This is a genomic window from Rhodococcus tibetensis (genome assembly GCF_024438035.1).
Classification (GTDB): domain Bacteria; phylum Actinomycetota; class Actinomycetes; order Mycobacteriales; family Mycobacteriaceae; genus Rhodococcus_F; species Rhodococcus_F tibetensis.
The window spans coordinates 57,672-112,704 of the sequence record NZ_JANFQF010000010.1; the positions used below are offsets into that span (position 1 = coordinate 57,672).

The 55,033-nt window shown below is 65.1% G+C and carries 65 protein-coding genes (2 of these 65 only partly in view); 54 read left to right on the forward strand and 11 right to left on the reverse strand.

Annotated elements, in window-relative coordinates:
• The 4 genes in view from NOF53_RS13510 to NOF53_RS13525 are tightly spaced (each overlapping or abutting the next) and all read left to right on the forward strand, a layout consistent with a single transcriptional unit that may run on beyond the window.
• A protein-coding gene (locus tag NOF53_RS13510) for an MCE family protein (protein WP_255969466.1) crosses the window boundary here: on the forward strand, positions 1-732 show its 3' portion. It extends 300 nt beyond the left edge of the window; 732 of the gene's 1,032 nt are visible here — the last part of the coding sequence; its start codon lies beyond the left edge, outside the window; the stop codon is at positions 730-732.
• Entirely contained in the window at positions 723-1,817 is a 1,095-nt protein-coding gene (locus tag NOF53_RS13515) for an MCE family protein (protein ID WP_255969056.1), read from the forward strand. Before NOF53_RS13510 ends, NOF53_RS13515 begins: the two co-directional genes overlap by 10 nt.
• Positions 1,814-2,857 carry an MCE family protein gene (locus NOF53_RS13520; protein WP_255969058.1) on the forward strand — a complete coding sequence of 348 codons (1,044 nt, stop codon included), beginning with the start codon at positions 1,814-1,816 and terminating at the stop codon, positions 2,855-2,857. The genes NOF53_RS13515 and NOF53_RS13520 overlap by 4 nt, the downstream gene beginning before the upstream one ends.
• Entirely contained in the window at positions 2,857-4,041 is a 1,185-nt protein-coding gene (locus tag NOF53_RS13525; protein ID WP_255969059.1) for an MlaD family protein, read from the forward strand. The genes NOF53_RS13520 and NOF53_RS13525 overlap by 1 nt, the downstream gene beginning before the upstream one ends.
• 38 nt (positions 4,042-4,079) lie before the next feature.
• On the opposite strand, the gene NOF53_RS13530 is transcribed toward NOF53_RS13525, so the two are convergent.
• The 4 genes from NOF53_RS13530 to NOF53_RS13545 all read right to left on the reverse strand — a co-directional run bounded on the left by NOF53_RS13530 (position 4,080) and on the right by NOF53_RS13545 (position 7,524).
• Positions 4,080-4,928 (reverse strand): ABC transporter permease, encoded by an 849-nt coding sequence (locus tag NOF53_RS13530; protein WP_255969061.1) that lies wholly within the window; start codon positions 4,926-4,928, stop codon positions 4,080-4,082.
• Positions 4,925-5,740, reverse strand: a complete 816-nt coding sequence (locus NOF53_RS13535; protein WP_255969063.1) for an ABC transporter permease — start codon at positions 5,738-5,740, stop codon at positions 4,925-4,927. Before NOF53_RS13535 ends, NOF53_RS13530 begins: the two co-directional genes overlap by 4 nt.
• On the reverse strand, positions 5,737-6,705 hold the full coding sequence (locus NOF53_RS13540; protein ID WP_255969065.1) for an ATP-binding cassette domain-containing protein: 969 nt from the start codon (positions 6,703-6,705) through the stop codon (positions 5,737-5,739). Before NOF53_RS13540 ends, NOF53_RS13535 begins: the two co-directional genes overlap by 4 nt.
• A 303-nt stretch (positions 6,706-7,008) precedes the next feature.
• Positions 7,009-7,524, reverse strand: coding sequence for a hotdog fold domain-containing protein (locus tag NOF53_RS13545; protein WP_255969067.1), 516 nt, complete (start codon positions 7,522-7,524; stop codon positions 7,009-7,011).
• A gap of 465 nt (positions 7,525-7,989) precedes the next feature.
• Here NOF53_RS13545 and rpsJ point away from each other — a divergent pair, with 465 nt between their 5' ends.
• From rpsJ to map, 24 genes are all read left to right on the forward strand, one after another.
• On the forward strand, positions 7,990-8,295 hold the full coding sequence (gene rpsJ / locus NOF53_RS13550; RefSeq protein ID WP_003938093.1) for a 30S ribosomal protein S10: 306 nt from the start codon (positions 7,990-7,992) through the stop codon (positions 8,293-8,295).
• A 20-nt stretch (positions 8,296-8,315) separates the two neighbouring features.
• Positions 8,316-8,972: a 50S ribosomal protein L3 gene (gene rplC / locus NOF53_RS13555; RefSeq protein ID WP_009479366.1), complete on the forward strand. Its 657-nt coding sequence runs from the start codon at positions 8,316-8,318 to the stop codon at positions 8,970-8,972.
• Positions 8,969-9,658 (forward strand): 50S ribosomal protein L4, encoded by a 690-nt coding sequence (gene rplD / locus NOF53_RS13560; RefSeq protein ID WP_213577164.1) that lies wholly within the window; start codon positions 8,969-8,971, stop codon positions 9,656-9,658. The genes rplC and rplD overlap by 4 nt, the downstream gene beginning before the upstream one ends.
• A complete protein-coding gene (gene rplW, locus NOF53_RS13565) occupies positions 9,655-9,960 on the forward strand; it encodes a 50S ribosomal protein L23 (protein WP_109331599.1) in 306 nt (101 codons plus the stop codon). Before rplD ends, rplW begins: the two co-directional genes overlap by 4 nt.
• A gap of 39 nt (positions 9,961-9,999) precedes the next feature.
• On the forward strand, positions 10,000-10,836 hold the full coding sequence (gene rplB / locus NOF53_RS13570; protein WP_005239633.1) for a 50S ribosomal protein L2: 837 nt from the start codon (positions 10,000-10,002) through the stop codon (positions 10,834-10,836).
• A 13-nt stretch (positions 10,837-10,849) separates the two neighbouring features.
• Positions 10,850-11,131, forward strand: a complete 282-nt coding sequence (rpsS, locus tag NOF53_RS13575) for a 30S ribosomal protein S19 (protein ID WP_003940820.1) — start codon at positions 10,850-10,852, stop codon at positions 11,129-11,131.
• Complete coding sequence (gene rplV, locus NOF53_RS13580) at positions 11,128-11,532, forward strand: 50S ribosomal protein L22 (protein WP_213577165.1); 405 nt, start codon at positions 11,128-11,130, stop codon at positions 11,530-11,532. The genes rpsS and rplV overlap by 4 nt, the downstream gene beginning before the upstream one ends.
• Positions 11,532-12,338: a 30S ribosomal protein S3 gene (gene rpsC, locus NOF53_RS13585; RefSeq protein ID WP_255969079.1), complete on the forward strand. Its 807-nt coding sequence runs from the start codon at positions 11,532-11,534 to the stop codon at positions 12,336-12,338. Before rplV ends, rpsC begins: the two co-directional genes overlap by 1 nt.
• Positions 12,339-12,341: 3 nt before the next feature.
• The gene (gene rplP / locus NOF53_RS13590) at positions 12,342-12,758 is read left to right on the forward strand and encodes a 50S ribosomal protein L16 (protein ID WP_005239636.1); all 417 of its coding nucleotides are present in this window, start codon (positions 12,342-12,344) and stop codon (positions 12,756-12,758) included.
• Positions 12,758-12,994, forward strand: coding sequence for a 50S ribosomal protein L29 (gene rpmC, locus NOF53_RS13595; protein ID WP_109331597.1), 237 nt, complete (start codon positions 12,758-12,760; stop codon positions 12,992-12,994). Before rplP ends, rpmC begins: the two co-directional genes overlap by 1 nt.
• Positions 12,991-13,272, forward strand: a complete 282-nt coding sequence (rpsQ, locus tag NOF53_RS13600; protein ID WP_109331594.1) for a 30S ribosomal protein S17 — start codon at positions 12,991-12,993, stop codon at positions 13,270-13,272. The genes rpmC and rpsQ overlap by 4 nt, the downstream gene beginning before the upstream one ends.
• A 202-nt stretch (positions 13,273-13,474) precedes the next feature.
• Complete coding sequence (rplN, locus tag NOF53_RS13605; protein ID WP_005239639.1) at positions 13,475-13,843, forward strand: 50S ribosomal protein L14; 369 nt, start codon at positions 13,475-13,477, stop codon at positions 13,841-13,843.
• Positions 13,843-14,160, forward strand: coding sequence for a 50S ribosomal protein L24 (gene rplX / locus NOF53_RS13610; protein ID WP_109331588.1), 318 nt, complete (start codon positions 13,843-13,845; stop codon positions 14,158-14,160). The genes rplN and rplX overlap by 1 nt, the downstream gene beginning before the upstream one ends.
• Position 14,161: 1 nt before the next feature.
• Positions 14,162-14,728, forward strand: coding sequence for a 50S ribosomal protein L5 (rplE, locus tag NOF53_RS13615; protein ID WP_109331587.1), 567 nt, complete (start codon positions 14,162-14,164; stop codon positions 14,726-14,728).
• Positions 14,729-14,732: 4 nt separating this feature from the next.
• Positions 14,733-14,918, forward strand: coding sequence for a type Z 30S ribosomal protein S14 (locus NOF53_RS13620; protein ID WP_005239644.1), 186 nt, complete (start codon positions 14,733-14,735; stop codon positions 14,916-14,918).
• Positions 14,919-15,071: 153 nt separating this feature from the next.
• Positions 15,072-15,470, forward strand: coding sequence for a 30S ribosomal protein S8 (gene rpsH / locus NOF53_RS13625; protein WP_005239657.1), 399 nt, complete (start codon positions 15,072-15,074; stop codon positions 15,468-15,470).
• A 14-nt stretch (positions 15,471-15,484) separates the two neighbouring features.
• Entirely contained in the window at positions 15,485-16,024 is a 540-nt protein-coding gene (gene rplF / locus NOF53_RS13630) for a 50S ribosomal protein L6 (protein WP_255969086.1), read from the forward strand.
• A 1-nt stretch (position 16,025) separates the two neighbouring features.
• Positions 16,026-16,433 carry a 50S ribosomal protein L18 gene (gene rplR, locus NOF53_RS13635; RefSeq protein WP_255969088.1) on the forward strand — a complete coding sequence of 136 codons (408 nt, stop codon included), beginning with the start codon at positions 16,026-16,028 and terminating at the stop codon, positions 16,431-16,433.
• A 31-nt stretch (positions 16,434-16,464) separates the two neighbouring features.
• A complete protein-coding gene (rpsE, locus tag NOF53_RS13640; protein WP_213577167.1) occupies positions 16,465-17,121 on the forward strand; it encodes a 30S ribosomal protein S5 in 657 nt (218 codons plus the stop codon).
• Entirely contained in the window at positions 17,121-17,300 is a 180-nt protein-coding gene (gene rpmD, locus NOF53_RS13645) for a 50S ribosomal protein L30 (protein WP_005253859.1), read from the forward strand. Before rpsE ends, rpmD begins: the two co-directional genes overlap by 1 nt.
• 2 nt (positions 17,301-17,302) lie before the next feature.
• Complete coding sequence (gene rplO / locus NOF53_RS13650) at positions 17,303-17,746, forward strand: 50S ribosomal protein L15 (RefSeq protein WP_109331575.1); 444 nt, start codon at positions 17,303-17,305, stop codon at positions 17,744-17,746.
• Between the two features lie 188 nt (positions 17,747-17,934).
• Entirely contained in the window at positions 17,935-19,248 is a 1,314-nt protein-coding gene (gene secY / locus NOF53_RS13655; RefSeq protein ID WP_255969092.1) for a preprotein translocase subunit SecY, read from the forward strand.
• Complete coding sequence (locus NOF53_RS13660; RefSeq protein WP_255969094.1) at positions 19,245-19,790, forward strand: adenylate kinase; 546 nt, start codon at positions 19,245-19,247, stop codon at positions 19,788-19,790. Before secY ends, NOF53_RS13660 begins: the two co-directional genes overlap by 4 nt.
• A complete protein-coding gene (gene map / locus NOF53_RS13665) occupies positions 19,791-20,588 on the forward strand; it encodes a type I methionyl aminopeptidase (RefSeq protein ID WP_255969096.1) in 798 nt (265 codons plus the stop codon).
• Between the two features lie 8 nt (positions 20,589-20,596).
• Here map and dtd read toward each other — a convergent pair whose 3' ends face one another.
• Positions 20,597-21,034, reverse strand: coding sequence for a D-aminoacyl-tRNA deacylase (gene dtd / locus NOF53_RS13670; protein ID WP_255969469.1), 438 nt, complete (start codon positions 21,032-21,034; stop codon positions 20,597-20,599).
• A 218-nt stretch (positions 21,035-21,252) separates the two neighbouring features.
• Here dtd and infA point away from each other — a divergent pair, with 218 nt between their 5' ends.
• The 11 genes from infA to NOF53_RS13725 all read left to right on the forward strand — a co-directional run bounded on the left by infA (position 21,253) and on the right by NOF53_RS13725 (position 28,839).
• The gene (gene infA / locus NOF53_RS13675) at positions 21,253-21,474 is read left to right on the forward strand and encodes a translation initiation factor IF-1 (RefSeq protein WP_003418601.1); all 222 of its coding nucleotides are present in this window, start codon (positions 21,253-21,255) and stop codon (positions 21,472-21,474) included.
• 89 nt (positions 21,475-21,563) lie between these two features.
• A complete protein-coding gene (rpmJ, locus tag NOF53_RS13680) occupies positions 21,564-21,677 on the forward strand; it encodes a 50S ribosomal protein L36 (protein WP_003938068.1) in 114 nt (37 codons plus the stop codon).
• Between the two features lie 234 nt (positions 21,678-21,911).
• A complete protein-coding gene (gene rpsM / locus NOF53_RS13685; RefSeq protein WP_109331568.1) occupies positions 21,912-22,286 on the forward strand; it encodes a 30S ribosomal protein S13 in 375 nt (124 codons plus the stop codon).
• Positions 22,286-22,699: a 30S ribosomal protein S11 gene (gene rpsK / locus NOF53_RS13690; protein ID WP_213577171.1), complete on the forward strand. Its 414-nt coding sequence runs from the start codon at positions 22,286-22,288 to the stop codon at positions 22,697-22,699. The genes rpsM and rpsK overlap by 1 nt, the downstream gene beginning before the upstream one ends.
• A 22-nt stretch (positions 22,700-22,721) precedes the next feature.
• On the forward strand, positions 22,722-23,327 hold the full coding sequence (rpsD, locus tag NOF53_RS13695; RefSeq protein WP_005253863.1) for a 30S ribosomal protein S4: 606 nt from the start codon (positions 22,722-22,724) through the stop codon (positions 23,325-23,327).
• Positions 23,328-23,443: 116 nt separating this feature from the next.
• Positions 23,444-24,505, forward strand: coding sequence for a DNA-directed RNA polymerase subunit alpha (locus tag NOF53_RS13700; protein ID WP_109331566.1), 1,062 nt, complete (start codon positions 23,444-23,446; stop codon positions 24,503-24,505).
• A gap of 30 nt (positions 24,506-24,535) precedes the next feature.
• Positions 24,536-25,108, forward strand: coding sequence for a 50S ribosomal protein L17 (rplQ, locus tag NOF53_RS13705; protein ID WP_255969103.1), 573 nt, complete (start codon positions 24,536-24,538; stop codon positions 25,106-25,108).
• Positions 25,109-25,179: 71 nt separating this feature from the next.
• Entirely contained in the window at positions 25,180-25,992 is an 813-nt protein-coding gene (truA, locus tag NOF53_RS13710) for a tRNA pseudouridine(38-40) synthase TruA (RefSeq protein WP_255969472.1), read from the forward strand.
• 145 nt (positions 25,993-26,137) lie between these two features.
• A complete protein-coding gene (locus NOF53_RS13715; RefSeq protein WP_255969106.1) occupies positions 26,138-27,169 on the forward strand; it encodes an adenine nucleotide alpha hydrolase family protein in 1,032 nt (343 codons plus the stop codon).
• Positions 27,170-27,272: 103 nt separating this feature from the next.
• A complete protein-coding gene (locus NOF53_RS13720; protein ID WP_255969109.1) occupies positions 27,273-28,271 on the forward strand; it encodes a polysaccharide pyruvyl transferase family protein in 999 nt (332 codons plus the stop codon).
• 1 nt (position 28,272) lies between these two features.
• Positions 28,273-28,839 (forward strand): NADPH-dependent FMN reductase, encoded by a 567-nt coding sequence (locus NOF53_RS13725; RefSeq protein ID WP_255969111.1) that lies wholly within the window; start codon positions 28,273-28,275, stop codon positions 28,837-28,839.
• Here the strand turns inward: NOF53_RS13725 and eccE are convergent.
• On the reverse strand, positions 28,836-30,485 hold the full coding sequence (eccE, locus tag NOF53_RS13730) for a type VII secretion protein EccE (protein WP_255969113.1): 1,650 nt from the start codon (positions 30,483-30,485) through the stop codon (positions 28,836-28,838). The genes NOF53_RS13725 and eccE overlap by 4 nt on opposite strands.
• Before the next feature lie 112 nt (positions 30,486-30,597).
• Between eccE and eccB the strand changes: the two genes are divergently transcribed.
• Positions 30,598-32,076 carry a type VII secretion protein EccB gene (gene eccB, locus NOF53_RS13735; protein ID WP_255969115.1) on the forward strand — a complete coding sequence of 493 codons (1,479 nt, stop codon included), beginning with the start codon at positions 30,598-30,600 and terminating at the stop codon, positions 32,074-32,076.
• 67 nt (positions 32,077-32,143) lie between these two features.
• On the opposite strand, the gene mycP is transcribed toward eccB, so the two are convergent.
• Together mycP and eccD are read right to left on the reverse strand one after the other, a co-directional pair.
• Positions 32,144-33,541 carry a type VII secretion-associated serine protease mycosin gene (gene mycP / locus NOF53_RS13740; protein WP_255969118.1) on the reverse strand — a complete coding sequence of 466 codons (1,398 nt, stop codon included), beginning with the start codon at positions 33,539-33,541 and terminating at the stop codon, positions 32,144-32,146.
• Positions 33,538-35,010, reverse strand: coding sequence for a type VII secretion integral membrane protein EccD (eccD, locus tag NOF53_RS13745; protein WP_255969121.1), 1,473 nt, complete (start codon positions 35,008-35,010; stop codon positions 33,538-33,540). The genes mycP and eccD overlap by 4 nt, the downstream gene beginning before the upstream one ends.
• Before the next feature lie 279 nt (positions 35,011-35,289).
• Here eccD and eccCa point away from each other — a divergent pair, with 279 nt between their 5' ends.
• From eccCa to NOF53_RS13765, 4 genes are all read left to right on the forward strand, one after another.
• Positions 35,290-39,291 (forward strand): type VII secretion protein EccCa, encoded by a 4,002-nt coding sequence (gene eccCa / locus NOF53_RS13750; protein WP_255969124.1) that lies wholly within the window; start codon positions 35,290-35,292, stop codon positions 39,289-39,291.
• Positions 39,292-39,395: 104 nt separating this feature from the next.
• The gene (locus NOF53_RS13755; RefSeq protein ID WP_255969127.1) at positions 39,396-40,805 is read left to right on the forward strand and encodes a type VII secretion-associated protein; all 1,410 of its coding nucleotides are present in this window, start codon (positions 39,396-39,398) and stop codon (positions 40,803-40,805) included.
• A 133-nt stretch (positions 40,806-40,938) separates the two neighbouring features.
• Entirely contained in the window at positions 40,939-41,256 is a 318-nt protein-coding gene (locus NOF53_RS13760) for a WXG100 family type VII secretion target (protein ID WP_255969129.1), read from the forward strand.
• A 47-nt stretch (positions 41,257-41,303) separates the two neighbouring features.
• Positions 41,304-41,588, forward strand: coding sequence for a WXG100 family type VII secretion target (locus tag NOF53_RS13765; RefSeq protein WP_255969131.1), 285 nt, complete (start codon positions 41,304-41,306; stop codon positions 41,586-41,588).
• An 87-nt stretch (positions 41,589-41,675) separates the two neighbouring features.
• On the opposite strand, the gene NOF53_RS13770 is transcribed toward NOF53_RS13765, so the two are convergent.
• Complete coding sequence (locus tag NOF53_RS13770; RefSeq protein WP_255969133.1) at positions 41,676-42,128, reverse strand: Lrp/AsnC family transcriptional regulator; 453 nt, start codon at positions 42,126-42,128, stop codon at positions 41,676-41,678.
• A 90-nt stretch (positions 42,129-42,218) separates the two neighbouring features.
• Between NOF53_RS13770 and ddaH the strand changes: the two genes are divergently transcribed.
• From ddaH to NOF53_RS13805, 7 genes are all read left to right on the forward strand, one after another.
• Positions 42,219-43,112: a dimethylargininase gene (gene ddaH, locus NOF53_RS13775; RefSeq protein WP_374212611.1), complete on the forward strand. Its 894-nt coding sequence runs from the start codon at positions 42,219-42,221 to the stop codon at positions 43,110-43,112.
• Positions 43,113-43,124: 12 nt separating this feature from the next.
• A complete protein-coding gene (rocD, locus tag NOF53_RS13780) occupies positions 43,125-44,357 on the forward strand; it encodes an ornithine--oxo-acid transaminase (RefSeq protein WP_255969135.1) in 1,233 nt (410 codons plus the stop codon).
• Between the two features lie 161 nt (positions 44,358-44,518).
• Positions 44,519-44,962, forward strand: coding sequence for a 50S ribosomal protein L13 (gene rplM / locus NOF53_RS13785; RefSeq protein WP_109331545.1), 444 nt, complete (start codon positions 44,519-44,521; stop codon positions 44,960-44,962).
• Positions 44,959-45,495 (forward strand): 30S ribosomal protein S9, encoded by a 537-nt coding sequence (gene rpsI, locus NOF53_RS13790; protein ID WP_109331534.1) that lies wholly within the window; start codon positions 44,959-44,961, stop codon positions 45,493-45,495. Before rplM ends, rpsI begins: the two co-directional genes overlap by 4 nt.
• A 136-nt stretch (positions 45,496-45,631) precedes the next feature.
• Positions 45,632-46,966, forward strand: a complete 1,335-nt coding sequence (glmM, locus tag NOF53_RS13795) for a phosphoglucosamine mutase (RefSeq protein ID WP_255969138.1) — start codon at positions 45,632-45,634, stop codon at positions 46,964-46,966.
• 85 nt (positions 46,967-47,051) lie between these two features.
• Complete coding sequence (locus NOF53_RS13800) at positions 47,052-47,360, forward strand: type VII secretion target (protein ID WP_255969140.1); 309 nt, start codon at positions 47,052-47,054, stop codon at positions 47,358-47,360.
• Positions 47,357-49,408, forward strand: coding sequence for a hypothetical protein (locus tag NOF53_RS13805; RefSeq protein ID WP_255969142.1), 2,052 nt, complete (start codon positions 47,357-47,359; stop codon positions 49,406-49,408). Before NOF53_RS13800 ends, NOF53_RS13805 begins: the two co-directional genes overlap by 4 nt.
• A gap of 282 nt (positions 49,409-49,690) precedes the next feature.
• On the opposite strand, the gene NOF53_RS13810 is transcribed toward NOF53_RS13805, so the two are convergent.
• Positions 49,691-50,527 carry a poly(ethylene terephthalate) hydrolase family protein gene (locus NOF53_RS13810; RefSeq protein ID WP_255969144.1) on the reverse strand — a complete coding sequence of 279 codons (837 nt, stop codon included), beginning with the start codon at positions 50,525-50,527 and terminating at the stop codon, positions 49,691-49,693.
• A gap of 107 nt (positions 50,528-50,634) precedes the next feature.
• Here NOF53_RS13810 and glmS point away from each other — a divergent pair, with 107 nt between their 5' ends.
• Positions 50,635-52,497: a glutamine--fructose-6-phosphate transaminase (isomerizing) gene (gene glmS / locus NOF53_RS13815; RefSeq protein ID WP_255969147.1), complete on the forward strand. Its 1,863-nt coding sequence runs from the start codon at positions 50,635-50,637 to the stop codon at positions 52,495-52,497.
• Positions 52,498-52,529: 32 nt separating this feature from the next.
• On the opposite strand, the gene NOF53_RS13820 is transcribed toward glmS, so the two are convergent.
• Entirely contained in the window at positions 52,530-52,901 is a 372-nt protein-coding gene (locus NOF53_RS13820) for a cupredoxin domain-containing protein (RefSeq protein WP_255969150.1), read from the reverse strand.
• Positions 52,902-52,954: 53 nt separating this feature from the next.
• Here NOF53_RS13820 and NOF53_RS13825 point away from each other — a divergent pair, with 53 nt between their 5' ends.
• Positions 52,955-54,436, forward strand: a complete 1,482-nt coding sequence (locus tag NOF53_RS13825) for an NAD(P)H-hydrate dehydratase (protein ID WP_255969153.1) — start codon at positions 52,955-52,957, stop codon at positions 54,434-54,436.
• A 17-nt stretch (positions 54,437-54,453) separates the two neighbouring features.
• A protein-coding gene (gene alr, locus NOF53_RS13830; protein WP_255969156.1) for an alanine racemase crosses the window boundary here: on the forward strand, positions 54,454-55,033 show its 5' end (the start). 620 nt of this gene lie beyond the right edge of the window; 580 of the gene's 1,200 nt are visible here — the first part of the coding sequence; the start codon lies at positions 54,454-54,456; its stop codon lies beyond the right edge, outside the window.

Here is a 55,033-nt window from a genome sequence, read left to right on the forward strand (position 1 = left end):
CGACACCTCGGTTCCACGACCTCCGCGGGGGTAAAACTGTCCACGGTCCTCGGTAGGAGGTATCTCGACGTCGCGCCTTCCGGCCCTGGTGAGTTGGCGTCGGACGGAGTGATCCCGCTGAGCCGCACCAGCGTTCCCTATTCCCTCGACGACATCGGGTCGGGCGCAATCGAAACAGCGAGCGAACTCGATGTCGAAGGACTGCAGAAAATGGTCGCGACGGTCACGGACACCATGCCCACCGATGCCACCCTCAACCGCGACGCACTGGCGGGAGTCAGCGCAGCCTCTGCGATCCTGGCGAAGAATGCCGACCAGATCACGCAGTTGCTCGCCAGCTCGCGGACCCTCACCGACGTGCTGGTAGCACAACAGGACCAGTTGTCGACATTGCTGGGGAACGCCGAGGTTGTCATGAGGACGCTCTCGACACGACGGGAAGCGATACGCCAGATGATCGACGATCTCGAATCTCTGGTGGCTCAGGCCTCGCAGTTCCTCGGCGAGAACACGCACGATCTCGACCTTCTGCTCGCGAACGCACGGCTGGTGACGGACCGCCTCCACGCGAACCTGGGCAACATCGACGCCCTCCTCACACAGGGTGCGCCGGCCGCACGCGCACTGGTGAACTCGACGGGAACGGGTGATTGGGCCGACGTCTCCGCTCCTTCTGCCTTCATCGCGGACAACCTCCTCTGCGTCGTCGGACTGCTCACGGGGTGCTCGTGAAGTCCGCGGCGCGCAGGCGTGTCGGAATCGCCCTCGTAGTCGGACTCGCCGCGGCGATCGCAGTGGCCGGATGGGTCGTGATCGTCCGTTCGTCCTCGACCACAGTGCATTCGGAATTCGCCTACGTGAACGGCGTCTTTCCCGGGACCGAGGTCACCGTGCTGGGTGTCCCGGTAGGGACCGTCGAGGCGGTGGAACCGAGGGGTTCGACCGTCATGGTGACGATGTCGGTTGCCGCCGACGTCAGCCTGTCCGCGGAGGTGAATTCCTACGTGCTGGTCTCGTCCGCGATCGGTGAACGCTTCGTCGAGCTCGGCCCGGCCTATACCGGGGGACCAATGCTGGCCGATGGAGACACCATCCCACCCGAGCGCAGTCACTCGCCGATCACCTGGGACCGATTGATGGACAGTGTCGACACGGTGGTCGAGGCGCTCGGTCCGGAAGGCGGCAACGTGGGCGCCGCTCTCTCGGCCACCGCGGCCTCCACCCAAGGTATGGGCCAGGCGATGAACGATGCCATTCGCAACTTGTCCCAGGCGAGTTCGGTCGTCGCCGGCAACAGCGAGGATATCGGCGCCCTCATCGACAATCTGGAGGTTCTCGTGGCGACGATCTCGGCGCGGCAGGCGCAGGTCGACTCGCTGGCACAGTCGCTGACCGCGGTCGGCGACGAGTTCGCCGGACAGAAGTTCGAGATCGGCTCCACGATCGGGCAGCTCACCACTCTGCTGAATCAGATCGATCAACTGGTTGCCGCTCGCGGTGGCGACCTCGGCGCCAGTATCGACAACCTCGCAGGGATGAGCGGAGTTCTTCGCGAACACGACACCGACCTCGCCGAGATCATGGACCTGCTGCCCTTGCTCATCGACAACATCCAGCGCGCGGTCACTCCCGATCAACGTGCGCGTATCCGGTTGAATATCTCGACGAATCTCGCGCAGGCCGAGCCGACGTCGCCTCTCTGCTCGGTGGTCGACCCGATCCTGTGCCGTGGACCGGGAGTCACCAACCCGATCCAGTTCCCTCCCAGCATGTCCGATCCGTTCGGGCTCGCTGAACTCATGGTCGGAGGACGATGACGATCCGGAACAGAACATTCGCCCTGGTGACTGCGGTGTCTGCCGCCGCGATCACGTCCGGATGCTCGCTCAGTCTGCAAGGTCTGTCGGTCGGTCACACACCCGAGGGGCCGTCGTACCGCATCACCGCAGAGTTCGACGGTGCCGACCGCGTAGTCCCCGGTGCCGAGGTCCGCGCCGGACAGGATGTGGTCGGTCGCGTTTCGGAGGTGTCCACCCGAGACTTCACCGCCAGGCTCGAGTTGCGGATCCGGAACGACGTCCCTGTGCCGCAGGACGTCACGGCGCGTATCGAATTGCCCACTGCCCTGGGTAATCCGTTCGTCCGGTTGAACATCGAGGACGGAAGTGGAGTGCCGATGGACGATGGCGACGTGATCCCACTGGCCCAGACCTCGCGTGGCCCGGACATCGAGAGTGGCCTGGCAGCGCTCGCCACCGTGCTGAACGGCAGCGGGATCGATCAGATGAGCACCATTATGGGCGAGTTGAGCGCAGCCTTCGCCGGCCGCTCGGACAAGGTCCGAGACCTCGTGGACATGTTGAACAACACGCTGGGCGTCGTCGACGACCATCGCGACGAACTGAACCGGGCAATAGTGGCTTCCCACGCATTCTCCGCCGAACTGGCGGCGGGGCAACCGGTACTGGACCGAGCGCTGACCGAAATGTCACCGGTGATCGACCTACTGGTGTCCCAGCGTGAGCAGATCACCGCACTCATGCAGCAGGCGTCCACACTTGCCGGGGAAGCCGAGCGCGTCCTGGGGAGCTCGGGTACGGAGTTGTCGGCTGAAATCGACCACGCCGGGACGGTACTGACCGCCCTGGAGGGATTCGAATCCGAGCTGGCGCCGACGCTGGACGCAGTCGCACGGTTCCTCGGCGGATTCGCGGCCGCCACGCCCGGTGACTACGTGACCTTCAACGGAACCTTCGACGTCACAGCGGTGATCGCGAAACTGCTCACCGGCTCGGCGCCCCTCGAGGTGCCGGAAGCTCGTACGCTGGCCGAGGTCCTCGGCGGAGGTGTCCGTTGATGACCAGGCACGTGATCGCCCAACTCGTCATGTTCGTCGGAATCTCCTTGGCCGCGATCCTGTTCGGGCTGCGGTACGTCGCCGGTCCGGACACGTTCGGCGATCCTCTGCGTGTGAGCGCCGAACTCGACAACGCCGCTGGGCTCGCCCGGGGAACGTCGGTGAACTACCGCGGAGTGGGAGTCGGGACCGTCGAGTCGGTCGACGTCAGCCCGTCCGGATCAGGAATTGTGCTCGGGATCGAACTGCATTCCGGAACCCAGATACCGGTCGGCTCTATCGCGAAGATCAGCACCGAGAATCCGGTCGGCATCCAGTCTCTCGACATCATGCCCACCACCGACCACTCGCCCTACCTGGTCGACGGAGACGTCATCGACATCCCGGCGGACGGAATTCCGAAATCGCTGGACGCTACGCTCGTGCAGGCGACCGAACTGGTGGACACGCTCGACGTGCGCGCCCTCTCCGCGATGGCGGACACCTTCGGGACCGCGTTCCAGGGAACCGCACCGGATCTGCAGAACCTGCTCGACAACTCGGCCGACATCGCGCAGACACTGGGCAGTCGCACAGAAGCGCTCACCACCATCGTCGACAAAGGGATGCCGCTGTTGGACAGCGCCGACGGGCTGGCACGCTCACTGCCCGGGTCGGCGAGCACCGCACGAAGCGTCTTCGAGCAACTTCAGGCCAACGATGCGGCCCTCGTCGAATTGATGGGGCGATCGCCTCAGACGATGGCGAGCCTCGACTCCCTGCTTGGCGGCAACCGGGACTCCCTCGGAGCCATGCTCGCCGATCTGGTCCTCCCCACCCGCATCGTGGCTGCTCGGCAACCGTCACTCGAATACGGATTGTCGATCATGCCGACGGCGCTACCGAAGATCGGATCGATCGAGAAGGGCGGACTGGCCGATCTGCTACTCGTCGGCACGCAGGGCCCGATGTGCGTATACGACGCACCCCGCCGCCTGGTCACCGAGGCGGAACCCCGCGAACCAGCCCTCGACTGGACGTGCCAGTCGCAGGAGTATCTCGAGCAGCGTGGCGCGGTCAATGTGCCACGCCCCGACGATCTCGGGCAGGAGAACGCGACGCGAAGCGGGGGTGTGTACGGACCGCCGGCCGCGGACGACCCGTGGGTGGTCACTCCACCCCTCACAGGCCATACCCCTCGCTAGTTTCACGCGACTCGACGGGACGGTAGCGGACCCGTGTGCTACGCAGGAGTCCCTGCGGCCCTTCGGTATCCACGAACCGCAGGATAGGTGAAGACGATCAGACCACCGATCGACCAGGCGATTGTCTTGATCAGTGGTTCCGCCACGGGACCACCCATCGACAGCCCCTTCATCGCGTCGATGGCGCAGGACATGGGTTGGTTCTCCACGAAAGACTGCAACCAGGTCGGGTACGCGGCCGTCGGTACGAATCCCGAGTTGAAGAACAGCAGGAGGGTGCACAACAGGGAGAGCAGTTCGACGAGTGGTGCCTTCGTCGAGTTGACAGCGAGGGCCGTCACCATCGTCGCGAAACTGACACCGAAGAGGAGTGGCAGAAGCATGAGTCCCACGCCGGCGAGTACGCCCTGATCGAACCGAAAGCCGAGCGCACATCCGACGGCGACGATGAGGACCGTCGTGAGAGAGATACGAACACACTCGGCCAGCAGCCGACTGACCAGGGGAGAGGCCCGGTGGACGGGAAGAACCCAGAATCTGCTGAGCAGGCCGTTGGCCCATTCCTTCTTGAGGGACAGTCCCCCCGCGATGGAGCCGAACATTGCACCGACCAGAGTGATCATCGGGACAGTGCCGTACAGACTGTTCATACCGGTCGCCTTGGTAATCGAAATGCCCAGCACCGCCCAGAACATGATCAGCATCAGCGCCGGATACACGATTGCCTGAATCATCGTTCCGGGATCCCGAGCCCAACGCACCAGCAGCCGTTTCGTCTGCAACAGGCTGTGAACGACCAGGGCGGATGCGGAGTTTTCCGGATGCGGCTTGGTCACCGCGGGGAACGTCACCCGGGTGGGCGCCTCGGATCGGTATTCGGTGGTCATCCGCGCCTCACATTCGACCAGATCGACAACGGGAGGAAAGCGAGCACGAGTCCGGCGCACCACAGCAGAGTCGGTGTCATCTGGTGCAGGGTGATCGTGCCCTCGGTCATGGCCCGCATCGATTCGGAGAACTGAGATATCGGCTGGTTCCGCACGAACCCCTGCGCCCACTCCGGGAACTGCGTCACCGGGACGAAACCGGAGGAGAACATCCCGAGGATCAACTGCGGGAGCGTGAGCGCCTGGCTGGTGATTTCCGGGCTCCCCGTCAGCGTTCCGAGCGCATCGGCACCGGTCGTGAGTGCGAAACCGATGAGCATCGCAAGGGCGCAGAAGCCGATGGTCAGCCTCGCGCCGCCGTCGAATCTGAAACCGATGAGATACCCGTAGGTCACTGCCGCGACGAGTGAAATGGACGAGTGCACGAACGACGCGGCCATGCGCGCCGCCAAAGGTATGGCTGGTCCCACCGGCATTGTCTGGAACCGGGTATTCATGCCGTTCGACGCCTCGGTTGCCGCCCGGTGAGCGGCGGACACGGCCGTGAACGCCATCGCTTGCAACACGATGATCGGCATGACGAACTGGGCGTAGTCGACGCCCTGGAACTTCATCACCAGACGCAGCGGTAGGTAGAAGCCGATCGTGAAGATCAACGGTGCCAGCACCGCTATGAAGAACTGACCCGTCACCGACATGGTGTGGAGATTTCGCTGTGTCAGTGCGATCCACTGTTGCACGTTGGACGGCTGCGGTTTTCGATGCTTACCCGCGAGAGCGCGTTCGAAGGCGACCTGTGGGGGCGCCGTCACGACGGCAGGCTCTCGTCGACTCGTGCATGACCGGTGAGCGAGAGGAAAACGTCGTCGAGCGACGGTCGTCGAAGTGCGATGTCGGCAAGTTTCACACCAGCCATGTCGAGCCGACGAAGTACCTCAGCGAGAGTTTGGGCGCCGTGTTCGGCCGGAATGGACAAGCGGTCGGAGCCTTCCTCGATGACGCGGTCGGGAGGGCACAGGCTCGCCAGAACCTCGCGTACCCGCGGCAGGTCGGCGAGCTGGACCGGCACCACTTCGCAATAGCTGCCGCCGGTTCGGGCCTTCAAGTCGTCCGCCGAGCCTTCGGCGATCACCGTGCCCTTGTCGATGACGACAATGTTGTCGCTGAGCAAGTCGGCTTCTTCGAGGTACTGCGTGGTGAGCAGAATGGTGATGCCCTGATCTTTCAACGCGGACACGAGGCCCCACACGCCTTGGCGGCTGCGGGGGTCGAGACCGGTGGTCGGTTCGTCGAGGAACACCACTTCCGGCCGGATCACCAGACCACACGCGATGTCGACGCGCCGGCGCATACCGCCCGAGTAACCGGACACCTTCCGGTCTCCGGCCTCGACGAGGTCGAACTGGTTCAGGAGATCCTGCGCCCGTGCTTTCGCATCGCTCTTGGGCAGACCCATCAGACGCCCGAACAGCACCAGATTCTCGCGGCCGGTCAGCGACTCGTCGAGCGCCGCGTACTGTCCCGTCATCATGATGCTGCGCCGCACGTCCGCCGATTCGGTGACGACGTCGTGCCCCGCCACGAAGGCGCGTCCGGCATCCGGCCGGAGCAACGTGGACAGGACGTTGACGGTGGTGGTCTTCCCAGCGCCGTTGGGGCCCAGGATGCCCAGGACCGTGCCGCGTGGCACCTCGAAGCTCACGCCCCGCAACGCTGCTACGTCACCGAAGGATTTTTCGATTCCCTCGACAAGTACGGCGGTGTCAGGTGCAGGCATGTCCTCGAGTATGGCACGCGAGGAGGGAGATCAAGCCAGACCTGCGAACCGTGTTCACGCCCGGAGAAGCGGTCGAGGAATCTTCTGTAACGCGCGCAGACACGTACACGATAAATGCCGCACATCTGTGCCGGTTCCCACTGCCGCGATCACAAGAAGATCGCCCCTCGTCCGCTTCACCGCCATGGTGTGCGAACGTCCGGCCACATGTCCGGAGAACTCGCGCAGGGCAATTCGCCGCCACCGAGGCACGGAACCCGAATGTGAGCTTCGACATGCCTCGTTCGCCGCCCCCCGGGCGCTCTATTCTGGAGTCTCTGTCCCTGTCGGCTTCCGTTCGGGCCGGCGGGGTGTTACCCACGTCGTGATGTCGGCGTGGACGACCTCGTTGCCGGCGCGGTCGGTGATGCGGACCGGCACCACCAGTTCGGCGCCCTCGGTCATGGCGGTGAAGTCCGGAAGTTCCGAAAGTTCGGCGATCGCCCGCAGCGACCCGTTCGCCTTGGCGAGGTAGTCGACCGTCATGGACTTCGGGATCCATCGGTGCGTGCTCGGCACCGTCGCTTCGGACAGCATCCCCATGGCTACCTCGGCGAGGTTGCACGCGGCGATCGCGTGGAAGGTGCCGAGGTGGTTGCGTACACCCCACCATTTGGGGGCCTGCACCTCGCAGCGTCCGGGACGCATGTCGACGACGCGGGGTAGCACCGAGCCGAAGTACGGAACACGAATGCACATCCCGAGCGAGAAGAGAGCGTGGCCGAGGGCGTTGTCGGGGAGCTTCTGCCAAGCGGTGAAGGTGGGGCTCGTGGGTGTCATTCCGGTATCTTACTTGGAAGTAAGTTTGGTATGCCGTAGCGCCTGCTCCGGGTCGGTTTGAAGTCTCCGGCCTCGTACGGCATACTGGTCGGGTTGCCTTGTCTGGGACGCGATTGATTGCGGCCCGAAACAGGTGGGGTGAAAACGTCGTCGAGCAGATCGAAAGAGCTGTTCGCGGCCCATGCAAGACGGAAGCAGTACCTACTGGCACTCGAATTCGAGTGCGTCCGGTGCGCGTTCCCGGCCCGAAAGCTGAAAAGTTCCGGGTCGGAGAATGAGTGGGAGGGCGACACGCCCGACCGCGTGTACCGGAGAACCATGACAGATGAACAGCGGCAGCGGATCGGGTGCGTCCCGGTCGCCTAGCGTTCGGACAGTTGCGGCCCAGGTAAGGACTGTGCAGACGAGGTAGTTCGGCCCGACTCGGGTGGTTCTACGAAACGCGGCAAGAAAAGGACACTAAGCGTGGCGGGACAGAAGATCCGCATCAGGCTCAAGGCCTACGACCATGAGGCGATCGACGCGTCAGCGCGCAAGATCGTCGAGACGGTGACCCGTACCGGGGCCCGCGTCGTTGGACCCGTGCCGTTGCCGACCGAAAAGAACGTGTACTGCGTCATCCGCTCGCCGCACAAGTACAAGGACTCGCGCGAGCACTTCGAGATGCGTACTCACAAGCGGCTTATCGACATCCTCGACCCGACGCCCAAGACGGTGGACGCGCTCATGCGCATCGACCTTCCGGCCAGCGTCGACGTCAATATTCAGTGAGCGCGGCGGAGACAAAAACAATGACTGATACCAAGATCAAGGGAATCCTGGGCACGAAGCTCGGCATGACCCAGGTCTTCGACGAGAACAACCGGGTCGTTCCGGTCACCGTCGTGAAGGCCGGGCCCAACGTCGTGACCCAGATTCGTACCGAAGAGCGTGACGGCTACAGCGCCGTGCAGCTCGCGTTCGGCGCCATCGACCCGCGCAAGGTGAACAAGCCGACTTCCGGCCAGTTCGCCAAGGCCGGCGTCACCCCGCGCCGCCACGTTGTGGAGCTCCGCGTTGCCGACACCTCGGAGTACGAGGTCGGCCAGGAACTTACCGCCGAGGTCTTCGAGGACGGCGCCTACGTCGACGTCACCGGAACCAGCAAGGGTAAGGGCTTCGCCGGAACCATGAAGCGTCACGGCTTCGCCGGCCAGGGCGCCTCGCACGGTGCGCAGGCTGTGCACCGTCGCCCCGGTTCCATCGGTGGTTGCGCCACTCCGGGCCGCGTGTTCAAGGGGATGCGCATGTCCGGCCGCATGGGTAGCGACCGCATCACGACGCAGAACCTCTCGGTCCACAAGGTGGACGCCGAGAACGGCCTGCTGCTGATCAAGGGTGCGATCCCCGGCCGCAAGGGTGGCCTCGTGATCGTCAAGAGTGCAGTGAAGGGTGGTGCACGGGCATGACCAGCACCGAGACATCGACGACCAAGCTGACGCTGGACGTCAAGGTCGCCGGCGGCAAGACCAACGGCACCGTCGATCTCCCCGCGGAGATCTTCGACGCGCCTGCCAACATCGCGCTTCTCCACCAGGTTGTCGTCGCTCAGCTCGCAGCTGCGCGTCAGGGCACCCACTCCACCAAGACCCGCGGCGAGGTTCGCGGCGGTGGCAAGAAGCCGTACCGCCAGAAGGGCACCGGCCGCGCTCGTCAGGGCTCGACCCGTGCACCGCAGTTCGCCGGTGGTGGCACCGTCCACGGCCCGCAGCCGCGTGACTACAGCCAGCGGACGCCCAAGAAGATGAAGGCAGCCGCCCTGCGCGGGGCCCTCTCCGACCGGGCACGCAACGAGCGTATCCACGTGATCACCGAACTGGTCGCCGGTCAGACTCCCTCGACGAAGGGCGCCAAGACGTTCCTGGGCGAGATCTCGGACCGCAAGAAGGTCCTACTCGTCGTCGGACGTGAAGACATCGCGGCGTGGAAGAGCGTGCAGAACCTGGACGGCGTGCACCCCATCGCACCCGACCAGCTCAACACGTACGACGTGCTCAACAGCGATGACGTCGTGTTCAGCGTCGAGGCGCTCAACACGTTCATCCATGGGCCCGCCGAGAGCGTCCAGGAAGAGAACAAGGAGGAGGCCAAGTGACGACCATCGCTGACCCCCGCGACATCCTGCTGGCTCCGGTCATCTCCGAGAAGTCCTACGGACTGATCGAGGAAGGCACCTACACGTTCCTGGTGCACCCGGACTCGAACAAGACGCAGATCAAGATTGCCGTCGAGAAGATCTTCGGCGTCACCGTGACAAGCGTCAACACCGCCAACCGTCAGGGCAAGCGCAAGCGGACCCGGTTCGGTTACGGCAAGCGCAAGGACACCAAGCGCGCGCTCGTGACCCTCTCGGCCGACAGCAAGCCCATCGAGATCTTCGGAGGACCGGTCGCGTAAGCGCCGGGACTTGACGAGACATAGAGGACGAGAAGACTCATGGCAATCCGTAAGTACAAGCCGACAACTCCGGGCCGTCGTGGCTCGAGCGTCTCGGACTTCGCCGAGATCACTCGGTCGACCCCCGAGAAGTCGCTGGTTCGCCCGCTCCACGGACGCGGTGGACGCAACGCACACGGTCGTATCACCACCCGGCACAAGGGCGGCGGTCACAAGCGCGCCTACCGGTTGATCGATTTCCGTCGCAACGACAAGGACGGCGTGCCGGCCAAGGTCGCGCACATCGAGTACGACCCCAACCGCACCGCGCGTATCGCCCTTCTGCATTACGCAGATGGCGAGAAGCGCTACATCATCGCCCCCAAGGGCCTCGTTCAGGGTGCGCCGGTCGAGTCCGGTGCAGGCGCCGACATCAAGCCCGGCAACAACCTGCCCCTGCGCAACATCCCGACGGGTACCACCATCCACGCGGTGGAGCTCCGCCCCGGTGGCGGCGCCAAGATGGCCCGCTCGGCTGGTTCCAGCATCCAGCTGCTCGGTAAGGAAGGCACGTACGCCACGCTGCGTATGCCGTCCGGCGAAATCCGTCGCGTCGACGTTCGCTGCCGCGCCTCTATCGGTGAGGTCGGCAACGCCGAACAGTCGAACATCAACTGGGGCAAGGCCGGCCGTATGCGCTGGAAGGGCAAGCGCCCCACCGTCCGTGGTGTCGTGATGAACCCGGTCGACCACCCGCACGGTGGTGGTGAGGGTAAGACCTCCGGTGGTCGCCACCCGGTCAGCCCGTGGGGCAAGCCCGAAGGCCGCACCCGCAAGAACAAGGCGAGTGACAAGCTCATTGTCCGTCGTCGCCGTACCGGCAAGAACAAGCGCTAGGAGGGAGTGAAGGATGCCACGCAGCCTCAAGAAGGGCCCGTTCGTCGATGACCACCTCCTCGCGAAGGTGGACGTGCAGAACGAGAAGGGAACCAAGCAGGTCATCAAGACCTGGTCCCGTCGTTCCACGATCATCCCGGACTTCATCGGCCACACGTTTGCGGTTCACGACGGCCGCAAGCACGTCCCCGTCTTCGTCTCCGACTCGATGGTCGGACACAAGCTCGGAGAGTTTGCACCGACCCGCACGTTCAAGGGTCACATCAAGGATGATCGGAAGGCGAAGAGGCGATGAGCAACACCGAAACCGCCAACCCGACCGCCAAGGCCGTAGCGCGCCACGTGCGCGTCACGCCGATGAAGGCGCGTCGAGTTGTGGACCTGGTCCGCGGGCGTTCGGTTGAAGACGCCCTCTCCATCCTGAAGTTCGCGCCGCAGGCCGCGAGCGAGCCGGTCGCCAAGGTGATCGCCAGCGCAGCAGCCAACGCCGAGAACAACCTCGACCTCGACCCGAGCACGCTTGTCGTTGCCACGGCGTACGTGGACGAGGGCGCGACCCTCAAGCGGTTCCAGCCGCGTGCACAGGGACGTGCGTTCCGTATCCGTAAGCGGACGAGCCACATCACCGTGATCGTGGAGAGCCTGCCGAAGACCGGAACATCGACCCGTAATCGCCGGAAGGGAAGTGCTCAGTAGTGGGCCAGAAAATCAACCCGCACGGCTTCCGACTCGGCATCACCACCGACTGGAAGTCCCGCTGGTACGCAGACAAGCAGTACGCGGAGTACGTCAAGGAAGACGTCGCCATCCGTAAGCTCCTCGCCACCGGCATGGAGCGCGCGGGCATCGCGAAGGTCGAGATCGAGCGCACCCGTGACCGAGTGCGTGTGGATATCCACACCGCGCGTCCGGGCATCGTGATCGGCCGCCGCGGCGCCGAGGCCGACCGCATCCGTTCCGAACTCGAGAAGCTGTCCGGCAAGCAGGTCCAGCTGAACATCCTCGAGGTCAAGAACGCCGAAGCCGAGGCTCAGCTCGTCGCCCAGGGTGTCGCCGAGCAGCTCTCGAACCGCGTCGCTTTCCGTCGCGCCATGCGCAAGGCCATCCAGTCGGCCATGCGTCAGCCGAACGTGAAGGGCATCCGGGTTCAGTGCTCCGGTCGTCTCGGCGGTGCCGAGATGTCCCGCTCGGAGTTCTACCGCGAAGGTCGCGTGCCGCTGCACACGCTGCGCGCCGACATCGACTACGGCCTCTACGAGGCCAAGACCACCTTCGGCCGCATCGGCGTGAAGGTCTGGATCTACAAGGGCGACATCGTCGGTGGCAAGCGTGAGCTCGCTGCCAACGTGGCTGCTCCCGCCGGCGATCGTCCGCGGCGCGAGCGTCCGAGCCGCCCCCGTCGTTCCGGTGCCACCGGCACCACCGCGACCAGCACCGAGGCCGGTCGCGCAGCGACCGCCACCGCCGATGCACCCGCTACGACTGAACAGAAGGAGGGCTGACGCATGTTGATCCCACGGCGGGTCAAGCACCGCAAGCAGCACCATCCGAGCCGTTCGGGTGCCGCCAAGGGTGGAACCCAGGTGACCTTCGGTGACTACGGCATTCAGGCTCTCGAGCCTGCCTACATCACCAACCGGCAGATCGAGTCCGCTCGTATCGCCATGACCCGGCACATCAAGCGTGGCGGCAAGATCTGGATCAACATCTTCCCGGATCGCCCCCTCACCAAGAAGCCGGCCGAGACCCGCATGGGTTCCGGTAAGGGTTCGCCCGAGTGGTGGATCGCGAACGTCAAGCCTGGTCGCGTGATGTTCGAGATGAGCTACCCCAACGAGGAGATCGCACGCGAGGCCCTGCGCCGCGCGATGCACAAGCTCCCCTGCAAGTGCCGGATCGTGACAAGGGAGGAGCAGTTCTGATGGCTACTGGAACCCCAGCCGCAGAGCTCCGCGAGCTCACCGAAGAAGAGCTGGTCACCCGGCTTCGTGAGTCGAAGGAAGAGCTGTTCAACCTTCGTTTCCAAATGGCCACCGGCCAGATGGACAACAACCGCCGGCTTCGTACCGTCCGTCACGACATCGCGCGTATCTACACCGTTCTGCGTGAGCGTGAGCTCGGGCTGGCCGTTGGTCCGGACGCAGGTGACGCGGCATGAGTGAGGAAAAAGCAGTGAGCACTACAGAGCGCGGCAGCCGCAAGGTCCGCACCGGATACGTCGTCTCCGACAAGATGGAGAAGACGATCGTGGTCGAGCTCGAAGACCGGGTCAAGCACCCGCTCTACGGCAAGATCATCCGCCGGACCAGCAAGGTCAAGGCCCACGACGAGAACGGTGTCGCCGGCGTCGGTGACCTCGTGCAGCTGATGGAGACCCGTCCGCTGTCCGCGACGAAGCACTGGCGCCTCGTCGAGGTCGTCGAGAAGGCCAAGTAAGAACCACAAGATGTATCCAGTATGATGGTGGGGTTGCCTTGCGACAGACGCACGGCAACCCCACCGTTGTGCCGCCCGTCAGGGCGGTCTCTTGCAGGGTACGGGTACGGACCGCGCACGTCGGGTCGGAAATCTGCCGTGCACGACAGAGTGATCGCCAGCCGGTCGCTCCAGTCGAAAACACCAGGTCAAGGAGAAGTAAGTGATTCAGCAGGAGTCGCGGCTGCGCGTCGCCGACAACACGGGTGCCAAGGAGATTCTCTGCATCCGCGTTCTCGGTGGTTCGTCACGCCGCTACGCCGGGATCGGTGACATCATCGTCGCTACCGTCAAGGACGCCATCCCGGGTGGAAACATCAAGAAGGGCGAGGTCGTCAAGGCCGTCATCGTCCGCACCACGAAGGAACGTCGCCGTCCGGACGGGTCGTACATCAAGTTCGACGAGAACGCCGCCGTCCTCATCAAGCCGGACAACGATCCCCGTGGCACCCGCATCTTCGGCCCCGTCGGCCGTGAGCTGCGTGAGAAGAAGTTCATGAAGATCGTCTCGCTCGCCCCGGAGGTGCTGTGATGAAGGTGCACAAGGGTGACACCGTGCTGGTCATCGCCGGCAAGGACAAGGGCGCGAAGGGCAAGGTCATTCAGGCCTACCCCGCGACCAACAAGGTCCTCGTCGAAGGCGTGAACCGCATCAAGAAGCACACCGCGGTTTCCGCGAACGAGCGCGGAGCTTCCTCCGGCGGCATCGTGACGCAGGAAGCCCCGATCCACGTTTCCAACGTCGCGGTCATCGACTCGGACGGCAACCCCACCCGCGTGGGCTACCGGACCGACGAAGAGTCCGGCAAGCGCGTTCGGATTTCCCGGAAGAACGGGAAGGACATCTGACATGACCTCCACTGAGAACAAGATCCAGCCGCGCCTGAAGACTCGCTACCGCGAAGAGATCAAGGCTGCGCTGAACAGCGAGTTCGACTACGCCAACGTGATGCAGATCCCGGGCGTCGTCAAGGTAGTCGTCAACATGGGTGTCGGCGACGCCGCCCGCGACGCCAAGCTCATCAACGGTGCCGTCAACGACCTCGCCCTGATCACCGGTCAGAAGCCCGAGATCCGCAAGGCACGCAAGTCCATCGCGCAGTTCAAGCTCCGCGAGGGCATGCCGATCGGTGCCCGCGTCACGCTTCGTGGCGACCGTATGTGGGAGTTCCTGGACCGTCTCGTGTCCGTGGCGCTTCCCCGCATCAGGGACTTCCGTGGCCTGTCGGGAACCCAGTTCGACGGCAACGGCAACTACACGTTCGGCCTGAACGAGCAGTCGATGTTCCACGAGATCGACGTGGACAAGATCGACCGCCCGCGCGGCATGGACATCACCGTGGTGACCACCGCGACCAACAACGAAGAAGGCCGTGCCCTGCTCAAGCACCTCGGCTTCCCGTTCAAGGAGAACTGAACTAATGGCTAAGAAGGCATTGGTCAACAAGGCCAACAAGAAGCCCAAGTTCGCGGTGCGCGCCTACACCCGCTGCCAGCGGTGCGGTCGTCCGCACTCGGTGTTCCGCAAGTTCGGCCTCTGCCGAATCTGCGTTCGCGAGATGGCGCACGCCGGCGAGCTGCCCGGCGTTCACAAGAGCTCCTGGTGACCCGGTGACGTCGCCGCCTCGAAGATGACGACGTCACCCACCACACACTTCCGGTTCGTAATCTCGGGCCGGGAAACGTAAGACCTACTTCGCGATAGGCCTGCGCCGGACACGGCAGAGGGAACCGTTGTGAGAAAGGTAGAGGTCAACCTCATGACCATGACCGACCCCATCGCAGACTTCTTGACACGTCTGCGCAACGCCAACACGGCGTACCACGATGAGGTGAAATTGCCCCACTCGAAGATCAAGGCGAACATCGCCGAGATCCTCAAGCGTGAGGGTTACATCGCCGACTACCGCACCGAAGACGCCGAGGTCGGCAAGACCCTCATCGTCGACCTGAAGTACGGCCCGAGCCGTGAGCGCAGCCTTGCCGGCGTGCGTCGTGTCTCGAAGCCCGGTCTGCGTGTGTACGCAAAGTCCACCAACCTGCCCAAGGTTCTGGGCGGCCTCGGCGTGGCGATCATTTCCACGTCCACCGGCCTGCTCACCGATCGCCAGGCGGCCAATCAAGGAGTGGGCGGGGAAGTCCTCGCCTACGTCTGGTAAGGGAGGCCACCACAATGTCGCGTATCGGAAAGATTCCCGTTACCGTCCCCGCCGGTGTCGACGTGTCGATCGACGGCCAGGACGTCACGGTCAAGGGGCCCAAGGGCACCCTCGGCCTCACCATCGCAGAGCCGATCGCCATCGAGAAGAACGAGGACGGCACGCTCAGCGTCACCCGTCCCGACGACGAGCGTCGTAGCCGTGCACTGCACGGTCTTTCTCGCACACTGGTGCAGAACCTGGTCACCGGTGTGACCGACGGTTACACCACCAAGATGGAGATCCACGGCGTCGGTTACCGCGTTGCTCTCAAGGGCAAGGACCTCGAGTTCGCGCTCGGCTACAGCCATCCGGTCCCGATCGAGGCTCCGGAAGGCATCACCTTCGCGGTCGAGTCGCCCACCAAGTTCTCCGTGTCGGGCATCGACAAGCAGAAGGTCGGGCAGATCTCGGCCAACATCCGTCGTCTCCGTCGTCCGGACCCGTACAAGGGCAAGGGCGTGCGTTACGAGGGTGAGCAGATCCGCCGCAAGGTCGGAAAGACGGGTAAGTGATATGAGCCAGACTGCAAACCAGAAAGCCAAGCGGATTCCGCTCGGCAAGGATGCGTCCACGAAGCGTCGCCTGTCGAAGGTGCGTCGTCACTTCCGTCTCCGCAAGAAGGTGTCCGGCACGCCCGAGCGTCCCCGCTTGGTCGTCAACCGGTCCTCGCGCCACATCCACGTCCAGCTAGTGGACGACCTCGCGGGCCACACGCTGGCCGCGGCGTCGACCACCGAGGCCGACTTGCGCGCTGCGGACGGCGACAAGAAGACCCTCAGCGCGAAGGTCGGTCAGCTGATCGCCGAGCGCGCGAAGGCTGCCGGAGTCGAGGCTGTCGTCTTCGACCACGGCGGACACGGCTACCACGGTCGTATCGCGGCCCTGGCAGACGCAGCCCGCGAAGGCGGGTTGAAGTTCTGATGACCAACATTTCGAACGGAAGGACAGCCTGATGCCGGGACGTCAGAGGCGTGACGGCGGAAGCGGACCCGCCGGACAGAATGGCCCCAACACGGGGGACAACCGCGGCGGCGGCGACCGTCGTGGTGGCGGTCGCGACGATCGTCGCGGCGGACAGTCGGCCGAGAAGTCGAACCACATCGAGCGCGTCGTCACGATCAACCGCGTGTCGAAGGTCGTCAAGGGTGGTCGTCGCTTCAGCTTCACCGCTCTGGTGATCGTGGGCGACGGCAACGGACTGGTCGGCGTCGGCTACGGCAAGGCCAAGGAAGTTCCCGCGGCCATCCAGAAGGGTGTCGAGGAGGCTCGTAAGAGCTTCTTCCGCGTTCCGATGATCGGCGGCACCATCACGCACCCCATCCAGGGTGAAGCCGCTGCCGGCATCGTCATGCTGCGTCCGGCGAGCGCCGGTACCGGTGTCATCGCCGGCGGCGCGGTGCGCGCCGTGCTGGAGTGCGCGGGTATCCACGACATCCTGTCGAAGTCGCTCGGTAGCGACAACGCCATCAACGTCGTGCATGCGACCGTTGCTGCGCTCAAGGGTCTGCAGCGCCCCGAGGAAGTTGCGGCTCGCCGCGGTCTCGCCCTCGAGGATGTGGCCCCTGCCGGCATGCTGCGTGCGCGTGCACAGGCTGGGAGCGTGAAGTAATGGCCGAACTCAAGGTCACTCAGATCAAGAGCACCATCGGTACAAAGCAGAACCAGCGGAACTCTCTGCGCACCCTCGGTCTGAAGGGCATCCGGCAGACGGTTGTCCGCGAGGACAATGCGCAGAACCGCGGTCTGATCAACGTGGTGCGCCACCTCGTCACAGTTGAGGAGGTCTAACCATGACCATCAAACTGCATCACCTGCGCCCCGCGCCCGGTTCCAAGTCCGCCAAGATCCGTGTCGGTCGAGGCGAGGGCGGCAAGCGCGGTAAGACTGCGGGTCGCGGCACCAAGGGCACCAAGGCCCGCAAGAACGTGCCCGTCGCCTTCGAGGGTGGACAGATGCCGCTGCACATGCGTCTGCCCAAGCTCAAGGGCTTCACCAACCCGTTCCGCACCGAGTACCAGGTCGTCAACGTCGGCGACATCGCCCGTCTGTTCCCCGAAGGTGGACAGGTCACGGTCGAGGACCTCGTTGCCAAGGGTGCCGTTCGCAAGAACCAGCTCGTCAAGGTTCTCGGCGACGGCGACCTGACTGTCGCTGTCCAGGTGACGGTCGACAAGTTCACCGGCTCCGCCAAGGAGAAGATCGCTGCTGCCGGTGGTACCGCCACCGAGCTGTGAGCAATCACCGCTAGCCAGTAGATGGCCGCAGTACAGCTTCGCGCTGTACTGCGGCCATTCGCGGCTGTGCACCGGGGTGGGCCAGGTCTCCCAACTGCACGTTCAGTCGCCACTGTTAGAGTTCTAGAGTTCATTCACGGACACAGTCCTCAGTGACTCGTCCACCCACCGTCGTGCCAGGAGGATCTTTGCTTTCCGCCTTCGTCTCGGCCCTCAGGACCCCGGACCTGAGGCGGAAGATCCTCATCGCTCTCGGTCTCGTTGCGCTCTACCGCATCGGCGCCGTGCTGCCCTCACCCGGCGTCGACTACGCCAACGTCCGCGCCTGTGTCGACCAGTTGTCGGGCGGCGATTCCGCCGGTATCTATTCGCTGATCAACCTGTTCTCCGGTGGAGCCTTGCTCCAGCTTTCGGTGTTCGCGATCGGCATCATGCCCTACATCACGGCAAGCATCATCGTTCAGCTGTTGACGGTCGTCATTCCGAAGTTCGAGCAACTTCGGAAGGAAGGCCAGTCCGGCCAGGCGAAGATGACGCAGTACACCCGGTACCTGTCCATCGCGCTGGCGATTCTGCAGGCCACCGGCATCGTGGCGCTCGCATCGCGCGGACAGTTGTTGCAGGGCTGTCAGGAAGAGATCATCGCCGACAAGAGCATTTTCGGGCTCGTCATCATCGTCCTCGTGATGACGGCGGGCGCCGCGCTCGTCATGTGGTTCGGTGAGATCATCACCGAACGCGGTGTCGGTAACGGTTTCTCGCTGCTGATCTTCGCGGGTATCGCATCCCGGCTGCCGTCCGAGGGCAAGGCCATCCTCGACAGCCGCGGCGGGCTGATCTTCGCGATCATCTGTGTCGCCGCTCTGGCCATCATCGCCGGCGTCGTCTTCGTCGAGCAGGGCCAGCGCCGTATCCCCGTTCAGTACGCCAAGCGCATGGTCGGACGCAAAATGTATGGCGGTTCGTCCACCTACCTGCCGCTGAAGGTCAACCAGGCCGGCATCATCCCGGTGATCTTCGCTTCGTCTCTGCTGTATCTGCCCAACCTCATCGCGCAGCTCACCGGGGCGACGTCGGCTGCCGACCCCAGCTGGTGGCAGCGGATCATCAACGAGTATCTGGTGAACCCGAACAATCCGGTATACATCACCATCTATTTCGCGCTGATCGTGTTCTTCGTATTCTTCTACGTCGCGATCACGTTCAATCCGGAAGAGCGCGCCGACGAGATGAAGAAGTTCGGTGGCTTCATTCCCGGCATCCGTCCGGGCCGTCCCACCGCCGACTACCTCAACTACGTGCTCAACCGCATCACGGTCCCTGGGTCCATCTACCTGGGCCTGATCGCAGTGTTGCCCCACTTCTTCCTGTCCGGGAGCCAGACCACCAGCAGCATCTTCGGTGGCGCGGCGGTGCTGATCCTCGTCAGCGTCGCCCTGGACACGGTCAAGCAGATCGAAAGTCAATTGATGCAACGTAACTACGAAGGGTTCCTCAAGTGAGACTTGTCCTCCTTGGTCCTCCCGGTGCAGGCAAGGGCACCCAGGCCGCGATTCTGTCCGAGAAGCTCGGTGTCCCGCACATTTCCACCGGCGACCTGTTCCGGGCGAACATCGGCCAGGAGACACCGCTCGGGCTCGAGGCGAAGAAGTACCTCGACGCCGGGAATCTCGTTCCCAGCGAAATCACCAACAACATGGTGAAGGCGCGCGTCGCGGAGCCGGATGCCGCCAACGGTTTCCTTCTCGACGGGTTCCCGCGCACGGTCGATCAGGCGCAGGCACTCGAGGCGATCCTGGCCGATCTGAACACCAAGCTCGACGGCGTTCTCTCGTTCGTGGCGGACGAGGACATCGTCGTGGAGCGGATGTTGGCGCGTGGTCGCGCCGATGACAAGGAAGATGTCATCCGCAACCGGCTCCGGGTGTACCGCGAGGAGACGGCACCGTTGCTCGACTACTACAAGAACGATCTGCTGACCGTCGACGCGTTGGGTGAGGTCGACGAGGTCAACTCGCGCGCACTGGCAGCGTTGGGCAAGTAAGTGGGTTTCGGGCGTAAGCGCAAAGTCGTTCCCTTCCGGACTGCCGGCGAGCTCGATGCGATGGCGGCCGCGGGAGCCATCGTCGGTGCAGCCCTGGTGGCGGTGCGCGATGCGGCTAAGCCTGGTGTGAGCACGCTCGAACTGGACGAGGTCGCTGAATCGGTGATCCGCGACGCGGGGGCCGTTCCCTCGTTCAAGGGCTACCACGGATTCACCGGATCGATTTGCTCGTCCGTCAATGATCGCGTCGTACACGGGATTCCCTCGGCGGAGGACATCCTCGCCGAGGGAGACCTCGTCTCGATCGACTGCGGTGCGATCCTCGACGGGTGGCACGGCGACTCCGCCTGGACGTTCGGTGTCGGCGAGCTGATCGAGGCCGATCAGCATCTGAGCGAAGCCACGCGGCTGTCGATGGAGGCGGGAATTGCGGCGATGCTGCCGGGGAACCGTCTCACCGACATCTCCCATGCGATCGAGCTCGGAACTCGCGCGGCGGAAGCGAAACACGACCGGAAGTACGGCATCGTCGACGGCTACGGCGGGCACGGTATCGGCCGGGAAATGCACATGGAACCGTTCCTCGCCAACGAGGGTGCCCCGGGTAAAGGGCCCGAGCTGGTGATCGGATCGGTGCTGGCCATCGAGCCGATGCTGACGCTCGGCACTACCGATACCGTTGTCCTGGAGGACGACTGGACCGTGGTCACTGCCGACGGCACCCGTGCCGCCCACTGGGAGCACACCGTGGCCGTCACCGAGGACGGTCCGCGGATTCTCACCGTGCGCCCGGAGTGACCGCGCGCCTACACGTCGATCAGCAGCGTGACCGGACCGTCGTTGACGAGGTCTATCTGCATATGCTGGCCGAACGCGCCGGTATCGACTGTCGCGCCCAGCTGTCGTAGAGAATTCGTGAAGGACTCCACCAAGGGTTCCGCCACGGGACGCGGCGCGGCGGCGGACCACGAAGGGCGTCGTCCTCGCCGCGTGTCGGCCATCAGCGTGAACTGACTCGCGACGAGTATCGGGGCATCGAGGTCGGCAGCTGACTGCTCGTTCTCCAGGATTCGCATCGTCCACACCTTCTTCGCGAGGAGCGAGGCCTTCGCTGCGTCGTCCGTGTGGGTGACACCGACGAGAACGAGAAGTCCGTGGCCGGCAGGTGGGGGAGTGATTCGGCCGACCACGACGCCGTCGACCCGGACGGATGCGGCCGACACTCTCTGCACCAGCGCGCGCAACCGCAACACCATCCTTCGACTCGCCGACCGCATTTGGCCTGGTGAGCAATCTCGCGTAGCATGGATCAGCGGTGCGCTATGCGTGCCGGTTGTTTGCGTGCCCAGTGCCGGTTTCGATCCGGATTGTTCATGTTTTCGGCCGGTGAAGAGGCCATTGGGCGCCACGGTAACGGAAACAGATGCAAGAAGCACGTCAAACAACATGGATCGCGGAGGATATGGCTAAGAAAGACGGGGCCATCGAGGTCGAGGGACGAGTAGTCGAGCCGCTGCCCAATGCGATGTTCCGCATTGAGCTCGAGAACGGCCACAAGGTTCTCGCCCACATCAGCGGAAAGATGCGTCAGCACTACATTCGCATCCTCCCGGAAGATCGCGTAGTCGTAGAGCTCTCGCCCTACGACCTGTCGCGCGGACGCATCGTTTACCGGTACAAGTAAAAAGCTTCCCCGCTCTGACCAGGTCGGGGAGAAGTACGTCCGCCGCGGAACTGCGTAGTGGGCTGCCACAAAACAGGAGATCAGAAGACGTGAAGGTTCAGCCGAGCGTCAAGAAGATCTGCGAAAAGTGCAAGGTGATCCGTCGTAACGGCCGGGTCATGGTGATCTGCGAGAACCTGCGTCACAAGCAGCGTCAGGGCTAGATCTCTGCTTTTCGAGGATCTGCTTGGCAACAAGCAAAGATGACCTCCCAGCACCAGCCAGTACTTCCGGCCACCGGGTTCACCACCCACGGCAGGTACTGGTCCACCCCCGGCCCGGAGGCCGGGGCCCCACTGAGTTAGTTGAGACGCCTTCGGTCGCGAGACCGCCGGAGTTTGAAGAGGCACAGGGGATGGACTGGGAGCAGACCTCCGCTCACCGATAGGAAATGCCACATGGCACGTCTAGCAGGTGTCGATCTGCCCCGCGAAAAGCGGATGGAGATCGCACTCACCTACATCTACGGCATCGGCCGTACCCGCTCCAAGGAGATCCTGGGCGCCACCGGCGTCAACCCGGATCTGCGGAGCAAGGATCTCTCGGACGAGGATCTGGCCAAGCTCCGCGAGTACATCGAGGAGTCGCTCAAGGTCGAGGGTGACCTTCGCCGCGAGGTCCAGGCCGACATCCGTCGCAAGATCGAGATCGGTGCCTACCAGGGGCTGCGCCACCGCCGTGGCTTGCCCGTGCGTGGTCAGCGCACCAAGACCAACGCCCGCACCCGTAAGGGCCCCAAGCGCACCATTGCCGGCAAGAAGAAGGCGAAGTAATGCCCCCCAAGTCACGTAGCACCGGTCCGAAGAAGACCCAGAAGACGCGTCGCAGGGACAAGAAGAACGTCCCGCACGGTGCCGCTCACATCAAGAGCACCTTCAACAACACCATCGTGTCCATCACGGACCCCGCCGGAAACGTCATTTCCTGGGCGTCCTCGGGACACGTCGGCTTCAAGGGATCGCGTAAGTCGACCCCGTTCGCCGCTCAGCTCGCTGCGGAGAACGCAGCTCGCAAGGCGCAGGAGCACGGTGTCAAGAAGGTCGACGTCTTCGTCAAGGGCCCCGGCTCCGGCCGCGAGACCGCGATCCGCTCGCTTCAGGCTGCAGGCCTCGAGGTCGGCACCATCTCCGATGTCACCCCCCAGCCCCACAACGGCTGCCGTCCGCCCAAGCGGCGTCGGGTCTAGCGGGAAGGATAGGTAGAAAAAAATGGCACGTTATACCGGACCCATCACCCGCAAGTCGCGTCGTCTGCGCGTCGACCTCGTCGGAGGCGACCAGGCGTTCGAGCGTCGTCCCTACCCGCCGGGCCAGCACGGCCGCGCGCGGATCAAGGAGAGCGAGTACCTGCTCCAGCTGCAGGAGAAGCAGAAGGCTCGCTTCACCTACGGCGTCATGGAGAAGCAGTTCCGCCTGTACTACAAGGAGGCGAACAACCGCCCCGGTAAGACCGGTGAGAACCTGCTCCGCATTCTGGAGTCGCGTCTCGACAACGTCGTGTACCGCGCCGGACTGGCTCGCACCCGCCGTCAGGCACGTCAGCTGGTCACGCATGGTCACCTCCTTGTGAACAACAAGAAGGTCGACATCCCCAGCTACCGCGTCTCGCAATACGACATCATCGATGTCAAGGAGAAGTCGCTGTCCACGCTTCCCTTCCAGGTTGCGCGTGAGACCCAGGGCGATCGCCCGATCCCGGGTTGGCTGCAGGTTGTCGGTGGACGTCTCCGGGTTCTGGTTCACCAGCTTCCCGAGCGCGCGCAGATCGATGTCCCGCTCCAGGAACAGCTGATCGTCGAGTACTACTCGAAGTAAGGCCTCCGGCCCGTGCGCCTTTCCGGTAGTTCCCACTACCGGAAAGGCGCACGGGTACGAAGTGCCTTTCCCATCGTGGGCGTCAAATAGCGGACGCCCGTACAGGAGGAAATCCAATGCTCATTTCTCAGCGACCCACGCTGACCGAAGAGGTCATCGCTGACAACCGCTCGAAGTTCGTCATCGAGCCCCTCGAGCCAGGCTTCGGGTACACCCTCGGCAATTCGCTCCGCCGCACGCTGCTCTCGTCGATCCCCGGCGCTGCTGTCACCAGCATCCGCATCGACGGCGTTCTGCACGAGTTCACCACGGTCCCGGGTGTGAAGGAAGACGTCACCGACATCATCCTGAACCTCAAGGGCCTCGTCGTGAGCTCCGAAGAGGACGAGCCGGTCACCATGTACGTCCGCAAGCAGGGCCCCGGCGCTGTGACCGCAGGCGACATCGTGCCCCCGGCCGGCGTCACCGTGAACAACCCGGATCTGCACATCGCCACCCTGAACGACAAGGGAAAGCTGGAGATCGAGCTCGTCGTCGAGCGCGGTCGTGGCTACGTCCCCGCCGTCCAGAACAAGGCGTCCGGCGCCGAGATCGGCCGAATCCCGGTCGACTCGATCTACTCGCCGGTGCTCAAGGTCACCTACAAGGTGGAGGCCACCCGCGTCGAGCAGCGGACCGACTTCGATCGGCTCGTACTCGATGTGGAAACCAAGAACTCCATCACCGCTCGGGACGCGCTCGCTTCTGCGGGCAAGACCCTGGTTGAGCTCTTCGGCCTGGCCCGTGAGCTGAACGTCGAAGCAGAAGGCATCGAGATCGGACCCTCGCCCGCCGAGGCCGATCACATCGCTTCCTTCGGACTGCCCATCGAGGACCTGGACCTCACCGTCCGTTCCTACAACTGCCTCAAGCGCGAAGGTGTTCACACCGTCGGTGAGCTTGTCGGCCGTACCGAGTCCGATCTGCTCGACATCCGCAACTTCGGACAGAAGTCCATCGACGAGGTGAAGGTCAAGCTGCATTCGCTGGGCCTGTCCCTCAAGGACAGCCCTGCGTCCTTCGATCCCACCACCGTTGCCGGTTACGACGCCGCCACCGGAACGTGGAGTGACACGGATGCCGGTTCCTTCGGCGATGCCGACGGTACCGAGGACTACGCCGAGACCGAACAGCTGTAGCCGCTTCCGGTCCTTTACTAGGAGATCATCATGCCCAAGCCCAAGAAGGGTGCCCGCTTCGGCGGGTCGGCTTCGCACCAGAAGGCGATTTTCGCCAATCTGGCTACCGCGCTCTTCGAGCACGGTCGCATCACCACCACCGAGTCCAAGGCGAAGGCCCTGCGGCCGTACGCCGAGAAGCTCGTGACACACGCCAAGGCCGGAACCCTGGCTCACCGTCGCGAGGTTCTCAAGGTCATCCGCAACAAGGATGTCGTGCACACCTTGTTCGCTGAGATCGGCCCGTTCTACGCGGACCGTGACGGTGGTTACACCCGCATCATCAAGACGGTTCCCCGTAAGGGTGACAACGCTCCGATGGCAATCATCGAGCTCGTCAAGGAAAAGACCGTCACCTCTGAGGCCGACCGCGCACGTCGCGTGAAGGCGTCGAAGGATGCTCCGGCCGCGGCGCCCGCCTCGGACGAGAACGTCGTCGGGGCCGTCGAGGCCGAGGCAACTGCCGCCGAGGTCGCGAACGCTGACGCCGTCGTCGATGCCATCGAAGATGAGTCTGCCACCGCCGCAGATGCGACAGAGGCCGACGAGGCCAAGAAGGACTAGTCCACTTGGTTTCGGCACACGCTGAATCGAACGAGCCCGTCACCCCCACTCGGGGCGACGGGCTCGTTCGATTGCGGCTGGACATCGCCTACGACGGAACCGAATTCTCCGGGTGGGCCCGCCAGAACGGGCTGCGCACGGTGTGCGGGGAAATCGAGGAAAAACTCGGCGCCGTCCTGCGTACCCCTCTGCAACTCACGGTGGCGGGTCGCACCGACGCAGGCGTCCACGCGACCGGTCAGGTCGCTCACGTCGACGTTCCCGCAGCGATGCTGCCTGACGACCCGTCCCGGCTCGTCCGCAGACTCGCCCGCTTCCTTCCCAAAGACGTACGGATTACCCGCATCTCACGGGCGCCGGAAGACTTCGACGCGCGGTTCTCCGCGATGCGCCGGCACTACGAATACCGCCTGACCACGGCGGTCTACGGTGCGGATCCGCTGCGCGCCCGCGATATCGTGTCGTATCCGAAGGTGCTCGACCTCGGAGCGATACGTTCGGCGTCAGCCGAACTGGTGGGGCTTCACGACTTCGCCGCGTTCTGCAAGCGTCGAGAAGGGGCCACCACGGTCCGCGATCTGCAACGCTTCGACTGGGAACGGGACGGGGACGTGTACACCGCATTCGTCAGCGCCGATGCGTTCTGCTGGTCGATGGTCCGCAGCCTCGTCGGGGCGGTACTCGCTGTGGGGGAGGGCCGCCGCGACCTCGAATGGGTCGACGAGTTGCTGCGGGAGCGCTCGAGGTCGAGTTCGATCCTGGTGGCACCAGCGCACGGTCTGTCGCTGGTCCGGGTCGACTATCCTGACGACGCCGATCTTGCGGCGCGCAATGAGATCACCCGGGACGTGCGCACCCTCCCGGAAGGGTGCTGTGGCGACTGACTGACGTCGGCGAACCCGCGCCCGCCGGATGCATCCGGGCTGTGCAACAATCCGCAACATGCCATCAGAATCTCGTGTTCGATGCGAGGATGCGCACAGTCGGTCATCCAGGGTCGGTGTCGCTACCCCTAAGGGGCCGTTCGAGTTGCGAGTCGACGCGAACGTCGACGTCGATCAGTCGGCCACACCGTGGCTCCCTGCGCTGTCGGCTGTCGCGATGCGGCTTCATTCCGATCTGATCTTCTCGGATCCAGTCGATGCTCTCGCGTTGTCGAATGTCTCGCGTGCACAGCGTGTTCTGCGCGAGTGGTACCCGAGACGGTATTCGTCGGTGAGAGTGGAGGCAGACGAGGTATCCGGGCCGCCCGCCGGTTCGCAGCGGGGAGTGGGCTGCTTCTTCAGCGGAGGTGTCGACTCCTTCCACTCGGCAATCGCAGCAGATGAACGCATTACGCACCTGATCTTCGTTCACGGATTCGACATCAAGCTTTCCGACGGCGAGTTGGCGGCGCAGGCCGAGGCGGGGGCCCGTAGCGCGGCGGACGCGCTGGGTAAGACGCTCGTCGTCGTCAAAACAAACCTCAGGGATCTTTCGGACAAGGCGCGGTGTCTGTGGGGCACCGACTATCACGGAGCAGCACTGGCGTCCGTGGCACACACGTTGTCGGATCACATCCACACGGCGCTCATTCCCTCCTCCTTCCAAGAGGCGGATCTACATCCCTGGGGCACACATCCGGAACTCGACCCGTTGTGGTCGAGTAGCGCGGTGAGGTTGGAGCACTATGGCACGTCGCTGACGCGGACGGAGAAGATCGCTCTGCTCGCGCGGAACGAGATCGCGATGGACAACTTGAGGGTCTGCTGGAAGAACCGGGACGGCAAGTTCAACTGTGGTCGGTGTGAAAAGTGCGTTCGCACGATGATCAGCCTTCGTGCCGTGGACGGTGAATGCCGCACTCTCCCGCACAGTGTGACACCGGAGGCAGTGAACCGTATGTCTCTCCGTGGCACCGGCACGCTCTTCGCCCAGGAAAACCTGAACGCGTTGCGGGCTGCGCGCGTCCGGGACAGAGAACTGGAGACGGCGCTCGAGCGCGCCATTCGGCGAGGGCGTACGCGGGACAAGATCTTCGGTGGAGTTGCCCGACGCTGGCTGGGGATGGCGAAGAACTAGGGGAGGCGGCTTCGCCGAGGCAGTCGCTCTTATACCGGCGGGTATCGCGACGGTGCAGTAACGTGCAGGATGCCCCGAGGAAGTTCCCGGCCGTGAGGATTTCATGAACGACCCTTTGGACGATCTTCAACAAGCAACCATCGATGCGCTCGCCCCCAGTGTCCAGCACGGACAGTCGGTCGCTCTCCTCGACTATCCAGCGCATTTCAACGCGGGTGATCTTCTGATCTACCAGGGAACGCTCAGCTATCTGGCCAGGCTGGGTGCAAGCGTCGACTATGTCTGCGCCCTGCACACCTATGACAAGGAGGTTCTGTCCGCGTGTGTCCCCGATGGGCCGTTGCTGTTGAACGGCGGCGGAAACTTCGGCGATAGGTGGTTCGCCTACCAACGCTTCCGTGAGCGAGTCATTGCGGAGCACCCGGAACGAAAGATCGTTCAGTTACCACAGACAATAGAGTTTCGCGACGACGCGGCGCTGGCTCGAGCACAGCGAATCTACTCGCAGCACCCCGATCTCACATTGCTGATGCGTGACCGGGACGGCTACGAACTTGCCCGCGAACTCTTTCCGGAGAACACCGTCGTCTACTGTGCCGATGCAGCACTGGGAGTCGGGAGGATCGTGCCTACCGCCGATCCCACGCACGATTTCGTGCTCCTCAAACGTCGCGACGCCGAATCCGTTCAGTCCCCCAAGAATCTTCCTGCCTCGCTCGCATCGGCGTACCAGACGGATTGGCATGTGAGCGCCGCCGACAACGCCCAGTGGTGGCCGGTTACGCTCGGGCTTCTGCTGCTGAACAAAATGCCCGGTGTCCGGTCTCGCGTGTACCCACTGACGCGCCGTGCCTTCGACTGGCAAGCGGACATGGTGGTCAACAACGCCGTGGAGATTTTGTCGCAAGGGCGGCTCGTGGTCACCGACCGGCTGCACGCGGGATTTTTCGCGGTACTGATGGGCAAACCCGTCGTATTGGTCGACAATGCCAACAAGAAGGTGTCCAAAATCTATGACGACTATCTGAGCGATTTCCCGAACACCTACCTGGCCGAAGATTTCGATCACGCGGCCGAACTCGCCGGGCACGTCGTTTCCTGACATGAGCGCACCCGTGCCCGTCCGGATCGAAGTCATCATCGGGTCGACCAGGGTAGGGCGCGTTGCCCCCGTCGTGGCGGACTGGTTCACCGAACGCGCCCGCGCCTATCCCCGGGTCGAGCTGGGCATCATCGACTTGCTCGAAACCCCTTTACCCCAAGACCTCAGCGATTCACCAGTCACCGACGCATTTCGGGCACGTGTGGGTCGCGCGGACGGATTCGTGGCCGTCACTTCCGAATACAACCATGGCTACCCGGCCGCTTTGAAGACTGCCTTCGACAGCGTGAAACACGAGTGGCGAGCGAAGCCCATCGGCTTCGTGTCGTACGGCGGGTTGTCGGGCGGATTGCGTGCGACCGAGCAACTGCGTCAGGTCGTTGCGGAGCTACATATGGTGTCGGTGCGTCAGAGCGTGAGCTTTCACCAAGTGCGCAAGAAGTTCGACAACCAGGGTCGCACCACTGACTCCGCTGCGGTCGACTCGGCTGATCGCATGCTTGCGCAGCTGGTGTGGTGGGCCGGCGCAGTGCGGCTGCAACGTGCGACCGAGGGCTACCCAGGTTAGTACTGGTAGGCCGGCTGGTAGTCGTCTACTCCGCGGGGGCGTCCGATGAACGCCGTTTCGGAGGAGATGGTGACCAGCATCAACTCGATACTTGTGCCGCCGGTCGACAGGAGGATCCGATCACCTCGGGCGTTCGGCTGAACAATGGAGAGGTCGGGTTCTGCGCCCGGCCACTGGCTGGGCTCGGCATAGAGGTAGAGAGCAGTGACGCCTGCACGCGGTGGCAGCGCGGCGACACCGTCGAACACCACGGTGTTGAACTTGTTGTCGGACTGCGGATGGTGCCCCGCGACGCGCAGGCGGTCGGGCGTGGCGATGGAGTCGATCAACGACGACCACGCCTCGGGCCTATCCGTATGGATGAGGACCCGGGCCCCCGTGGCGACGGCGCGGAACACGAGTTGCTGGGCGAGATAGAGCTCGCCCGCGACATACACCATGCCGACGCTCGGGCCGGCGATCCGAGCTGTGATTCCGTGACCGTAGTCGTCGGATCCGATCAGCTGGCCACACCCCGCCGGCGGTAACTGCAGGCTACCCACTGCGTCGACCGGTACATCGGCCAGCGGTATCACGTCGTCCAGGTCGGACACTGCCACAGGAAGATTGGACAACAGGCTGTCCTTGTGGCGGCCCCGCATCGAGACGAGCCCAGGCAACGCGAGTGGTTCCGGCATCGTCCGGGTTGTGATCCGGCACCCGGCGCCGATCAGTACCTGCCCGTCGTTGTCGCTGGGGCGCAGGCGAATCGTCACGGTGGTACCGAGGCTGGACGGCACCCACAGCTTCGCCAGCAGATCTTTGGTGAGATAGCGGGGATCGACACCGTAGCCGGTGTTGCACACCCCCGGCAACGGAGCGTGCTTCCACGTCTGCGTGACCGTCTTCGGGTCGACTCCCCGACTGATCTGGAGTGCTGCGGAATCGATTTCGGGTGCGGTGAGGATGCGGGCCCGGCATCCCGCGTCGGCGAGGGCTCGAACGACGCGGCTTGCCGCGATGGTGATGACGCGAGAGGCACCTTGCTCACCGCCGCCGCGGCGCGCCACGGCCTCGGTGTTGCCGGTGGCATCGAATCGAAGAGCGACCCAGACCATCCGAGTGGCTGTGGCGGGAAGGGGGCCGACGAGGCGGTCGTAGACATCGGTGGCAGGCGTGCCTGCAGCGGCGCGATATCCGTGGCTGACAATATCGATTCCGCTGAGCGAGATGTCGTGCTGCGCCAGGCATCCGGCAAGCGCCTCGGTGGGAAGTTCGTGTGTCGACTGGAATCCGTCCCTGGTGATCTGGGTCAGGCTTCCAGCCGGTGGAAGGACCTCGACGACCGCTACCACGCTTGCGCCGTCCCAGCGAAGTCCCACCGACTGTCCCGTCGGGCCGGCGAAACTGACGGTGCGGAACGGAGCATCCTTCGACGTGGTGAGATATCGCCAGGCTGTTCGCACCCAGGACAGGCTCGACCACCCACCGATGTGTACGACCGCGAGGAGCATGAGAACGAAGGCGAGTGCGAGCGCGCCCCACCACACCACTCCGCACAATGAGGCCAGTGCCCCGGCGAAAACTCCCAGAACCTGCGCGACAACTACCTCGGTCGCGGAAACCCGATGTGCCAACGGCCAGCTTGTGATGCGCGAACGGTCCACGGTGCCTCCCCCGAATACCTGAACCCAGCAGACCCGTACCCGTCCGCCGTGACGATTGTGACCCGAACTGTACTGTGTCACCCCGAGCGCTGTGCAGCACGGGGGAGGAACAATGGCTGTAACACCCACCACTCGGTGGCAGGTCAACGGGTATCGCTTTCTGGTCAGACGGATGGAGCACGCCCTGGTTCGGCGTGATGTCCGCATGCTGCACGACCCCATGCGGTCGCAGTCGCGCGCACTCGCGGTGGGGGTGGTGGTCGCGTCGCTCGGGCTCGCTGCGTGCGCAGCGCTGGCGTTGTTCCGGCCGCAGGACAAGATCGGTGACGCGTCCATCGTCGTCGGCAAGGATTCCGGTGCGATGTTCGTGGTCATGGGGGACACGCTGCGTCCGGTGCTCAATCTGGCTTCTGCCCGGCTCATCGTCGGACAGGCCGAGAACCCGGTGATCGTCAAGGAATCGGAGATCGACACCCGGCCCCGCGGCGCGCTGGTCGGAATTCCGGGTGCGCCGTCGGCGTTGCCGCCGGGTGACGCATCGGCGAAGACGCCCTGGGCTGTGTGCGACTCGATCGGAGCCGACGGAAATCGTTCCGTCACAACCTCTGTCGTTGTCGGTGAGATGGAGACGATGGAGGGCGGCGGACGTCTCGGCCGCGACCAGGCGCTGCTCGTGTCCACGTCGGACGCTTCCTATCTGATGTACAACGGCACACGCGCGAAGATCGACCTGCAGGACCCTGCGATCACCCGCGCCCTCGGCCTCGAAGGCGCCACACCACGACCGGTGAGCCTCGGATTCGTCAACGCCGTTCCCGAAGTGCCGCCGTTGGTCGCTCCGAAGATCCCGGGAGCGGGGAGTCAGCCACGGTTTGCTCTGCGCGACAAGGTGGTCGGATCGGTGTTCCAGGTGGTGATCGGATCGGAGACCACCCACTACGTCGTGTTGCGCGACGGAATCCAGAAGATCAGTTCCGCTGTCGCGAACCTCATTTTCCTCTCGGACTCCCACGGAGACACCGAAATGTCGAGCGTCTCGCCTGACGCCACCAATCAGATTCCGTCGGTCGAGCAGATCGCGGTGTCGAGCTTCCCCGAGTCGGCACCCGAGATCGTCGACGCCGTCCGAAGTCCGGTGAGTTGCCTGTCCTGGAAACCGCTGCGCGGACAGGACGAGTCCGGAGCGAGTGGTCCGGCGGCCGAGTTGTCCCTCGACGCCGGACGTGATCTCCCCATCCCGGATGGTGCCCACGCGGTGAAGCTGGCGCAGGCGGACGGCGGCGGAAACGATGCCGACTTCGTCTACGTCGAGCCCGGTTCGGGGGGATTCGTCCAGGCGACGGGTATCGAACCCCACAGCACCCGGCGCGACAGCATGTTCTTCGTGGCCGACACGGGCGTGCGGTTCGGCATCCCCGACGCAGACGCCGCGAAAGCACTCGGGGTGAAAGCGGTGCCCCCGCTTGCTCCCTGGCAGATACTCGGACTCCTCGCACCGGGCCCCTCCCTTGCGAAGTCCTCGGCGCTCGTCGCCCACGACGGGGTCGCGCCCGACGCAGACCCGGCCGCAGTAGCTTCCGGTTCCAACTGACACACCGAACTGCACAACTCGGGCCGGCACGGATTCTTATCGGCCCGAGTTGCTTTCGGAGAACTGGTCAGTTTCGGCGTTGCGTCGCGGACTGCGACTTCCGCCTGAGTGGGAACGACGCCAGCACCCCGAGGATGAGCAGCGCAGCGAGCGTGCCGACCGCTGCCAACGCGAAGTCGCGGGGTCGATGATCGGGCTGGGCAACCGCAGGAAGGGCCTCGATCGAGACCGAACGTGCCGATCCGTCGGTTGCTGCACCGCCCGGTGGAACATCCGCAGACACGGCTGCGAGCGGATCGATGACGCCGTGACCGACGGCCGGATTCCAACCTTCCGCGGGCGCATGCGCTGTGGCCTCGATCCGCGCGACGACCTGCTGGGCCGACAGTTGAGGGAACCTGGAGCGGACGAGGGCGACGGTCGCCGAGACATAGGGGGCCGCGAAACTCGTGCCGTTGACGGGTTCCGCGCTTCCCTGAGCGCTGTACACGGTATTCGTCAGATCACCCGTCGTCGGATGCAGCGAGGTGAGGCCCGATCCTGGGGCCGCGACGTCGACCCAGGGTCCTGCAAGGCTGAATTCGCTCGCCGTACCGTCGGGTGCGACCGACCCTACGGTCAGCACGTAGTCGTCGTACCACGCCGGGCTGGCGATGGTACTCACCGAATCCCACAGGTCGGCTCCAGGCCGGAGCGGGTCGGCCGCCGGATTCTGAATTTTGCATTCCGCCGATCCGAAGTTGCCGGCCGCAGCGACCACCACGACGTTCTTCACCGTCGCCGCATACTTGACCGCTGCCCCGAGATAGCGGTCGCCGCTGCCGATTCCCTCCGCAGCAGTCTTGCAGGCGACTTCGGAGATGTTGATGACGGTGGCACCCATGTCGGCGGCGCGCCGGATAGCAGCCGCCATCGTCGCGACGTTGCCATATCCACCGACCGAGTTGCCCGCGTTGTCGACCTGATCGGTCTGCCCGGCGGGACTATAGGCACTACTCGACTGCCGGATGGCGAGTATGCGGGCGTCCGGAGCGCCGCCGGAGAAACCGGACCCGGGGACTTGTCTTGCGGCAATCAGGCCGGCGACGAGCGTTCCGTGTGCGTCACAATCCGTCGTCCCGGTCTCGGTCCCGACCAGGTCACCACCATCGACGAGGTCGGGAAGCCGCGGATGCCGCGCCACGCCGGTGTCGATGACCGCGACGGTCTGCCCGGCGCCCCGGCTGATCGGCCACACCGAACGGAAGTCGAGGTCCCGTTGAGCGAGCGGTACATCCGGTCCATCGGGCACCCGCACGGCATCTTTGCACGGTCTGCGCTTCTCTACCTTGGTGCTGTCTTTCGGCGGGACCAGTCCCACGTCGATGGGTGCGGGAACCACCGCCACGGCGTTGCCTTCGCCCAGCGACGCTGTGAGTGCCACCACCGCGGTGGCCAGAACCAGGCGACTCAGCCGGCGCGTCACAGCCCGCGCATCAGTGAATAGAGGCTGGTCACCCAGCACACCAGCGGAACGATCGACGCGATCACGGCGAGGTCGATCAACTCGGCGACGCGTCGCATGACCGGTGAGAACGTCTGACGCGGGGCGATGATCCCGAGCACGAGCCCACCCACTGCGAACAGCACCGAGGCGGCGAACAGGACGATTGCGTAGTCGGGGACAGCGACCGCCGCGGCGGTGAGCAACAGCTCGAGGATCGTCACGCCTCCGCCGATCAGCGGAACGGCCTGCTCTGCGCTGCTGTAGGTGCGTCCTCGAAACATCAGGACGGTCGCGGTCGCGACGGCGAGGCACACACCGGGCCAATAGATTTCGCCGTGCATGGTCGGCCGGGCCGCCACCAGGGCGCCGATGACCGCGAGCGTGGTCATGGCCGCGACCATTCCGGTGAGGTACCTCCGCGCACGTGTGGCGCGTTGGGCCAGGGAATCGAACGACGGCATCGTGGTCTCGTCGTCCGGATCGTCCTCGGACGGATCGACCGAGGTGCCCGGTGCAGGAACCGGCGGCAGCGGCAGCTTGGCCAGGAGTATCGACACGCGAGCCGAAAAGGCGAGCCCTATCAGAGCAGCGGCGACGACACCGGCGGAGACTGCGGACGCCGCGGTGTCGGTCGTCGCCGACACCAGCGCGGCGAGTGTGCCGAACAGGGAGGCGCCCGCCAGCGCGGTGAACAGTCTCAGCCCGACACCACCGAGTCGCAGAGCGAGGACCGCGGTAGTGCCTGCCAGCGCGAGGCCGAGGAGCAGGTGGGGGGCGGCCAATTGGCCGGGCACGAACAGCATGCCGGCGGCGAAGGCCAGCGGAACGGCGCATCCACTGAGAACGACGGAGCTCGGCGCGTCACCGTAGATGCGCCCCGTGACCGCACCGGCGACGAGGAAGAGGAGTGCTGAGGTCAGCGCGCAACCCGCACCGAGGAATCCTTCCGTCCCGGCTTCGGACCAGAGGAGCGCGAACGAGCCGATCACCGTTCCGAGGACGGCGGCGGCCGAGCCGACGACGCGTGCGGAACCGCGCGTCCATTCCCGATCCGCCTCGGCGTCGGCGATGGCTACGTTGTACATGATGTCGTCGAACAGCGGCGGCGGGGCACTGTCCTGCACGCTCTGCAAAACCAGGAGGTCGCCGTCGCGAATACCGTGCTCGTGCAACGTCAGCGTGGTCGAGAGGGGTGACTGACCGATTTTCGCGAGAACCCACTCGCTCGGTTCGTACTGCTCGAGCGAATCATCGAAGTCGTTGGCGCTGCGATGGCTGCGGATCGTGTCGACGATTCCCGGAATGAGGATGGCGAGCGGAACACCGAACGGCACCGCCATGTCGACCTGTGAATGGGTCGAGAGCACAGTGATCCGGCACAGGTCTGCGGCGGCACTCGGACGCGTGGACGGCGCGGACGCGCGCGACTCGTCATGGGCGATGGACAATACGATTCCCCCAACTCTGCGACGCACACCCCACCCTGCGTCGTTACGGCACCGATCGACGACCGGTCAGAGGCCGTCGTCCGAATTGATCACGGGAACACTACGTCAACAGCGCTGTGGCCTCCAGTGTGCGTGTGGCGAAAACACCTCCTGTGTGCCGGATCCCTCGGAATGGGCTAATCTCTGACATCGCGGGCCGAGCCCAGGGGGGCAAACCGGAAGTTCCGGATCGGATCTGATGCACGGTTCGGGTCGGTTGACGTCATGGGGGGACGGCTGGTGAGCACTATTCGCTTCGTGCGCAAGGCGCGGCGGGAAGTCCCGCGTATTCCGGGCGGCGAGGTCAGCCTGCAAGCTCCCCCGGAGATCCCACGTCTCGTCCCGGGCAATCTCCTCACGAAGCTCCTACCTCTCGTGATGGTCGTCGCCATGGTCGGGATGATGGCGCTGATGTTCACGTCGGGCATGGCTCGCAACCCCATGTCGATGCTGTTTCCCGTCATGATGATGGTCTCGATGCTCGGCATGCTGGCGGGTGGCGGTCGTAGCGGTCCCAAGGCGGCGGAAGCGAACGAAGACCGCAAGGACTACCTGCGCTACCTCGATCAGCTACGGCGCGATGTCGCCGAGACTGGCGAGCAACAGCGCAAGGCACTCGACTGGAGCCACCCCGAACCCGGCCTGCTCTGGACCATCGCGGGAACCGCTCGCATGTGGGAGCGCCGTGTCACCGACCCCGACTACTGCCATGTGCGCGTCGGGCGGGGCAGTCAGCGCCTCGCCACTCGTCTCATCGCGCCCGAAACGGGCCCGGTGGAAGATCTCGAACCCGTTGCCGCCGTGTCGCTGCGTCGCTTCGTTCGCGCGCACTCTGTGGTCCAGGAGTTGCCCACCGCCGTGTCGCTGCGGGGGTTCGCCGCCATTTCCGTCGAGGGTGAGCGTGGCACAGCCCGTTCCCTGGTTCGGTCGATGCTCATGCAGTTGTGCGCCTTCCACGGTCCCGACAACCTTCTGGTTGCCGTCGTGTGCGGTCCCGACACCGAACACGAGTGGGACTGGGCGAAGTGGCTGCCGCACGCGCAGCACCCGGATTCCTGCGACGGTGTGGGTTCTTCCCGGATGATCTACGGATCGATTCTCGAACTCGAATCGGCGCTCGGCCCCCACCTGTCCATGCGAAACCGTTTCTCCCGCAACGCGCCCGCTGCGCCGGGTGTGCCGCAGTTCGTCCTCGTCATCGACGGCGGAATTCTCGAAGGCGAGTCGGGCACGATCACCGACGGGGGAGTCGATTCGGTCACGGTCCTCGACATCGCCGGGTTCTGCCCGCGGCTGACGGCCACTCGGGGTCTTCAGCTAGTGGCAAAGGACGGGGCGCTCGGGGCCCGCAGCGGTACCGGCGTCGAGATGTTCGCCACGGCCGACCTCGTCAGCGCGCATCAGGCGGAAACTCTGGCGCGTCGACTGGCGCCGTACCGCACGACGTCCCAGACGTCGGTAGACACGGGAGACGACGATCAACCCGCGCAGACGTGGAGCCAGATGCTCGGTATCGGCGATGTCGGCCGGCTCAATCCCGATCACGCGTGGCTGCCCCGGCAGGGTCGTGCCCGCCTACGCGTCCCCATCGGCGTGGGAGTCGACGGAAACCCGGTCGAGATCGACCTGAAAGAGTCCGCGGAAAACGGCATGGGGCCACACGGCCTGTGTATCGGAGCTACGGGATCGGGAAAGTCCGAGTTCCTCCGCACTCTTGTGCTGGGTCTGATCGCCACGCACTCGCCCGACGCCCTCAACCTCGTCCTGGTCGATTTCAAAGGTGGTGCCACCTTTCTCGGCCTCGAACAGGCACCCCATGTCGCCGCCGTGATCACCAACCTCGCCGAAGAATTAGCCATGGTCGACAGAATGCGAGACGCGCTCGCTGGTGAGATGAATCGCCGGCAGGAATTGCTGCGCTCGGCCGGAAATTTCGCCAACGTCACCGAGTACGAGAAGGCGCGCCAGGCAGGCGCCGACCTCGACCCGCTCCCGGCGCTGTTCATCGTCGTCGACGAGTTCTCCGAATTGCTCAGTCAGCAACCCGAATTCGCCGACCTCTTCGTTGCCATCGGACGACTCGGCAGATCACTGCACATCCACCTTCTCCTGGCGAGCCAGCGACTCGAGGAAGGTAAGCTCCGCGGGCTCGACAGCCATCTCTCGTACCGGATCGGGCTCAAGACGTTCTCTGCCAACGAATCGCGCACAGTGCTCGGTGTCCCGGACGCCTATCATCTGCCCGCCACCCCTGGCGCCGGCTACCTCAAATGTGACTCGGCCGAGATCGTGCGTTTCCAGGCCTCCTACGTGTCGGGCACCTACGAGGGCGGTCACGTCGACAGCGCGCAACGGCCCGGCGAGGCGCCCGTCGAACTGCGTCCGAAGATCTTCACGGCTGCCCCCGTGGCGGTCGACGTCGTCGACGTACCGGAAGAACCCTTCTCCCTCGACATGGGCGAGGAACTTGCGGAAACTCGGACGACCATCGATGTTGTGGTCGAACGCATCAGGAACCGCGGCTCGAAAGCGCACGAGGTGTGGCTTCCTCCGCTCGACGCGGCTCCGTCTCTCGACTCGCTGCTGCCGAGATCCATACTCACCGAACCGGTCCCGGCACTCAGTTCGCTCCGGGCCCCGATCGGAATCATCGATCGCCCCTACGATCAGCGGCGCGATCTGCTCGTGGTGGACTTGTCCGGATCCACCGGCAACATGGCGGTGGTGGGTGGCCCGCAGTCGGGTAAGTCGACTGCGATCCGCACGCTCATCACGTCGTTGTCCGCCACACATTCCGCGGAGCAGGTGCAGTTCTACTGCCTCGACTTCGGCGGCGGCACGCTCGCCGGACTGTCGGGACTGCCGCATGTCGGTTCGGTCGCCAACCGCCTCGACGTCGACCGGGTTCGTCGCACCGTCGCCGAGATGAACACGATCGTGCGACAGCGGGAGGCCCGATTCCGTGACCTCGGTGTCGAGTCCATGACCGAATTCCGGCGACTACGTGCGACCGATCCGGGTACCGGCGCCGCGGCCGCTGGGGTAGCCGAGGATCCCTTCGGCGACGTGTTCCTCGTCGTCGACGGCTTCGGTAGTATCCGGCAGGATTTCGAAGCACTCGAACAACAGATCACCAATCTTGCAGCTCAGGGGTTGTCGTACGGCGTCCACGTCGTCCTCACGGCGTCACGCTGGGGCGAAGTGCGGCCGGCCCTCAAAGACCAGCTCGGCACTCGCATCGAACTCCGGTTGGGCGATCCCTCGGATTCCGACCTCGGTCGTAAGACCGCTGCGCTCGTGCCCGAAGGCAGGCCGGGTCGCGGTATGACGCGCGACAGCCTGCATCTCCTGGTCGGGCTTCCGAGGATCGACGGACGTTCCGACCCCGCCGATCTCGCGTCCGGTGTCGCGCATGCCGTGTCCTCGATCGCCGCCGCCACCTACGGCAGGAATGCCCCTGCCGTACGCATGTTGCCGGGACAGATCACCCGCGACGCCGTTCTCGACGCCGCCGGTTCGTGGCCGTCCTACCTCGACTCTGCCTACAAGTGCCTGCAGATCCCGATCGGCCTCGACGAGGCCGAGTTGGCACCCACCTTCCTGAACTTCGCCGAGCAACCGCACTTCCTGGTTTTCGGCGACAGCGAATGCGGCAAGACGACGCTGCTGCGCAACATCTGCGAGGGCATCATGGCGTCCAACACCGGCAAGCAGGCGAAGATCATCCTCGGCGACTATCGCCGCACGATGCTGGGGGTGGTGGAATCCGAGCACCTCGCCTCCTACGCACCGTCGTCGGACGTGTTGGCCACGAACATGAAAGACCTTGCGGACGTGCTCCAGTCGCGGATGCCGCACGCCGAGATCAGCCAGCAGCAACTACGCGAACGATCCTGGTGGACGGGCCCCGACATCTTCGTGATCATCGACGACTACGACCTCGTCGTCACCTCGAGCGGCAATCCGGTGTCCGCGATCGTCGAGTATCTGCCCCACGCCAAGGACATCGGTTTCCACCTAGTCATCGCGCGCCGTTCGGGTGGCGCGGCACGGGCGCTGTACGAGCCGGTCATTGCCCGCATGCGTGACTTGGCGTCCGCCGGCCTTGTGATGAGTGGAAGTCGAGACGAAGGCAACCTCATCGGAACGGTAAGGGCAAGTGCCATGCCTCCCGGCCGGGGCACGCTGGTGACGCGCGGCGGCAGCGGCCTGATCCAGCTCGCGTGGATGCCCCCGCAGTGAGGCCCGCGGTCGCGATTCACCTCACTGAATCCGGCATGTGGTCCTGTTGGCAGGACAAGGTGGTGTGTGGGCTGCCCTCGGTCCGCGTCTCAGCCGATGGAACGTTGACCACTGCGATGCGCGAGGATTCGACTGCCGCACTGTCACCGCTGTGCTGTGTGGACGACGAGTACATCGATGTCGAGGGTGGTATCGCTTCGGTACCGGACGTGCTCGGCGTCGTTCTCCGTTGCGCGGTCGAAGCCGCGGCGGACGGATCGTCCGTCCCGGCGATGCTCACGTACCCCACCGAGTGGGGTTCGGCACGACAACAGGTCCTGGCGGATGCCGCTTCGGCGATAGCCGTCGACACAGTGCTGGTCCCGGTGGCGATCGCTGTTGCCGAAAGCGCCCGCGTGGCCAATCGTTCATCTCATGCCGGGACGCAGCTCGATCGCGGCAGCACGTGGGCGGTGGTCGAATGCCGGGCGACGGGCACCACTTCCAGTTGCGTGGTTGCGGCGGCCGATGATTCTCGCGTAGTCGCGTGCGAGCACGATTCCTCTCTCGTCGTCGAAGACGATCTCGATCACCAGGGGGAGGCGATCGCGGAACTGGTACGGCGCATCGGCTGCGACCGGAGGGTCGACGGCATTCTGGTGACGGATCACTTCGGCACTCGGCATGACCTCGCACCCTTGCGACGTGCGGTCACAGCGGAGTTCGATCGCGAGATACCCGTCCAGAGTGTGTCGGGTGCGGACATCGTTCGTGCTCTCGCAATGCCGCTGCGCGACGGATCACACGAGCGACCGATCGCCGCATTGCCGCAGACGAATTGGCTCCAGCCGGCCCTCGAGCGGGAGCGACATGATCGGCCGAGGAGGGTGTGGCCGACGTTCGTCGCGGTCGCAGCGGTCATAGCGGTGGTGACCGGAGCCGGAATCGCTTTCATTTTCTCGGATGAGGATTCGGCCACCGAGACGTCGTCGATCGTCGGTGGAGTCGCTGCCGCACCGCACACGTCTTCCGCTGCACCGCCGTCGTCCGTCGCACCGTCGTCCGTTGCGACGCGGTCGTCCACGGCCCCTTCTGCGGCGGGTACGGGAAGGGAAATCTCGGTCGGCGGAATCCACCTCACTGCGCCCGACCGGTGGCGGGAGCGGCCACAGTCGTCGACCCCGTTCCGGGTCGAACTGGTGCCCGAAAGTGGTGCAGACAGGCGGATCATCGTGACGCAGAACAGTCTTCAGGGCGGTGCCGGGTACGACGAGGTCGCGGTCACGCTTGCGGCGAAGATCGCGCAGCGCGGCAGACCCGAGTTGTTCGCCGAACTCGAGAAGGATGTCGTGTTCGGCGGGAGACCAGGTATCACGTACAGCGAGTTCCCGGACGAGAACTCCGCGGTGAGGTGGCACGTCGTCGTCGAGCGGGACCTCCAGGTCAGTGTGGGATGCCAGTTCCTCTCGGCGGAATGGGACGAGATCGAAGCCGAGTGTGAGCACGTCGTGCGGTCTCTGGAGATCGAGCAGTGAACCCGACGTGCAGTATCGCCGAAAACTTCCACAGTGGTGGAACCGATTGGACGGCTGACGCGTCCAATCATGTGTAGGGGTGGATCGGGCAGTCCAGTGGGGGCCGCCGCACCGACGATGAGAAGGAGTCACAATGGCGGGAGTTGTTACCGATGTCGGCCAGATGGAGGCCGCGGCTAACCATGTGGAGACGGTGAATGGGCAGCTGCAAGCCACCATCGCCGGCCTCAAGGGGCGTTGCGAAGAGTCGTCCTCGGCGTGGGCGGGTGGGGCGCAGGATGCATTCCAGGCACTGATGGTGCGCTACAACGATGCGTCACGTCGGATGCAGGATTCGCTCGCTGAGATCGCGGTGAAGATCCGCGAGAACGGTAAAGGGTACGACGCCGCGGAGCAGGCCAACCAGGATGCCATCAGCGCTGCCGGCAATTCAGGATCGCTCGACCTCTAGACGCATTCCGAGTTCGACATCACTTACGAAACCAAGAGGAGCACGGAATGTCATTGAAGTACGGATTTGCCGAGCTGCAGGCCCTAGCCAGCGACATCAAGTCGAACGAGGGCAAGCTGCGCGAAACCCATGACGAGCTCCAGGGCTACGTGCAGGGCCTCGTCGCGCAGTGGGAGAGCGGTGCCCAGCAGAACTACCAGGCCGTGCAGGCCAAGTGGGACGGCGCGCACAACGACCTGCTCCAGGTACTCCAGACGATCGCCAAGGTCGTGCAGGACGGCGCAATCGACATGCAGAGTGCGGAAGACAAGAACGCTGCCGCGTGGCTTTGATCTCCGCATGACACACCGAGTGCCCCAGCAATCCTCGATTGCTGGGGCACCGTTGTCTGCGGTGCAAGCGACGGTGTCGCGGGGATCTCAGCGGGCCGGGGGAATCAACCTGCTCAACACCACGCTGCTTTTTGTCTGAAGGACCGCCGGTTCCGACCGGAGATTCTCGAGAGTTCTCTCGAGGTGAGCGGTGTCGGCCGTCCGAACGCGCAGCAGTGCATTGGCGTCACCCGTGACGGTGTACGCCTCCTGCACCTCAGGATGTCGAGAGATGATGCGGGCGATCTCGACGGCGGAGGTACGTCCGTCGCAGTACAGCTCGACGAATACCTCGACACCGTGTCCGAGGGCGTGTGGGTCGAGTGACGCGTGAAAACCGGTTATGACCCCGGAGTCGACGAGTCGGTCGACCCGTCGTTTCACTGCCGGAGCGGACAATCCCACCTCGGCACCGATGGTGGCGAAGCTCGACCGTGCATTGCGTTCGAGTCGCGCAACGATCAGTCGATCGAGGGCATCGACGCGCAACGAATCCTCCATGAAAAGCAACGCTAGCGCATTGAAGGCCCATCAGGGTGGGCGGATACTGGCTTCAGCGGCATCGGCGAGAGAGGGGGGACAGTGCTACCGATTGTCAGTATCGGCCCGGAGAGTGCCCTCGAAGACGCGGTCGGAACCGTCCCGCGGGCGGACCGGCGCGCCCACCCCCGCACCTATCTGATGTGTCCACCCACGTACTTCGACGTCGTGTACACGATCAACGACTGGATGAGTCCCGGAGACCGGGTCGATCGGCCCCGGGCCCTGTCGCAGTGGGCGACTCTTGTGGATACGTACCGAGCCCTGGGTCATCAGGTCCTGGTCATCGATGCCGTCGAGGGACTCCCCGACATGGTCTTCGTGACCGACAGCGGTGTGGTGGTGGATGGTGTCGCTCTCGGTGCGCGCTACCGGTGTGTTCAGAGGCGAGCCGAAGCCGGTTACGTGCTGCAGTGGTTCCGCGAGAACGGATTGCTCAGGCCCAGGTCGCCGCGCTACGTGAACGAGGGTGAGGGCGATTTCCTCGTGGTCGGGGACGTGATCCTCGCGGGTACCGGGTTCCGGTCCGATCCTCGGTCCCATGCGGAGGCCGCCGCGCATCTCGGACGTCCAGTGGTCACGCTGACTCTGGTGAATCCGCACTACTACCACCTCAACACTGCCCTCGGAGTACTCGACGATTCGACCATCGCGTACCTCCCCGCCGCATTCGCGCCCGAGAGCCGCCTCGTTCTGCGCCGTATGTTCCCGGACGCAGTGATCGCCGAGCACAGCGATACGCAGTGGCTCGGTCTCAACCTGGTCAGCGACGGACTCCACGTCGTCTTGCCCGCGCAGGCGACGCGGTTGGCGGGGCAGCTGGCAGCCCGCGGGTACCACCCGGTGCCGGTGGACTACTCGGAGTACTTGAAAGCCGGTGGCGGGATCAAGTGCAGCACAATGGAACTGCGCGGGTTTCGCCGGTTCTCCGAGATGGGAAGCTGAGGGTGAGAACAGATGTCGGACGGTGTCGTGTCGGTATCCGGTGCCACGCGTGAGCAGCTGAACCGGGCGGAGAACCACAGCGCGCACAACTATTCGCCCTTGCCCGTCGTGATCGAGTCGGGCTCGGGTTGCTGGGTCAAGGACGTCGACGGCGTCGACTATCTCGATGTGCTCGCCGGGTACTCGGCCCTGAACTTCGGCCACGCACACCCTGCTCTCGTGCAGGTGGCTCGTGAACAACTCGGCCGACTCACCCTGACCAGTCGTGCGTTCCAACACGACCGCTTCGCCCAGTTCTGCGAAGACCTGAGCCGGCTGTGCCGCAAGGAAGCCGTGCTGCCGATGAATACCGGCGCAGAAGCGGTCGAGACAGCGCTCAAGCTTGCCCGCAAATGGGGGTACGACGTGAAGGGGGTCCCGCCGGGGCGTGCTGAGGTGATCACCTGCTCCGGCAACTTCCACGGCCGCACCATTTCGATCGTGGGATTCTCGTCCGACCCGGATGCGTACACGGGGTTCGGGCCGTACCCGGCGGGATTCGTCACCGTCGAATACGGAAACGTGAAGGCGTTCGAATCGGCAATCACGGACCACACGGTGGCAGTGCTGCTCGAACCGATCCAGGGGGAGGCGGGCGTTCTCGTGCCCCCGGCCGGATACCTGGCGGCTGTTCGTGAGATGTGCACACGACGCGGTGTCCTCATGATCGCGGACGAGATCCAGAGCGGTCTCGGCCGGACCGGGGATACCTTTGCCTGTGATCACGAGGAGGTGACACCCGACATCTACGTTCTGGGGAAGGCGCTGGGTGGCGGTCTCGTCCCTGTCTCCGCTGTGGTGGCCGATTGGGAAGCGATGCACGTGATCGGGCCCGGCCAGCACGGAAGCACCTTCGGAGGCAATCCTCTCGCGTGCGCCGTGGGCAGCGCGGTGGTGGCCTTGCTCGAGACGGGCGAGTATCAAGAGCGCAGCCGCCGATTGGGCGCGTATCTGCACGGCATGCTGCGCGAGTTGCCTGCCCGGTACGTCGCCGAGGTGCGGGGTCGCGGGCTGTGGGCCGGTGTGCAACTGGCCGAGGGGATGCCCTCCGCCAGGGAAATCTGTGAACGCCTTCTCGCGCGCCGGGTGCTCGCGAAAGATGCGCACGAGGGAACGATCCGTATCGCCCCGCCGCTGGTCGTCGAACGGGACGAACTGACCTGGGCGGTCGAGCAGCTTGCCGACGCCCTCGCCGAGGAATTTTGACCCGGAGGCTCCGCGAACGGTATCGTTCTCCGTTGGCGTGCCGTGCGTCGCTGTGTCTTCATGTCACAGGGGCTGGCGGTTCTCGGGTCTCAACTGGCCGCCGGGAATCGCTCGACGATACGCAATGGCCAGCAGCGGATTGAACAAGACGAGGAAGTTCTGTGTCTACGTACACCCCCAAGGCCGGAGATGTGACCCGCACGTGGCACGTCATCGACGCCACTGACGTGGTGCTCGGCCGCCTTGCCGTCCAGGCAGCCAACTTGCTGCGCGGCAAGCACAAGCCCACCTTTGCACCGCACGTTGACGGCGGCGACTTCGTCGTCATCATCAACGCTGAGAAGGTTGCCATCAGCGGCAACAAGCGCGACGGCAAGTTCCTGTACCACCACTCCGGACATCCCGGTGGTCTCAAGTCCCGCTCCGTCGGTGAGGTTCTCGACAAGAACCCCGACCGCCTCGTGGAGAAGGCCATCGTCGGCATGCTCCCCAAGAACAAGCTGGGTCGCGCCATCAGCAGCAAGCTGAAGGTCTATGCAGGCCCCAACCACCCCCACGCCGCGCAGCAGCCGGTGCCATTCGAGATCAAGCAGGTGGCCCAGTGACGGCGCCGGAGGAGCAGAACGTGTCCAATCCCGAAGAGATCACCGAGGCTGTCGAGGTCGCGGCGGACGAGTACGTGTCCGTCGAAGAGCCCGAGGTTGCCGAGGACATCGAGGCCGCTGCAGCGCCGCAGGCCCCGATCGTGATCGATCGGCCCATCCAGACCGTCGGTCGTCGTAAGGAAGCGGTTGTCCGCGTCCGTCTGACCCCGGGTTCCGGCCAGTTCAAGCTCAACGGCCGCACCATCGAGGACTACTTCCCGAACAAGGTGCACCAGCAGTTGATCAAGGCTCCACTTGTCACCGTCGAGCGTGCGGAGTCGTTCGACATCGTTGCTCTGCTGCACGGTGGCGGACCGTCCGGACAGGCCGGCGCACTGCGTCTCGCCATCGCCCGTGCGCTCATCGAGGTCACCCCCGAGGACCGTCCGGCGCTCAAGAGTGCCGGCTTCCTCACCCGTGACGCCCGCGCCGTCGAGCGCAAGAAGTACGGCCTGAAGAAGGCCCGTAAGGCATCTCAGTACTCCAAGCGCTGATGTGTCGCCGAAGCCGCCCCTCGGGGTCGGCTTCGGCACCTGTTCTTCCCGAGAGCAGGCGTCCATCGTTACCGGACGCCTGCTCTCGCGCTTTATCCGAGATGTAGTGGTTTCCTAGGTACGAGGGGTCTGGTCTATGGGGCGGTTGTTCGGGACGGATGGGGTTCGCGGGCTGGCGAATACGGAACTGACCGCCGAATTGGCGTTGCAGGTCGCTTCCGCAGCCGCGACGGTACTGGCATCACCGGATTCGGGACGTCCCACCGCTGTGGTCGGTCGTGACCCGCGGGCCAGCGGCGAGATGCTCGAAGCAGCCGTTGTCGCGGGTCTCACGTCGGCTGGCGTCGACGTCCTGAACGTCGGCGTTCTCCCGACGCCGGCGGTGGCATACCTCACTGCAGACTTCGACGCTGCACTCGGTGTCATGATCTCCGCCTCGCACAATCCGATGCCCGACAACGGCATCAAGATCTTCGCGGCGGGTGGCCACAAGCTCGACGACGAGGTCGAGGACCGGATCGAAGCGGTCGCCGTCGGCACGACGACGAAGCGGGCGCCCACCGGAGCCGGCATCGGGCGCGTACGAGTGGTGCCCGACGCCGCCGAGCGGTATCTGCAGCATCTGTCGACTGCCCTCTCCCATCGACTCGACGGCCTCACGGTCGTGGTCGACTGCGCGCATGGCGCCGCCTCGGCAGTCGCGCCGACTGCCTACCGCGCTGCCGGTGCGAACGTCATCGCGATCAACGCCCGGCCCGACGGGCTCAACATCAACGACAACTGCGGTTCCACGCACCTCGAGAGCCTGCAGAAGGCAGTCGTTGAGCACGGCGCCGACCTCGGCCTCGCACATGACGGGGACGCGGACCGCTGCCTCGCGGTCGACGCCGGTGGCTCCCTCGTGGACGGTGACGCCATCATGACCGTGCTGGCCCTCGGCATGCGCGACTCCGGCGAGTTGGTCGACAACACCCTGGTCGCCACGGTGATGAGCAATCTGGGGTTGCACATCGCGATGCGCGAGGCGGGTATCTCGCTGATCACCACCGCGGTCGGCGACCGCTACGTTCTCGAGGGACTCCGGGCGGGCGGCTTCACTCTCGGCGGTGAGCAGTCGGGGCACGTCGTGTTGCCGGCGTTCGGTACCACCGGTGACGGCGTTCTGACCGGCCTGCGGTTGATGGGCCGAATGGCACAGACGGGCCGGCCGATCGCAGACCTGGCGGCGGCGATGACGACACTTCCGCAGGTGCTGGTCAATGTGAAGGTCGCCGACAAGCGTGCGGTGGCCGCGTCCCCCGTCGTTCTGGACGCCGTGGCGGCGGCGGAACGGAGTCTGGGTGATCAGGGGCGTGTCCTGCTCCGACCCTCCGGCACCGAACAACTCGTGCGCGTGATGGTGGAGGCTTCGGACCTCGACCTGGCTCGACGACTTGCCGACAAGCTGGCAGGTACTGTCGCCTCGGTTTGAGTGGTGCGGCGTATCGGACGGTCCGGGGAACCGATCGGTGCGCTGTCGCGTCTAATGCAGTAGGTCGCGAAGAGAGGGTGGGGGCATGAGCGATGGACTCGAGGTCGACGTCACGGTGGTGGCGAGTGCAGGCGCGCGAATGGTGCGATCTGCGGAGGTACTGAGACAGCGGGCGGTCGACGCCGAATGGCTCGAGTTCGGGGGTGCACAGGCCGGACGCGAGTACCGCGCGCTCGGCGACGAGTTGCGGGACGCGCTCGGGGTCGTGTCGGTGGCACTCGACGGTTGGGCCACCGACACGGAGGCCTTCGGCAACACTCTCCGATCCGCCGCCACACGTTATGCAGGCACCGACGGTACCTTCGCCGACGCCCTCGATGAGGTGCGTCCGTGACGACGGAACCCACGGCGCTGATGGACGATCCGACTCTGAGCCGCGATTACAAGGAGCAGCTCCTTCATGCCTGGGCCTCGTCCCGGGGGGAGGACGAGGCGTTGTGGGGGCCGTACTTCGACGCGTACGGCATCGACAAGCGCGAACGCACACCGTCCGCCGACGAGCGATACACCGCACTCCTCGCGGACGGGATCGATGCGCGGTCGGCTGCCGCCGGACGCCTCCAGTTGGAGGACCTGCTGGGGTCGGACTCGCTCAACGCTCCGGGCGTGATGTTGGACCTCGGAGCGCGCGGACTCGGATTCTTCGAGTTGTTCCTCCCCGCCGCACGCAAGCTGGGGTACGACAGTCGAGACATCACCGACTACTACGCCAGGTTCGACGCCGAGCGGGGGATGGACCTTCACGTGCTCGGCCGGGACGTCGAAACGCTGCATCGCGCCCTCACTTCGGCACGCAGGGAACTCGAAGAGCACGAGGCGTGTGTAGCCGCAGTCAGCGCCGCGTGGAGTGGGGTTGCGGCCACCACCGCGATCGATGCCGCGGGCCGTCAGAATGCCCGGGCCGATGCCGACGTCGACCGACTACGCGGACTGGTCGAGGTGCTGTTCGAAGCGAACCTCACTCTCAGTGCAGCCGTGACGAACAAGGCGTACAGGGTGGTGTCACTGCATCAGTCGACCGTCGCCGGATACAGCGCAGCCCAGATCTCAGTGCTGGCCGACATTGCCGTGCACGGCAGGGACGGAGACAATTCCGTCGCCAAGGACTGCATGGAAGACGCGTCGTATTGGTACCCCGACCTCGCCGACGACGACTACCGGCACATCAACGGCTTGTACAAGGACGGCGGAGGCGGCGCTCTGCGGTGGCTCGACCGAGACGACGTCGTGAAGCGCGCGGCAGGTATTGCTCGCGCGTGGCTCGATGCGAACTTCCGGCCCGTCTACGAAGAGAAACAGCACGAATTCGCCGCCGCGTGCGAGGACTGCGCGAATGCCGTGGAAGCGTCGTATACAGCGGTGATCGCCGAAGCACGAACCCCTCCCGTTGTCGCCGAACCCGTAGTCGTCGAAACACCGGTGCCGCCTGTTCCGCCACCCGCGCTTGCGGACACTGCGCCGATCGGTTCCGGTAGTGGAGTCCGGGATGTGGGAATACGGGGGGTGCCTACCGAGCCCGCGGCGTCCCTGCCCGTGGCCGCGCCTGCGACGCCGGGAGCCGCGGCGATTCCCGGGTTCACCGTGTCGCCGGGCGGCGCTGGGCTCCCCGGGCCCAGCGGCATACCGGGCCTCGCGCAAGTGCCCGGGCTCGGGGCCATCACCGGACTCGGCGATCTTTCCGGAACGGTGCAGGGGTTGGCCGGTGGCCTCGGCGACCTCGGATCGCTCATCCGCCCGTTGATCGAGGACGCGGTGTCAGCGCTCACCCGTCGAGACGATGACGGACACAACGAAATGGACGAAGAACCGGACCCCGAGAAAGCGCAGTCTGCCGCTGATGACAGCGGGAGCGGGCCTTCGGTCCCTCTCGCTCACGACAAGAGTCTCGAGCTGAAACTCGACGGGAAGTCGTGGACCCTCGTCGTTGACGAAGACGGTTCCGGCGTCCATCTCGCCATCATCGATGGCCAGGGCGGTACTTCTCGCTTCGGGGTCGAGATCGGTCCGAACGGCCTGCCGCAGATCTTCGCAGAAACCGGTCCGGGCGAGAATCCGAGGCACGAGGCTGCCTCTGAGTGCGAGCCTGCGCCGGTCACCGAGATACCGCCGGGCGGCGCTGACGCGGCACCGTCCGCCCGCTCCGGCGCAGCTGAACACCACGAGGCGGAGGCGCCTACCCCGGCGTCGGACGAGTCCACTACGACATCCGGCCCCCAACCTGTGGCCGTGCAGGACGAACCGCTTCCGGAATCGCAGACAGTGTCCGAACCCACACCTGCGCCGGAACCGGAACCTGCGTCGGAACCGGAACCCGCGCCCGTCAGCGGCCCGCCTGCGACGCTCGACAGCGGTGCAGAACTCGCCGAAGCCGGGCCGCTGTGAACGAGCGAGCCGCGCAGTTACGCGCTCGACGTGCGCAGATGAGGGCGGAACTCGAGTCGTTTCGACGGCGGCTGGACGAGCAGCGGATCCGAGACGAGGCGGAAGCCGCGCGGCGTCGGCACCTTAGAGGTCAGCCCGCACCGGCGAACCCCTCTACGGAGGCGCCAGCACCTGGGCGCAGCACTCCTGAGGAGGATGAGGAGTTCTATCGGCCCCGCAGCTGGCTGGTGTAAACAGTCCGGCTTTGTCCGACGCGGATCAGACGAGCCGTCCGTAGGCAGATCAGATGTGTGGAATCAGTCCCTGGAAGCCGGCGTCCGTGTGCACTTCGTGCGGATCGACGACCGTGGTGCGGGGTATGTCCGCATCGGCGTCTGCGAAAGCGTCGTACTTCTTGTCATCCGTCAGGTGGTGAAGCAGGAACCCGGTCAGCAACGCCCGCGTCACCTGTTGCGTCTTGCGCTCCGACCCACCGATGCCGAGTGCGCCCAGCAGTCGGCGCCCCTCGGTCAACCCCGAATCCGAGGCGCCGTCCACGGCTCGCAGCACGGAATCGCCGCCCCACGCCTCGGCGAGGGCCTTGGCGTTGCTGTTCATGGTGTCGATATCGGCGCCCGCCACGATCAGCCCCGGAACGGTGATCTTGGGCGCATACTTCTCGGCCTTCGGGGCGGTCGGCGCCGGGAACAATGCGGCCACCGCAGCCACGTCACGCTGTGCGGCCGCAAGCACCGCCGCGCCCGCCCCCATGCCGTGGCCGGCGAACGCAACACGATCCGGCTGGACACTGATCTGACCGGGTCCCAAACGGACACCGACACAGATGTCGAGAGTGGCCCGCAGATCGGTGGCAAGTCCCAAGTGCGAAGGCACCGGGCCCCGTTCGCTGTTGGGCGCGGCAACGACAATGCCCCAGGATGCAAGATGCTCCAGAGTGTTCCGATAATGGTCCGCCCCGGTCATCCACCCGTGCGCGAACGCCACCGCAGGCAGGTTGAAGCCCGATTCGGGCGTATAGACGACTCCCGGCTGCCCAGCCAGGGCGAGATCTCCCCGCAGTACGCGGTGCGGTCCCCGCTTCGACAGTTCACGGGCCAGGTTCTTCGGTTTCGGCGCCACGGGGAGAACGTTATCTGATGAGCCCGCCGGGAACAGAGTCCCCGCGCCCCGCGTCGCCGTGGTGTCCGACTTCGCGGCACCGTCCGCTCCAAGTACCCTGATGAACCATGTGTGGAATCGTGGGATACGTCGGCCACCGGCAGGCTCTGTCTGTTGTGGTGGAGGCTTTGCGGCGGATGGAATACCGCGGATATGACTCTGCCGGGATCGCTGTGCTCGACGGAAAGGGCGGCATGGCCGTCGAGCGGAAGGCCGGTCGTCTGGCGAACCTCGAGGCCGAACTCGACGAGGTGGGTGCCGAGAATTTCGCCGGCACCACCGGAATCGGGCACACCCGTTGGGCCACGCATGGTCGTCCGACAGATCGGAACGCCCACCCACACCGGGACACCACCGGAACCGTCGCTGTCGTGCACAACGGCATCATCGAGAACTTCGCCTCGCTGCGCGCCGAACTCGAGCAGGCGGGAGTCGACCTCTCCAGTGACACCGATACCGAGGTCGCGGTGCACTTGGTGTCGCGGGCCTACGCGTCCGGTGAGACAGCCGGGAATTTCGTGGAGAGCGCACTGAGTGTGCTCCGCCGCCTCGAGGGTGCGTTCACCCTGGTCTTCACCCATTCCGACCACCCCGGCACCATCGTGGCCGCACGTCGGTCGACTCCGCTGGTCATCGGTGTCGGCGAAGGCGAAACGTTCCTCGGTTCCGATGTCGCGGCATTCATCGAGCACACCCGCGATGCTGTCGAGCTGGGCCAGGACCAGGTAGTGATCATTACCGCGGACGGTTACTCGATCCTCAACTTCGACGGAACCGTGGCGGTGGGCCGCCCGTTCCGCATCGACTGGGATCTGGCTGCTGCCGAAAAGGGTGGCCACGACTACTTCATGCTCAAGGAGATCGAAGAGCAGCCGGCCGCCGTCGCTGACACACTCCTGGGCCATTTTGCGGACGGCAAGATCGTTCTCGACGAACAGCGCTTGTCCGATCAGGAGCTGCGCGACGTCGACAAGGTCTTCGTGGTCGCTTGTGGCAGCGCGTACCACTCGGGTCTGCTTGCCAAGTACGCAATCGAGCACTGGACACGACTGCCCGTCGAGGTGGAACTCGCCAGCGAGTTCCGGTACCGCGACCCTGTTCTGGACCGATCGACCCTCGTCGTGGCGATCTCCCAGTCCGGTGAGACCGCGGACACCCTCGAGGCTGTGCGGCACGCCAAAGATCAGAAGGCACGCGTGCTCGCGGTCTGCAATACCAACGGTGCCCAGATTCCCCGGGAAGCCGATGCGGTTCTCTATACCCGTGCCGGTCCGGAGATCGGCGTCGCGTCGACCAAGGCGTTCCTCGCGCAGGTGACGGCGAACTACCTCGTCGGGTTGGCGCTGGCTCAGGCTCGTGGCACCAAGTACCCGGACGAGGTGGCGCGCGAGTATGCCGACCTCGAGGCGATGCCCGAGCTGGTGAGCCGGGTCCTCGATACGGTCGGTCCGGTGCGGGCGTTGGCGCGGGAATTGGCATCGTCGTCGACGGTGTTGTTCCTCGGCCGGCACGTGGGCTATCCGGTCGCGCTCGAGGGCGCGCTGAAGCTCAAGGAACTGGCGTACATGCATGCCGAGGGCTTCGCTGCGGGCGAGCTCAAGCACGGCCCGATCGCGTTGATCGAGGACGGGTTGCCGGTCATCATCGTGATGCCGTCCCCCAAGGGGCGTGCAGTGCTGCACTCGAAGCTGCTCAGCAACATCCGGGAGATTCAGGCGCGCGGGGCGCGGACCGTCGTGATCGCGGAGGAAGGAGATGAGGCCGTGCGGCCCTTCGCCGACCACCTCATCGAGATTCCGGCGGCGCCGACGTTGCTGCAGCCGTTGCTGTCGACCGTGCCGTTGCAGGTCTTCGCCGCGGAGGTCGCGCAGACCCGCGGGTACGACGTGGACAAGCCCCGGAACCTCGCCAAATCCGTCACGGTCGAATAGGGCCTCGAGCGGGGCGTGCGCGCGCGTCCCGCTCAGGTGACGACGATCGTGCCGTGCATGTCGGGATGCAGGGAGCATGTGTACTCGTAGGTTCCGGGCTCGGTGAAGGTGTAGGTGAAGTTGCCCGTCTGCATCAGCGGACTGCGCAGCACACCCTTCGCCTCACCGACACCCGCGACGTCGTGCGTGACACCGCGGTCGTCGAACTTCCAGGTGACGGTCTCGCCCACCCGGACCGTGAGCTGGGCGGGCGAGTACGCCATGTCGGCTACCTCGACGACCGGACCACTGGGTTGCTCGTCTATTCCCGCGGATTCCGAACTGCAGCCGGAGAGCGCACCCGGGGCCGAAATGCTTGCGGCGAGAGCCACTCCGGCGATCAAAGACCTTGCATGTCCACGCATGCCGTCGAGCGTAGTCTTGCCTCGGTACCGACCGTTCCGGACGAGGAGTGCCCATGCGGGGCTACTACACCCCTGATGAGATCCGAGCGGCCGAAGCGCCGCTGCTGGAGTCCCTACCCGACGGCGTCCTGATGCGACGCGCAGCGCACGGACTCGCAGGTGTGGTCGTTGCGGAGTTGCGCGCGCGGACCGGGGGAGTCGCCGGGCGGGCCGTGCTGCTGTTGGTCGGTTCCGGGGACAACGGGGGTGACGCGCTCTGGGCCGGCACGTTCCTGCGTAAGCGCGGTGTCGCTGCCACTGCTGTGCTTCTGAAGCCCGAGAAGGCGCATCGGGCGGGGCTGGCGGCTTTTCGGCGAGCGGGCGGGCGAACAGCCCTCGCGATCGAGGAAGCCGGTACGCCCGACCTGGTGATCGACGGAATTGTCGGGATTTCCGGCAGGGGACCGCTGCGGCCGGACGCGGCGGCGCTGGTCGAGTCGATAGAAGCCCCGATCATCGCTGCGGACCTGCCCAGCGGCGTGGACCCGGTCACCGGTGCCGTCGAGGGGCCTGCGGTGCGGGCGGCCGTCACGGTGGCGTTCGGTGCGCTCAAACCAGTGCACGTCCTCGCCGCGGCGCAGTGCGGTCGCGTCGAATTGATATCAATCGGGCTGACGCTCGGTGAGGCGGGGATCGCGTCGGTCGATGCGGCCGACGTCGGAGTGTCCTGGCCGGTGCCCGGTCCGCACGACGACAAATACTCACAGGGCGTCGTGGGCGTGGTCGCCGGGAGTGAGGGATATCCGGGTGCGGGCGTGTTGTGCACCGGCGCCGCCGTCACGGCCACGTCCGGTCTGGTCCGCTACGCAGGTCCGGGCGCAACGGAGGTGCTCGCCCACTGGCCCGAGGTGATCGCAACCCCGGATGTCGCGAAAGCGGGACGGGTGCAGTCGTGGGTGGTGGGTCCCGGCATGGGCACCGACGATGCGGCACGGCGGGCGCTGCGGACCGTGCTCGACACCGACGTTCCCGTTCTCGTGGATGCCGACGGTCTCACCCTCCTGGCCGAAGACGTCGGTCTGGTGCGCTCCAGATCGGCGCCTACCCTTCTTACCCCGCATGCCGGCGAGTTCACCCGCATCACAGGACGCGATCCGGGACCGGATCGTGTGGCCGCGGCACGGTCGCTGGCAGCGGAGTGGGGGGTGTATGTCCTCCTCAAGGGCCGCGCCACGGTGATCGCCGAGCCGGACGGTCGCGTGCTCGTCAACGAGGCCGCTGGTTCGTGGTCGGCCACCGCGGGTGCCGGGGACGTGCTCGCGGGGATCCTGGGCTCGTTGCTGGCAGCGGGAATCGTCCCGGACCGGGCAGCGGCGATGGGCGCACGGGCGCACTCGCTGGCGGCGAACGTTGCTGCTCGCGGCGGCCGGGGGGAACTGGCAGCGGGGCGCGGAACAGCGCCGATCGCCGCGGGGACTCTGCTCGCTCATCTGCGGGAGTCGATCAGAATTCTTCGTGCGGGTGTGTCACCCGAGGAAATGGCGGGCAACCGGTGAATGGCAGGATCGGACGCATGACGCTTGCCGAAGCAGTACCGTCGGACGAACACGGCCGGGTCGAGCCCGCCGCCTCTGCCCACGCGACGCCGGCCCCCCAGGCCGAAGCAGTGATCGATCTGGACGCTATCGCGCACAACGTCGCAATCCTGCGTGAAAAGGCCAGGGACGCGGCGGTGATGGCCGTCGTCAAAGCGGACGGTTACAACCACGGTGCGGTGCCCGTGGCGCGCGCAGCGTTGGCCGCCGGTGCTGCCGAACTCGGTGTGACCACGATCTCCGAGGCTCTCACGCTGCGCCGGGCAGGTATCGACGTGCCGATTCTCGCCTGGCTGCACACCGTCGACGCCGACTTCGCCCCCGCGATTCGGGCGAACGTCGAGCTGGGTGTGTCCTCCCCGCGACACCTCGCCTCCGTCGTAGCTGCGGCGCGTGAGGTCGGGTCTCCGGCAACCGTGACCATCAAGGTCGACACCGGGTTGAACCGCAACGGTGTCGCACCCGGCGAATTGGAGCAGGTTCTGATCGAGCTGGCGCGTGCCGAGGCCGAGGGCGCGGTACGGCTCCGCGGAATCTTCTCGCATCTCGCGCACGCGG

Excerpts from the sequence above, each read along its gene's own strand:
- NOF53_RS13520 (WP_255969058.1), top strand. The coding sequence starts at position 1,814 with ATGACGATCCGGAACAGAACATTCGCCCTGGTGACTGCGGTGTCTGCC.
- NOF53_RS13525 (WP_255969059.1), top strand. The coding sequence starts at position 2,857 with ATGACCAGGCACGTGATCGCCCAACTCGTCATGTTCGTCGGAATCTCC.
- NOF53_RS13530 (WP_255969061.1), bottom strand. The coding sequence starts at position 4,928 with ATGACCACCGAATACCGATCCGAGGCGCCCACCCGGGTGACGTTCCCC.
- NOF53_RS13540 (WP_255969065.1), bottom strand. The coding sequence starts at position 6,705 with ATGCCTGCACCTGACACCGCCGTACTTGTCGAGGGAATCGAAAAATCC.
- NOF53_RS13545 (WP_255969067.1), bottom strand. The coding sequence starts at position 7,524 with ATGACACCCACGAGCCCCACCTTCACCGCTTGGCAGAAGCTCCCCGAC.
- rplC (WP_009479366.1), top strand. The coding sequence starts at position 8,316 with ATGACTGATACCAAGATCAAGGGAATCCTGGGCACGAAGCTCGGCATG.
- rplD (WP_213577164.1), top strand. The coding sequence starts at position 8,969 with ATGACCAGCACCGAGACATCGACGACCAAGCTGACGCTGGACGTCAAG.
- rplB (WP_005239633.1), top strand. The coding sequence starts at position 10,000 with ATGGCAATCCGTAAGTACAAGCCGACAACTCCGGGCCGTCGTGGCTCG.
- rpsS (WP_003940820.1), top strand. The coding sequence starts at position 10,850 with ATGCCACGCAGCCTCAAGAAGGGCCCGTTCGTCGATGACCACCTCCTC.
- rplV (WP_213577165.1), top strand. The coding sequence starts at position 11,128 with ATGAGCAACACCGAAACCGCCAACCCGACCGCCAAGGCCGTAGCGCGC.
- rplP (WP_005239636.1), top strand. The coding sequence starts at position 12,342 with ATGTTGATCCCACGGCGGGTCAAGCACCGCAAGCAGCACCATCCGAGC.
- rpmC (WP_109331597.1), top strand. The coding sequence starts at position 12,758 with ATGGCTACTGGAACCCCAGCCGCAGAGCTCCGCGAGCTCACCGAAGAA.
- rpsQ (WP_109331594.1), top strand. The coding sequence starts at position 12,991 with ATGAGTGAGGAAAAAGCAGTGAGCACTACAGAGCGCGGCAGCCGCAAG.
- rplX (WP_109331588.1), top strand. The coding sequence starts at position 13,843 with ATGAAGGTGCACAAGGGTGACACCGTGCTGGTCATCGCCGGCAAGGAC.
- rplE (WP_109331587.1), top strand. The coding sequence starts at position 14,162 with ATGACCTCCACTGAGAACAAGATCCAGCCGCGCCTGAAGACTCGCTAC.
- NOF53_RS13620 (WP_005239644.1), top strand. The coding sequence starts at position 14,733 with ATGGCTAAGAAGGCATTGGTCAACAAGGCCAACAAGAAGCCCAAGTTC.
- rpsH (WP_005239657.1), top strand. The coding sequence starts at position 15,072 with ATGACCATGACCGACCCCATCGCAGACTTCTTGACACGTCTGCGCAAC.
- rplF (WP_255969086.1), top strand. The coding sequence starts at position 15,485 with ATGTCGCGTATCGGAAAGATTCCCGTTACCGTCCCCGCCGGTGTCGAC.
- rplR (WP_255969088.1), top strand. The coding sequence starts at position 16,026 with ATGAGCCAGACTGCAAACCAGAAAGCCAAGCGGATTCCGCTCGGCAAG.
- rpsE (WP_213577167.1), top strand. The coding sequence starts at position 16,465 with ATGCCGGGACGTCAGAGGCGTGACGGCGGAAGCGGACCCGCCGGACAG.
- rpmD (WP_005253859.1), top strand. The coding sequence starts at position 17,121 with ATGGCCGAACTCAAGGTCACTCAGATCAAGAGCACCATCGGTACAAAG.
- rplO (WP_109331575.1), top strand. The coding sequence starts at position 17,303 with ATGACCATCAAACTGCATCACCTGCGCCCCGCGCCCGGTTCCAAGTCC.
- infA (WP_003418601.1), top strand. The coding sequence starts at position 21,253 with ATGGCTAAGAAAGACGGGGCCATCGAGGTCGAGGGACGAGTAGTCGAG.
- rpsM (WP_109331568.1), top strand. The coding sequence starts at position 21,912 with ATGGCACGTCTAGCAGGTGTCGATCTGCCCCGCGAAAAGCGGATGGAG.
- rpsK (WP_213577171.1), top strand. The coding sequence starts at position 22,286 with ATGCCCCCCAAGTCACGTAGCACCGGTCCGAAGAAGACCCAGAAGACG.
- rpsD (WP_005253863.1), top strand. The coding sequence starts at position 22,722 with ATGGCACGTTATACCGGACCCATCACCCGCAAGTCGCGTCGTCTGCGC.
- NOF53_RS13700 (WP_109331566.1), top strand. The coding sequence starts at position 23,444 with ATGCTCATTTCTCAGCGACCCACGCTGACCGAAGAGGTCATCGCTGAC.
- rplQ (WP_255969103.1), top strand. The coding sequence starts at position 24,536 with ATGCCCAAGCCCAAGAAGGGTGCCCGCTTCGGCGGGTCGGCTTCGCAC.
- NOF53_RS13720 (WP_255969109.1), top strand. The coding sequence starts at position 27,273 with ATGAACGACCCTTTGGACGATCTTCAACAAGCAACCATCGATGCGCTC.
- NOF53_RS13725 (WP_255969111.1), top strand. The coding sequence starts at position 28,273 with ATGAGCGCACCCGTGCCCGTCCGGATCGAAGTCATCATCGGGTCGACC.
- eccB (WP_255969115.1), top strand. The coding sequence starts at position 30,598 with ATGGCTGTAACACCCACCACTCGGTGGCAGGTCAACGGGTATCGCTTT.
- NOF53_RS13760 (WP_255969129.1), top strand. The coding sequence starts at position 40,939 with ATGGCGGGAGTTGTTACCGATGTCGGCCAGATGGAGGCCGCGGCTAAC.
- NOF53_RS13765 (WP_255969131.1), top strand. The coding sequence starts at position 41,304 with ATGTCATTGAAGTACGGATTTGCCGAGCTGCAGGCCCTAGCCAGCGAC.
- NOF53_RS13770 (WP_255969133.1), bottom strand. The coding sequence starts at position 42,128 with ATGGAGGATTCGTTGCGCGTCGATGCCCTCGATCGACTGATCGTTGCG.
- rocD (WP_255969135.1), top strand. The coding sequence starts at position 43,125 with ATGTCGGACGGTGTCGTGTCGGTATCCGGTGCCACGCGTGAGCAGCTG.
- glmM (WP_255969138.1), top strand. The coding sequence starts at position 45,632 with ATGGGGCGGTTGTTCGGGACGGATGGGGTTCGCGGGCTGGCGAATACG.
- NOF53_RS13800 (WP_255969140.1), top strand. The coding sequence starts at position 47,052 with ATGAGCGATGGACTCGAGGTCGACGTCACGGTGGTGGCGAGTGCAGGC.
- glmS (WP_255969147.1), top strand. The coding sequence starts at position 50,635 with ATGTGTGGAATCGTGGGATACGTCGGCCACCGGCAGGCTCTGTCTGTT.
- NOF53_RS13820 (WP_255969150.1), bottom strand. The coding sequence starts at position 52,901 with ATGCGTGGACATGCAAGGTCTTTGATCGCCGGAGTGGCTCTCGCCGCA.
- NOF53_RS13825 (WP_255969153.1), top strand. The coding sequence starts at position 52,955 with ATGCGGGGCTACTACACCCCTGATGAGATCCGAGCGGCCGAAGCGCCG.